Origin of the sequence: Acinetobacter sp. ACNIH2, from assembly GCF_002934965.1 — a bacterium.
GTDB lineage: Bacteria > Pseudomonadota > Gammaproteobacteria > Pseudomonadales > Moraxellaceae > Acinetobacter > Acinetobacter tandoii.
Window position 1 is genome coordinate 2994249 of record NZ_CP026412.1, and the last position, 57671, is coordinate 3051919.

The following is a 57671-nucleotide window of genomic DNA, read 5'->3' on the forward strand; positions in this document are numbered from 1 at the left end:
GATAAAATTAGTATGAAATGTTTTAACATCTGGATTCTCTATTTCTGATTATTATCATTTAAGATTGCTTTTTGAGCATTTTCAATACCCCTCTAAGGTTAGACCATTTTTAATATAAAAAACATGATAGACGCATAATATTAGGAGTGCGTCATGTCTGAGCAAAACCAAATTGATTGGGAAAAAGGGGAAATTCAAGAACCAAGTCAAACTGATTGGGATTCTGGGGTAATTTCTCAATCGAAGGAAAAGAAGGAAAAAGGTTTTCTTGGACAAGCAAAAGATCATACTATTTCATTTGTAGGTAAAGGTGCTGTAGCTGGCGGGCAAATATTGGTTGGACTTTCTGATTTAATGTCTGATGGTGCGACTGGCAAGGTTTTATCTGAAAAATTTGGTTATGACCCGAAAGCTACTAATCAAGAAATGACCAGATGGCAAACTCCACAATTACAAGAACAAATAAATCAAAAAGCCCAACTTCCTATACAAAAAATAGAAGAGGAAGATGACATTCCAACAACAGTTGGGAAGCTCTTTAATAACTCAAAAGAATATTTGAAATTCTACAAAGACAATCCCGCAATGATTAGCAATAGTGTTGCAGAATCCTTAATTCCAATAGGAGTTAGTGCTGCACTTGGTCGAGGTACAGGTATTGCTAATCCTATTGTTGCTGCTTCGGTTGGCGAGGGTATTGGAATGGCGGGCAGCCAAGCTGAACAAATTCGCCAAGAGACTGTAGATGGACGCTTAACAGCAGATCAATCCTTAGCAAGTGCAACAACAGGTGCCCTTGGCGGGTTGATTGGCTTTGCTGGTGGTCGTCTTGCCCAGAAAATGGGAATTGGTGATGTAGATACCATGCTTGTAACGGGGCGAGCTGGTCCAGCAGAAATTGCTGGTGAGATTGCTTCAATGCCTGCGAAGTCTTTACCTCGTCGTATGGTTGAAGGTGCTATTTCAGAAGGATTTTTAGAAGAATTACCCCAATCCGTTTCTGAACAAATTTTACAGAACTTGGCATTAGATAAGCCTTGGAGTGACGGTATTGAAGATGCCGCTGTCATGGGCACATTGGCTGGTATGGCAATGGGTGGTGGTGCCAATATCTTGTCTGGCCATAATGCTGAAAATGAACAGCAACGAGCGATAGAAAAAAATAAGGAGCTGTCTGAAGCTGAATATCAAAAAACCTTGCTAGATGAATACCATCTACGTTCGCAACAGGAACAAGAGAAGGTTTGGAATGCAAAAGATGATGAGAATTTTTTAGCTAATATATCTCATCATATCAATAATATGAATGGACGATACCTGAATCAACCCACAGAGGAAATGGGTGATTTAGGTAACCAGATTGGTACAAGTATTAATCCCAACTTACTTGAATTTAATTCAAATAATGATCCTGATGCACCAATTAATCCTAATCCAACAAACACACCTAACCCAGATAGCCCACTTTCTCCGAGTGGTGGAAACTATTTTGATGATACTCAAACACAGTTACAGCTACCGTCAGAACGCTTGGGTATTAATCCAAGTGATGGACCAATGTCATCAGCAGCAGCTTTGGCGGTGGATAGTGGTGCTTCACCAGTTGCACAATTAAGTTTTACCCCAGAACAACAGGATAGTAATTCGCCATTAAGTGATGCTGTACCATCTAATTACCAATCGCTACTTGATAGCCAGACAAACCAATCACAGATTGATTATCTTGAACAACAGTTTACAGATGCTAAAAGTGTGCCTAAAAAGGCCGAGATTCGTAAACAAATTGATGAACTCAAAACTAGCAATCCCATTACTGAAAATCAGACAAAACCTGTATTTAATACTGACGCTAATCTTTCTGTTGGGTCACTTCCTTGGTCAAAGGATATTGCTAGTCAGGCTTTACAGCAGTATCAGGGTGATACCAATTCGTTAGAGCAAACAAATCAATCTTTAACGGGAAAAGGCGCAGCGACTGATCTTATTTACTATAAAAACTCACCATCATTTAGTAATGTTGAAGTTGTTGATGCAGGTGATAAATCGATTGTTAAGTTGACCAATGCTAAGACAGGTCAAGTGGTTGAGCGTGAGTATCCGCAGGAGTTGTCACGATTTAATCAGTTCTTGGAGGGTACGGTAAATCAAAGTACAGAACAATTAGATATTCCACCAGAAACAAAACAAGTTTCAACGATCGTACCGCTAAGTGAACAACTTACTCAGCTTGAACAACAGTTCTCAGCAGCTAAGACTGTTCCGCAGAAAGCCAAATTGCGTAGACAGATCGAAACTTTGAAACAAGGGAATAATACATTCAATCCCGAAGTATTGGACCATGGTGTTTTAAATGTGCCTTTAGCTAAACGCGGTAATATTGATGCCCAAATTGATCAATACAAGTCTGAGCAAAGTAAATTATTAAAAGATCAAAGTGAAACCAAAAAAAATGAACATAAGGCAGCTCAGAATCAAGCAAAGCCTTTGTTTGAAGCATTAACAGCAGAACATATTAATACTTATGCAAATAAGGCTGGAATCAATGCTGCAAATGCTAAATCAGAATTAAAAAGCATGGCGCATTGGCAACCTCAAAAAGCAATGAAGGTTTTTGAGGCTTTAAAGTCAATTTCGGAATCGAATTCATCTCCAATTGACACGAATGCACATGAAGCGGCTACGAGTCCACAAAATGATTTACCAGCACCAACACAAGCGCAGATTGAAGCTGGCAATTATAAAAAGGGGCACATTAAAGTTCAGGGCTTAGATATAGCTGTTGAAAACCCTCGGGGTTCATCTCGTTCAGGTAAACGACCTGATGGAACAGAATGGTCGCATGAAATGAGTGACCACTATGGATACATCAAACGGACTACTGGTGCCGATAATGAGCACATTGATACTTATATAGGGAGTAACCCAGATTCAAACCAGGTATTCATTGTAGATCAGCTTGACCAAAAAACAGGTAACTTTGATGAGCACAAGGTTATGCTTGGATTTAACAGTCAGGAAGATGCTACCACAGCATATAAATCAAACTTTGATAATGGATGGATAGTAGGTCCTATCCGTACTATGGATATGGAACAGTTTAAAAACTGGCTTAAAAATGAGGATACCTCAAAACCTGCCAATGAAATAAAGGCTGATTCCCTTATCACTCACGGTGCGAATGTTAAAGCGCAATCCGAACAAGGCTTAAATACTTATACTCAGATTCAATCTGATTCAGGCTTAACCCATAGCATCCCTAGCAAACTAATGGATCAGGTACATAAGTTAGGCAGTATTGCGAATGACTTGTCGAGCATAAAAACGGAAGGTGTAAAAACCAATGTGCTGTATGGCAAACGATTGTTGGCCAAGATTGCAAAGCTTAATCCTGATGTGCAGGTGCACATTGTTTCTGATTTGATCAATATTAAAGACAAAACTACTCGATCTAGACTTAGTTCAGGTGGTTTTTATATCCCTGATCAGAACATTTTGTATATTTATCCTAAGACGGAACTTTGGGAAGGTTCAGTTTTAGAGCTAATAAACCATGAGTTGACACATACTGTCACAGAGCAATCGATTACCAAAAACCAAGTATCCAATGAAAATTTAGATAAACTTGAACAATTTAGAAGTATTCTAGGGGAATATATTTGGAATCAAGGTGAGAACCTTGATGAAAATATGGCTGAAAGATTGCGTTATGCATATGAGCAGGACTTTCCTCATGAATTACTTGCGGTGAGTGCTGCTGAAACCAATGTGCGTGAAGTTTTTAAAACAATGCTTGGTCAGGATGGATTCAAGCAATTAGATGCAATATTTACCGAAATTTCTACCAATCAGTTCAAAGAGAAACGAGATGATCGATTATCCACACGAGGTCAAAGTCAGCAGCCGAGTCGAGATCGCGCAGAAAATATATCAACAAGCGACACCAGAACAGCAAAATCAGATGGAGCCACTGCTCACTCAAGTGATGGAGTTACAGTCTCAACCGCAGACAAATCATCAGGAACGAAAGAAAGTTCAGCACGAGCTGCTCAAATTAATGAATCAAATGGCTCATATTCTGACAACGGACGTAAAAGTGTTTTCAAAGATTCAGGAAGGGGTAGCAGAGAAGCACTGGGAGGAATATCTGAAGAAGATAAACAGTTAAAAAAGAATAATGAAAAGAAACGTTTTAGCCATGCTAATAAAGCAGTTGAATCATCTACAGTAGCTCAAATTCGAGAAGTCTTGGTTAACCATTTTGGGGAAAAGACAATCAATGAGCTTGAACGTCAGGGTAAGCTTGAAATTATTCAAGACTATGCTGTAGATGGAGTAGAAGGATTTTATTACAACGGTAAAGCCGTTCTTATTGCATCAAATCTTACTCTTGAAAGTGCTGTGCCAACATTCTTACATGAGTTGGGTGGCCATGCTGGTTTTCAAAATATGATGAACCAGGAGCAATATAAGGAGTTAATGCGTCAGTTTGATAAGTTGGTCGAACAAGGTAATCCAGTTGCTATGGCGGCTAAATTACTTGCAGAACGCGAACAAGGCAGCGTTCGCCAACAACTTGAATATTTACCATATCTATTAACGCTTTCATCAACGATGCAGCAACGTAATGTAATTCAACGCAATGCTCTTCAAAAATTGATCCGCAATATCGTCGCATATGTGAAAGCATGGGCATTTGATCGATTTGGTATAAATCTAAACCTAAATCCAGATGATATATTGGCGTTATCGGAACGCATGATTAAACAGATTGAACGCCAGACCTCAATGGATACTGTTCGCCAAAAATATCAGGGCACGAGTCAATGGATGACTGCTCCCAATGGGGCGAAGACGCATCTGTCAGAACAGCAATGGTTGCAGGTTCGTACGCCAGAATTTAAGAAATGGTTTGGTGACTGGGAAAATGATGCAGAGAATTCCTCTCAGATCTTAGATGAGAATGGGGAACCTAAGGTTGTCTATCATGGTACTTCCAGTGAATTTAATGAGTTTAGAAAAGGTCATGGTTTATTAGGTGAGGGTATTTATTTAACTGATAGTTTTGATACTGCTGATATGTACGCCAATGTCCGTGGTAAAAATGGTTTTGTATTACCTTTATTCGTGAATATTCGCAATGCATTTAAAACGACTGGTAATGTCTCTCGAGATTAAGTTGTAGAAGCCACCCGATCAGGCAAGTATCAAGGGGTGGTTCATCATTTTGATGATCATGAGTATATTGTTGCTCTTGAGTCTAATCAGGTCAAAATGGCTGAAGGGAATACTGGTACATTCAATAGTGAAAGTGCAGATATTCGATTCAGCCGTTCTGCGAAGGATATTATTGATAAACTTGGTAAAGACCTTAAAGGTACTACGGTCCAATCAATTAAAGATAAAACTGGTTATAAGTTTACTGATTGGTTGGGTATTAGTTTATCGGCTCTAGGTCGTCGTCAACTCACTGAGATTTACAGTAAAATTTTGCCACAGCTAAATAAATATAATGAACTGGCTACTCAAATGGATGCGGATAAGAATGATGCTGGTGCAGAAGCTGATAGCATTGTTCGGGAATGGTCGAACCTTAAAGATGAAGAGCAACTTGCAGAGCTTATGCATGATGCAACTTTGGCAATGATTGATCCCGTAAAACCTTATAAATCTGGTGATAATAAAGCGAAGTATCAGCAGCTATTACATGCATACAACGACCTGACTCCAGAAGCTCAAGCGATGTATAAAAATGCGCGTGATGCCTATAAAAAACATTACACCAAAGTACATCAGGCCATTAAAGAACGGATTATGCGCGCCGAACTTTCGAGTGAAAAGAAAGCCGATTTAATGAAGCAAATGGATGACAATTTCTTTAATGGTCGGATTAAAGGTGTTTATTTTCCATTAGCACGCTTCGGTAAATATGTGGTTTTGATGCATAACCAAAATGGGCAAATCGAAAGTGTAAGTCGTGCAGAAACCATGGCAGAGGCACAGCGTTTACGTTCTGAATTGATGCAGAAATATCCACACTTCAAAGTAGACCGTGTCATTTTAGATAAAGAATTTAATGCATCACGTGATGGCGTAGGCCGTGGCTTTATGACCAGTTTATTTGCAGAAGTAGACAATCTTGGATTATCAACAGCAGAGCAGGCTGAATTTGAAGATACATTGAGTCAATTGTATTTGTCTTCTATGCCAGATTTAAGTTGGGCAAAACATGGTATTCATCGTAAAGGCACTGCTGGATTTAGTCAGGATGCACGTCGGGCATTTGCGCAAAATATGTTTCATGGAGCAGGGTATCTCGCTAAACTGCGATATGGCGATCAGTTAGCACAGCAGCTTGATGATATGCAGAAATATGCATCTGAACAAAGCAAGCTAAATGACAGTTATGACCAGCCTACGGCTCAACGTGTCATTGATGAAATGAACAAATGCCATGACAATTTAATGAATCCTAAATCTCATCCATTATCGAGTGCTTTAACCAGTTTAGGCTTTATTTATTACCTTGGCTTGTCACCAGCTTCAGCATTGGTCAACTTATCGCAGACAGCATTAGTCGCGTATCCGATTATGGGTGCCAAATGGGATTTCGATAAAGCAGCCCAAGAGTTGTTGAAGGCATCAAATGATTTTAGAAAAGGGGTTGAGTTCCACAAAGTGAAATGGGAGGGAACTAAAACCGACCTTTATAAAACCATGAGTGCAGACATTTCTAAATTCCTGAGCAAGGATGAAAAGCAGGCTTACGATGATGCTGTAGCTAGAGGTGTGATTGATGTTACACAGGCACATGATTTAGCTGGTATTGCACAAGGTGAAGATAGTGGTGTGATGTGGAAGACACGTCCAATTATGCGTGCAGCAAGTGTGATGTTTCACCATGCAGAGAGATTTAACCGAGAAGTTACTTTTATAGCTGCATATCGATTAGCTCGAAAAGCAGGTTCAAGCCATGATTCAGCCTTTGATCAAGCGGTTGATGTAACCTATAAAGGTCATTTTGACTATAGCTCAGGAAACCGCCCACGTATTATGCAGGGCAATGTTGCTAAGGTCCTTCTGCTGTTTAAACAGTTTGGCCAGAACATGATTTACACATTAGCGCGTCAGACCTATCAATCAATTAAAGCTGAAACAGCAGCAGAGCGAAAAGAAGCTCGTAAAACACTTGGGGCAATTTTAGCAATGCATGCAACATTTGCTGGTACGCTTGGTTTACCAATGGTAGGGATGCTGTTATCTGTAGCATCATGGATGGGTGGAGATGACGACGATCCTTGGGATGCAGAAGTTGCATTACGGAACTATCTAGCTGAAGCTTTTGGACCAACTATTTCAAATCTATTAATGAAAGGTGCACCTCGTGCACTGACACCTCTCGATATGTCGGGACGCGTAGGTATTAATAATTTGTTATTACCAGATGTACAAGAAGGTCTTGAAGGTAAACGTTGGGCTGAATCTGCTATGGCTGGTGCATTAGGCCCTGTTGCAGGTATAGGCCTGAATGTTGCGAAAGGTGCACAAGAAATTTCAGAAGGGCATAATTTACGTGGCATAGAAACGATGCTTCCAGTGTTCTTAAAGAACTTTGCCAAAACTTATCGTTATGGTGAGGAAGGTGTACAGGACAAAACGGGTGTATCCATCATGGACGAAGTCAGTTCAATGGATTTACTTGTCCAAGGTATGGGTTTTTCTCCATCTGATGTACGCACGGCCAATGAAGGTAAATCAGCAATTTATCAGCTTGATAAAAAATTAAATGAACGTCGTGGTCGCTTAATGGCTTTATGGTCCAGAGCCAAATTGATGGATGATCAAAATGAGATGGACGAAATTTGGGAAGAAATTCAAGGATTCAATGAAAGAAATCCATCTCGTCGTATCACTCGAGTCAATTTGAATCAGAGTTATAAGAATCGTCAACGTCGTATTGATCGTTCTGAAGATGGCATTTATTTGTCACGGAATAGACAAGATGCCCGAAGTGCCGGTTATTTTGCATTTGGTGAGTAGTAAAAAAGTCACCTTATGGTGGCTATTTTTTAGAAAAATGGCAACTATAAAAAAAGGATAATGAAAGGTTTGCGTAAAGCATATACAATAATAAAGTATTTACTTTTGCTAATGGAAGTATTTGTATTTACGAAATGGAGAATAGTATGCATTTTGAAGCTGAAGATTTCACAGTAGAAGATGCTCTTGGTGTAGTTTTGGTACGAAGAGAAAAAACTCCATCTGGCCGAATTACACAGGTAATAGCACCTGCTGGGGAAGATCAAGCTAAAATTGGTGTTGTTTACTTAAAATCGAATTCGCATTTAATAAATTCAAAAAGAATATCAGGTGGTGCGGCACGATTATTAAGATCATCAAGTCCTGTAACCGTAATAGGAGTCGAAGCTCTTCGTACCTTCGCTTTTGATATTGAAAATGTGAATGAAGCATTTGATAAGGCTATGAAAAAGCATGTCAGAACAGTTGCGTGATCCAAATTTAAGCTGGGTTTATCAAGAACTAACAAAAGATGATAATGGTAATTTCAATTTAGTAAATAATATTGCTTATATATTGTATAAGCAAAGGAAAATTGAATTTTATCAATCTCATAATGGGCATCCTACAACAGAACAGTTAAGAACTTTTCAAGAATCTTATATGCTTGCTGGGGTAATTAAGGGATTAAGGGATGAATCTGCATCAATTGTTCAGGATATATTAAAAGCTAGTTTGGCGAGCAAAGTGAGAGAGGTTGAGGTACGTCTATCTACCACTTTAGAAGCAGAAATGAAAACAGAACTAGCTACACTTAAAACTGAGTTAAGCGGTAATCATACCCAATTAAAAACATTGTTAGATACAGCAACTCAAATTCGTGAATCAAATCATTCTAGCTTAATTAGCGGACTTGATGGTTTGTCATCACGTGGTTGGAAATGGTGGTTTGCTGAAATTGGAAAAGGAGCTTTAATAACAATTGCTAGCACAATTTTATTGTGGTTGATATTTGTTGCAGTAACTTCTGGGAAAGAAAAACAAACTGATTTTCAGGACACGCATTTGCCTGAGAAACAAAAAAGCTAAAAGAAAAGCCACCATAAGGTGGCTTTTCTTTAGGTGCCTTTTGAATTAGCTTTGAATATTACTCTCAGCCTCATATTGCTCACTTTTACTTTTGTGATCGTCAACAAAAGATTCAGCAAGATACTGTGTGATTTCTAGCAATGTCTGATTATGAAAAACTTTTCCACATTCTAGATTTTGCTTAACTGTTGAAACGAGAGTGGCTATCCATGACAGATGACTTTCAGCAAGTGCGTGAGCATCTGCAATATCACCTGCATCATACGATTTGACTTGCTCAGTTGATTGTTCCATACTTTCCAACGTTGATATTCCTGTATTAACAAATCAAGAGCCCTTAACTTTGCCGAGGGAAGGGTTCTTGAACTTTCTTCTTTAGCACATCTTAAAATCATGCTGTGCCTCTCAAAATATAATAAAAAAGACATAATAATTTTTCACCCCATCATTTTAACGACCCCATTGCTCACCCAATTTTTAAATGAATCTACATGAAACTTACATAAACTGCAAGATCAAAGCAGCATTAATTTTTACTAAAAATTCTGGTTAACTTGAAACATGGCATAAGTCAACATAAATGCTCTATTGTATAAATCATTATAAACACTAAATTGTATAAACACGAAATCCATTTATATTCATTTATATTTTTGAGCATCTAAGCATCATGATGTCTATGCATCTATACATCGAGATGCTAATGCGTTTTTATTTACACATAAGTGCATGAATGCAATGAAGATTGTGTTCAAATGAACATGGTGTTCAAATGAACAAAAAGCATTAAAAAATGAAATTCAAAATCGAATTATTAGTTAATAAAACAAATAGTAATTTTGTTTTGTTAATTCAAATTTGATTTAATAAGTTTTAATATACATTATCTTAATGAATTGTAAATCCATTAAGATAATGGTTTTTTATTATGAATTAAATAAACAAATAATCATTTTATTAATCTAATTAAAATGCGATTAGTGTTAATTATGAATGATTATTAAAATATAATTGTAATTATGAATAGACTTTACCCCCTGTAAGGTTAGCTAAAAATTTGCCTTTCCATAAAACTCTATGCAATAACGTAGAGCTATTGGGGCAACTTATGCAAGAGAATACAATTCCTTGGATTATAAAGATAATTCCAGCCGTCGCAGGGGCAATTTTGGCTCTTGTTTTGAGTGGCGACATTGATAAAGATGCAAAAATTAAAATTACTTTAGGGGTTATTGGTAAGTTTTTATTTAGCGTTTCCGTTAGCTTGTATGGCGGTGCTGCATTCATTGAATATTATGAATTGTCAAAATATTCGCATATGGCGCAAGGTTTTGTGATGTTGATTTTTGCTGTTTTTGGATTATTAGCAATCGGAATTTTGTACCAATCAATTGCATTAATGCAAGGTAAACCATTATCAGAGGTCATTAGCGAAATTAAGTCTGCCTTTATTTCCATCATTAGCAATGGGAAAGGTGGTGAGCAATGAACATTGAGCAATTCTTAACTGAATTAATTATACGAGAAGGTGGTTACGTTAATGATCCGACTGATCGTGGTGGTGCTACCAAATATGGCATTACTGAGGCGGTAGCCCGAGCAAATGGCTACAAAGGTCACATGAAGGATTTGCCTATTGAGTTAGCAAAATCCATTTATAGAAAACAATACTGGACATCACCGAGCTTTGATCAAGTGAATACTATCAATGCCAAGATAGCAGAAGAGTTGCTTGATACAGGCGTGAACTGTGGTGTGGCTTTTGCTAAACCACTTTTACAACGTGCACTAAATTTGCTGAATAACCAAGGCAAGGAAGGCTGGCCAGATTTAGCTGTAGATGGCATATATGGTCCAGCAACGTTATCAGCTTTAAAAACTTACTTGGCTAAGCGTGGTAGAGAGGGTGAAACCGCTTTATTGCGTGTTTTGAATATCTTGCAAGGCAATCGTTACATTGAAATTGCTGAGCGCAATCCATCTCAAGAGAAGTACTTTTATGGATGGGTATTGAACCGGGTGGTGATCTGATAACATTCAACAAGCATCTGCTCGATCAATATCTACGTATTCAATGACAGTGCCTTTTGATGGGTGGGATATATTCCCTGATCATGTTGCTTTAGGTAGGTCGGCCATTATAAATGCTAAAAAGGATGCACTTGCATCAACAGCCGTACTTACAGCTGATGCGGCTCAAGTGGCTAAAGTATTAGGGAAAGGGGTTGCGGGATATGCACTATCAGTAGCAGTTGAGCAGTTGTTAGGAGCTGTTGATTGGGTGTTGGATCCTGCGAATAATCAGATTAAATATAAACCAAAAATAGAAAGCCAGTATATTTACACTCCTGCAGCATGGGGGAATGGAACATATTTCTCGACGCCGCAGCAAGCTTGTGAATATTCACTATCGCTCATTCAAAAAATGCGACCGGATATAGGATACTCAAGTGTCAGTTTGGATGATAAAGACTGTATTTACGTTTCACCCTATGGAGTGGAAAGATTATTATATGTTAAGAAGGTTAATCCTGATTATGATGGCAATTCTGAAAAATATCTGTCCTTAGAAACTGTTGCTCAAAAAGTAATTGAAAATGCAGATGCTGGAAGTCTAGATGCTCAAGTGGCCACAATGGCGGCAGCCGCAGAGAAACTTGCAGATGCTGCAAATGATGAAGAGATAGAGCAAGCGATTGTGGATCAATTGGAGAATAATGCCAAATGTCCAAGTGGTATAATGAGTGAAAAAGGGCAATGCTGGGAGTGCACCAAAGAAGATTACCCAGTAATTACTCAGAGAACCAAATTAGCCAAAGTAGAAACTGCTCGTTTAGGTAAGTGTTTGCCTGAAATGGACAATACAGCATTATTTATAAGAATTAACGCTTTTAATGAGTTTGTCCAAGCTAGAGTAAATGAAAATTCTTGCTGGGCTCCTCTAGATCCAGGACATGTTCAGCAAGAGCAAGATGGTAGAAATGGGGCTTTAAAATGTACAAATTATCTCAAGTAGACCAAATTTTTATTCAAGAGCTGCATGATGCTTTTGATGATGTTCATTTGGAAGATAGATTTACTCTCTTAGAAGAGGACTTTGCAGATACTAGTTACTTGAGAAGGTATCCTCATCAACAGCCTTATGATTTGAATGCTGTAGATTATTTTTCGAAGAGCAATCTACTCAATGAAATAAAAAACAGTGACTTATTGGTTGGTGAAAAAAATGATTTAATTTTAGCAATTAATGAAGAGCAACGAGTTATTAATCATTATCGAACATGGGGAGTTGTACCATTTGAGTATTTGAATAAGTACGCACATGGATTTTACTTCATTACACCTGAGGCATATGTATTTTACACACCCGTTTTAATTTTAAACTTAGTTTTAAACCCAGAATTTTTTAAAGGTGTGGCTTTTGATAAGTGGCTTTCAAGATTATTAATGGAAGTAAATGAACATAACTCATTAACTTTATTTAATAATAATCAGTCAAGATTAATAAAAAAATTTCTCAGTAATATTTTATTAAATAAATCTATTATTGATTTTATAGAGGCTGGAGACGTCAAAAGAGCCCTAGAAAAAATAAATAAAAATTAATCATTGATGTAGTTTATGGGGTAAAAGATCTATCAGGTTTTTTACCCCATTTTCAGGTTTCTAAATTATGCTTAAACAATACATCATGATAAAGACAAAATGAACATTACAAAAATTATTGCAGGGATCATTATTACATTCATGCTCGTAGGGTTGTGGGCTGCGAATGCGTCACAAACTCGAAATATTGATCCTGAGTGTGGCTTTGAAGATGGAAGTGAACAATGCAATGGCTATTTGTATGCAAAGTACAACCAGTTAAAAAGAATTGATCAATGTGATGATGATAAAGTTGATCCAGAGATGCAGATTAATAAGGTCTTCATACAAGGCTGTGAGAGCTTTTTTTCAAAAAACTCTCAAGAGAAATACCCTCTTAGTTGAAATGATAAAGCCCTTCTAAAAGAGCTCTATTCTAAGAATCTACACCTTGAATCTAAAATGATTTATCAGGGAGCTGCTTTAGGCAAAGACGAAATTAATTTAGCTTCATAGTCATTTAAAACATTGTCAATATTTTCAATCCATTTTGTACCATTGGCAACTTGTGCTGATCTAACGACTTTGCTGTAAACATGAATTGGTTCAGCTGGCGATTTCTTCGTATTGATGATATCAGTATCAATTTCAGAGTGAATTTTAATAGATGCAAATCCTGGTTGGAACCAAGACCAGAATTTATTAATTTTAATGTTTAAAACTAAGTCCGCATTCGCTCGGTTAGCGGCAGTATCTTCAAGAACTTCATAGCCTGATTTCTTAAGTGCTAAAGTTGTACGCTTCTTTAATAATTCAGAAACAGTTTCTTTCTCTAAAAGAATATCACCTAAAGCTTTTCCATAACTGTTTCGCTTTCGAGCTACAGCTTTTGCTTTTTCTTCTGCCGTAGCCTTAGCTAAACCATCTTTTAAAGATGGGATATCAGCAGTTGGTGGTTTATCTTGGAAAGTCCTGTGATCTTCAACAAGTGCAATAATCACTTTTTTAGAATTAGCAACTTCTTGTGTGGAAACTTGGTTAGGGGTTGGAACTTGGATAAGTCCACGAGATGTTGCACATCCCGAAAGCGTAGTGATTAATAATCCCAAAGTTAGTATTAGAAAAGAATGTTTCACAAAAATCCCTCAATATTTATATAGTTAGATGAAACCGCATAAATATAAAGAAACAGCATAAAGATTGAAAGATCATTATTCGTATTAATTGGAAAGTCTTTAAGTTTTTTCTAAGTGATAAAAACCCTTACTAAGGTAAGGGTTTTCGTTTAAAAGTGACTATAGCTTTCTTTGTAGTAAATAAATTTAAGTTGTTGAAATGCGATATACCCCCCTAAAAGCGTTGGCACCATATAAGTAGCGAAAAATACGACTTGGAATTCCGTAAAGTGTTCGCTTATGTACTGACCAAAATTAGGATAAAGGAACACAGCTCCTTTAAGTATGGTTGGGGCGACGTTAAGGAATGCGTAAGAAACTGCGACCCCAAACAATGCAATACCTACCGCCTGAGCCTTACCACTTAAAAAGCAGTTAGATACCCAAACAAAAAATCTAATTATCAAATCCATAGAAATCCCTCTTTAATTTAGAACTTATTATATTGCTCATAATTTAACAAACATAAAGAGGGATTTGCATTAGAGCGTTAATTGGTGCCGCACTCATCAGATGTCATGCTGCAACTAACATCTTTGCAATTTCAGAAGCAGTAGGATTGTAATATGTGTTTACAAGTACGCTAATGGTTTTATGCCCTGTAATTTTAGCGAGAATTTCGACAGGTAGCTTATAGTTATGCACAAACCGAGTGATTGCTTCATGGCGTGTATCATGGAAATGAATTTTACCATCTAGGCCAACACGACGAAGATTGCGCTCCCAAACTAATCTGAATGAATTCGATGTATGAGGGATGAGGCGATAATCACCTTCTGGAATATCAATCCACGTTAGCATTTCTTTAGCTCGAGCAGTTAATGGTACATCACGATTGGTACCGTTTTTGGTATCAAATAGTTTGATGTAATCTTCAAATATATGCTCTTTACGTATACCTAAAATTTCACCTTTACGCATTGCTGTTTCAAGCGCGAATAAGAAGCCCCACGCAATAAAGTGCCTTGGTTGGGTTGGTTCTTTACCCCAGTGGTAATCCAACCCTTTTAAAATGGTTTCTTCATCTTCTTTAAATATACGTTGATGACGTGCAGGTGGGGTAGTTGGCTTTGAAATTTCTTTAAAGGGGTTATCTTTCGTCAAAAATAACTCTTTGCGGGCATAGTCAAATACAGAGCTGTACAAACCCATTTGACGAATGACAGTTCCTGATTTAACAGATTTAAGACGTTTATCTCGCCATTGCTTTACTTTGATAGGGGATAGATCATGAATAGATTCTTCTGCTAAATCACCCCATTGGCTTTTTAAAGACTTAAGTTGCTGCAAAATAAAGGCAGCACTTTTCATTCTTTTACCAACTTCATTGTAGTATTGGTCAAGAAGGGAGTAAAAAGAGATATGAATTTTTTCAGCTTCCTCGGATTGAGGAGCTGAAGATTGTAGTTCGAGTAGTTTCTTTGCCGCCCATTGTTCGCATTCTTGAGCTGTATCTCGGGTCGCTGTGAAGCGATTTCCTTTGTAGCGAACAACAATACGCCAAGCATTGCCGCGTTTGACAGGTTTTTGCATATACACTCCAAATTTCTGGTGTCGCAACGGCACCAAAATTTAGAAAAGGACAAAAGACCCTAACTTTTTTGGTGTCGGTGCGGAAATATAAAGCGTTTTTTAATGCGAAATTTGATTATTTTGAATAACCAAAGCTGACCTATCGACAATAAAAAACAAGCCGAAAAGTCCTAAAAACCTTTCAGCTTATTGATTTTAAAGAATAAATTTTGGAGCGGGAAACGAGACTCGAACTCGCGACCCCAACCTTGGCAAGGTTGTGCTCTACCAACTGAGCTATTCCCGCAATATGGATGTGCATTATAGAGAGTTTAATTTTACTGTCAACTCTCTATAATGCAATTGCTGAATTAATCAGCACGACGCCATACAGTACCTTGGCGTGTATCTTCCAAAACCACACCCTGATCCAATAGTGACTGACGAATGCCGTCAGCTTTTGCGAAATCCTTCGCTTTCTTCGCATCTTGACGTTGTTGAATGAGATCTTCAATGTCTGCTTCAGACAAGCCTAAAGCTTCTTGCCCAATATCTGACTTTAAAAACTCTTTAACGTCATGCTGTACCAGACCTAGAATGTTGGTGAGGTGACGCAACGTTGAATAATAAATTGCTGCTTGTTCAGCATTTTCTTCTTTGACTGAACGATTGAGCTCTTTGTTAATTTCAAACAACACAGCAATTGCTTCGGCGGTATTAAAGTCATCACGCATTGCAGCATTAAAACGTTCAACCAAAGCATTATCTAGCTGTTCAACCACATTGGTGCCGTATATTTGTTGATAGGCTTTGAATGAATGGTAGAAACGGCTTAATGTAGTTTTTGCTTCTTTTAAAGCCACATCTGAGAAGTTCACTGGGCTACGATAGTGTGAAGACACAATAAAGTAACGAATGACTTCAGGATGGAATTTATCCATTACATCACGGATGGTGAAGAAGTTGCCTAAAGACTTCGACATTTTTTCGCCATCCACGTTAATAAAGCCCACGTGCATCCAATAATTTACATATTGTTCGCCTGTCGATGCTTCACTTTGGGCAATTTCATTTTCATGGTGTGGGAACATGAGGTCCGAACCACCACCATGAATGTCAAAATGGTTGCCTAAGCAGCATGTTGACATGGCAGAACATTCAATATGCCAACCCGGACGGCCATTGCCCCAAGGCGAAGCCCAAGCAGGCTCATTTTCTTTGGCATGTTTCCAGAGTACGAAGTCGAAAGGATGTTTTTTCTCAACTTCCACATCAACGCGTTCCGATGCACCTGCTTGCATATCGTCAAGTTTACGACCTGAAAGACGACCATATTTTGCAAATTTTTCTACTTGGAAATATACATCACCATTAGTTGCAGGGTAGGCTGTACCTTTATTAACCAAATTACCAATCATGCTTTGCATTTGGTCAATATACTCTGTCGCGCGTGGTGCTTCATCGGGGTGTAAACAGCCCAAATTCTCAGCATCTTCATTCATAGCTTGAATAAAGCGGTCGGTAAGCGCAGTAATGCTTTCACCATTTTCGTTGGCGCGTTTAATAATTTTGTCGTCAATATCAGTAATGTTACGAACGTATTTGACGTTCCAGCCCTGACTACGTAAAAAACGAATGATATAGTCGAATGCAACCATTACACGCGCATGTCCAATATGACAGTAGTCGTAGACGGTCATGCCGCAGACATACATGTCGATATGACCTTCTTTACGCGGTACAAATTCTACTTTTTTACGTTGCTCTGAATTGTAAAGAACAAAAGGTTGCATAGGGCTTACATATTGCGATAACAAAAAGATTTCTCATCATAACGTAAGGTCCATGATTCACAAAGTTTTATACGTTATTTTTATAAGTAAGTGAAAACTTATACATTTAGAAACGATGCATTTGCATAGATATGATAAAATTGCGAAAATTATTTTTTGCTTGAGACTGGGGTAAGTCATTATTTCGATAATGATGGAATACCCTGAAATGAGCTCTTATCGAGTTTAAGGTTGCCAACGTTGAATTTACAAACCATGCCGAATCCAATCGATTTTCAGAAAGCCGCATTAGAAACTTTGCGCATTGAAGAACAAGCTTTAGGGGTATTAGCAACGCAGATAGATGAGCGTTTCAGTCGTGCCTGTGAAATTATCTTGCAGTGCAAAGGGCGTTTAGTGGTAACAGGTATGGGGAAATCAGGGCATATTGGTCGTAAAATGGCGGCGACATTTGCTTCAACAGGTACACCTTCATTCTTTATGCACCCAGGTGAAGCGGGGCACGGCGATTTGGGCATGTTGGTTCGTGGAGATGTATTGATTGCAATTTCAAACTCGGGAAAGAGTGATGAAATTATGATGTTAATGCCACTAATCAAACACTTAGAAGTGCCTTTAATTACCATTAGTGGTGATGATACTGGTCCAATGCCGCAAAATGCTGATGTGGCACTCACTTTAGGCAACATTCAAGAAGCTTGCCCATTGGGTCTTGCACCAACATCAAGTACGACTGCCACTTTGGCATTGGGTGATGCTTTAGCCGTAGCTTTATTGGAAGCACGTGGCTTTACCGCGGATGATTTTGCACGTTCGCATCCTGCGGGTGCTTTAGGTAAGCGCTTGTTATTACATGTAAAACACTTAATGCACACAGGTGCAGAACTACCAAAAGTAGCACCTGAAACGCCGATGAATAAAGTGTTATACGAAATTTCAAATAAACGTTTGGGTTTAACTACCGTTGTCGATTCAGAAAATCGATTATTGGGTATTTTTACCGATGGTGATTTGCGTCGTTTAATTGATAAACAGCAAGGTTTTGATGTCAATCTCCCTGTGTCTGAAGTAATGATTCAAAACCCAGCAACGATTTCGCAAGAAGCACGCGCGGTTCAAGCTTTAGAAAAATTACGCGACAAAAAAATTAATCAATTCGTTGTTGTTGATGATGCCAATAAAGTTATTGGTGTGATTAGCATGCATGACTTAATTCAAGCAGGGGTAAATTAATCCATGGCATCTTATGTTTTATTAGAACAAGCACGTCATATTCAAGCGCTCGTATTAGATGTCGATGGTATTTTAAGTGATGGTTTTGTGACTTTAACCAATTCGGGGGATGAAATTAAATCCTTTGATATTCGTGATGGTTTAGGCATGAAGTTGGTACAAAAGTCTGGTATGAAAGTGATTATTATTACTGGTCGTAAAAGTAATATTGTAGAAAAGCGTATGTCAGATTTAGGTGTCGACTTAGTTTTTCAAGGGCGTGAAGATAAAGGTGTAGCTTTGCGTGAGGCATGTGCTCAGCTTAATCTTTCACCAGATGATTGTTTATATATGGGTGATGACTGGCCTGATCTTTCAGCCTTTGCTATCGCAGGGATGAAAGTCACGGTGCCGAATGGTCATGTTGAAGTACGTCGTCGCGCTGATTTAGTCACACAAGCGATGGGTGGTCGTGGTGCAGTACGTGAAGTTTGCGACATGCTGCTGATGGCGAAAGGGACTTACCAAGAGCTACTTGAAAAATTTATTACAATCCCGCATTAATGCTCATATACGTACATAATTGTTTTTAGTGAAGAACCACACTTATGGATACCAAAGTTTTATATGTCACGGCGATTGCAATTGCTGCTGTAAGTGGTGGTTATTACTATTACAGTGGTAAAGGGAATAAATTAGAAACTGCATCTGCGCGAAGTATGACGTATTCCGCAGAAAAAATTAATTTAACCCAAACCGATGATGCAGGAAATTTATATATTCGTGCTCAAGTTGATCGACTTGAGCAGGATATGCAAAAACAGACCACTAAACTCGAGAACTTGAATGCTTCAATGTATAAAGATGGCACTGTAGATGCGACATTTTTTGCTAAGCAAGCGAATGGTTATGAAGACAATAAAAAAGTTGTTTTGTCTCAACAGGTCGTTGCTACCAAGTTATTAGATCAAGGGCAGGGGAAAATGCAGTTTTTAACTGATGAGCTGACGGCATTCCCGCAGACCCGAGTTATAGAAACAAACCGTCAAGTGACCGTGCAATCTCCACAAGCAGAGTTTGTCAGTCAGGGATTGAAAGCCAATTTAAATGATGGTCAATACGAATTTTTTAATATTCGAGGAAAGTATGAACCAAAATCTTAAGTTTCAAGCTTATAAAGCTTTCCTTAAAAAAGCAGTTGTACTCAGTATAGCGATTGTTGCGGCATCTAGTGCTTTTGCAATTCCTTCGGATCGCAATCAACCAATTTCTTTGGTGGCAGACCGTGCGACTTTTAACGAAAAAACTGGGGTAACGACTTACTCTGGCAATGTGATTATTGAACAAGGCACGATGCGTTTACAAGCAAACTCAATTGTTGCCAATCTGAATCAGAAAAAACAGATCAGTTCAATTACTGCCACAGGCGGCCCTGCGCGCTTCCAGCAACAGCTAGATGCCAATAAAGGCTTAGCTAAAGGACAAGCACAAAAAATTGTTTATAATGCGGAAACAGGTATCATCACCATGTCTGGTGGTGCGCTATTAGAACAAGATGGTGCGAGTATTCGTGGTAACACATTAAAATACAGCATGAATAAGGGTGATATTGAAGCGACAGGAACACCAAATAGCACAGGTTCATCGTCTGGTCGTGTACAAATTGTGATTCCGCCTTCAAGTACTAAATCCTTCCCAGGAGCGCGTGATTAATGGATCATGTTGAGACTGCAACACAAACCCTTTGTATTAAGCACCTTGCGAAGAACTATAGTAAACGTTGGGTTGTAAAAGACGTTTCCTTTAGTATGCAAAGTGGGCAAATTGTAGGTTTGCTCGGTCCGAACGGTGCGGGTAAAACCACCAGTTTCTATATGGTGGTTGGACTGGTGCGAATGGATAAAGGCGAGATCCATCTTGATGATTTGGATATGTCAGACCTTGCTATGCACGAACGTGCGCGTAAAGGCATTGGTTATTTACCGCAAGAAGCCTCTATTTTTAGAAAATTAACGATTTCTGAAAATATTATGGCAATTTTAGAAACCCGCAAAGATCTAAATAAGCAGCAACGACAACAGCGTTTAACAGAGTTATTGGCAGATTTTAAAATTACCCACATTAAAGACTCGTTGGGCATGAGTGTTTCGGGTGGTGAGCGCCGTCGTGCTGAAATCGCCCGTGCCTTAGCTGCAGACCCTAAATTTATGTTGTTAGATGAGCCATTTGCAGGGGTCGATCCAATTTCTGTAAATGACATTAAAGACATTATTCGTACGCTTAAAGATCGTGGTATTGGTGTACTCATTACCGATCACAACGTACGTGAGACTTTGGCAATTTGTGAACGCGCTTATATTGTGAGTGAAGGTTCCGTGATTGCAGAAGGTACACCACAAGAAATTTTAGAAAATGAAACTGTTCGTCAGGTTTACTTGGGCGAAGATTTCATGGTTTAAGCTTAAACGCTGAATAATCTTTAAGATAAAACCTCCATATATATGGAGGTTTTTTATTACCCTTGGTTTAAGTTGCTTGTTGAAACACGTTACAATTATTCTATTCCTGTTAGTTATCTTTGAATATGCCATTCACTATCGCAGCCCAAGTCAGTTATGAAGAAGAAATAAAGAAAAGCCGTTTTCAAGCGATAGCTGTTCCTGTCGAAAATGAAGAAGCTGTAAAAACGTTTCTTGAAGCAAACAAAGATATCACGACGACCCATCAATGTTGGGCATGGAAAATTGGGCATCAGGTTCGCTTTAATGATGATGGTGAACCTTCCGGTACAGCGGGACGCCCTATATTGGCAACGATAGAAGGCAATGAGCTGACGAATGTGCTGGTACTCGTGAACCGTTGGTATGGCGGAATAAAGTTGGGCACAGGTGGTTTGGTACGTGCCTATGGCGGTAGTGCGGGACAATGTTTACTTCTAGCAGAGAAAATTGAATTAATCGAGAAGAAAAAGGCATATTTTGGTTGTCAGTTTTCGGAGTGGTCGATCTTTAAATATGAAATGCAACATCAGGGAATTGATTTTCAAGAGCAATATACTGCGGAGGGAGTTGTTGTCGAGCTACAGTTACAAGTTCACCAAATTCCAGAATTGGCAGACAAAATTCGGGATGTCACTCGTGGTCGTGAACAACTTAAGTTAGTGGAAGAACAGCATGAGTGAACAAGATCCATTACTGAAATATCGTGAACAGCATAAACACCGACTTAATTACATGCCTTGGCTTTACTGGACTTTAAAGCCGAAACATCGTGCATGGGCGGAACAATGGCAAAATGAATATCAACAATATTTGAGAGAAATGGAAACGGTTGAGATTGGCAAGAACTGTTTTATTTCTCCTTTGGCCCATATTTTTGCGGAGCGTGGACGTACCATCAAGATTGGTGATAATTGTTTTATTGCCGCAGATTGTACCTTGCATGGACCACTGGACATTGGTAATGAAGTTGCCATTAATCATCACTGTATTTTAGATGGTGGGCGAGTCGGGATTAAATTGCATGATCAAGTACGTGTTGCTGCTTACAGTCATCTTTATGCTTTTGACCATGGCATGCAGTTAGATCAACCTATTTACCAGCAACCTGTACGCTCACAAGGAATTGAAATTGGCCGTGATGTTTGGTTGGGGGCGCATGTCGGGGTAAAAGATGGTGTCAAGATAGGGGATTATGCAATTGTTGGAATGCAAAGTATGGTCACCAAAGATATCGGGGAAAGAGAAGTTGTGGCAGGTAATCCAGCCCGCTTTATTCGTTACCGTGAATAGAATAATTGTATATTTTTCATCGATCTCGGTTACACAAAAGATGCCAACTCATCACTAGATGTGCTAACTTTAGATACAACAACTAGACCTATAGTCCCTAGAGACTAATTGAGAGGCGAACAATGAAACGGGTAATAGCGTGTATAGATTCTTCTCCCTGCATCAATGCCGTCGCAGAAGCAGCAGCTTGGATTGCAAAACAAACACAACGCGAACTCGTGTTATTACAAGTGTTGGACTACTATCCTGCCAGTTACCATTTAGGTGAAATTAGCGGAGTCATTGGTTTTGAAAGTAATGCAATGTTACTCAAAGAGCTTGCTGAACTTGAGCAGAAACAAAGCCAACTAGCACTTGATTATAGCAACAACCTACTCAATCATATTTCTGAAATGGTCAAAGATAAATATGGTTTAGATGCGACCCATATTCAGGAAAAAGGTGATTTTCTAGAACAAAGTTTTCATGTACTTAAAGAAGATGATATTGCTGTGATTGGTCGGGTGGGTGAGCGCTCGGCAGAGCGGAATAAACCTATTGGTGGCAATGTTGAAAACTTTATTCGTGGTGTAAGTAGTACTGTACTAACAGTTGGAGAGAAGTTTGTACCGCCGACTCGCTTTATTTTTGCTTATGAATATTCTCCTACCTGTACCAAGATGATGCATCGAATTGCGCAAAGTGATTTATTGCGCTTGTTACAATGTCATTTACTTTATGTTGGAGATCATCCCGAAATTTTAAATGAACCCTCACAGTTCTTAAGAGATGCGGGTTTAGATGTTGTTGTTGAATACCGTTATGGCGATGTTTCAGAAAACATCTTGGAATATCAGCGAGAACATGATATTAAATTAGTGGTTATGGGGGCATTTAGCCACAGCAAGATTCACCAATTCTTTTTAGGAAGTATTACCACCACAATATTCAGAAATTCAACAGTTCCACTCTTGGTTGCAAAATAAGAATTTAGAATGGATTACGTAAATTTATAGTTATCCGCATTAAATGTGGATAACTATATGGACAATATTTGTAAGTGCTTGTATTTTAAATTAAAAATACAATAGAGTGTTTTTTGTGCTTTGATTGCTATTTTACAATCGCAATTGCAAAACCATCATGCCCTTTACTGCCAACCGTCTGTAACGCTGTGCAAGACAGTAATCTTGGATGGTTTTTTAAACGCACAAAAGTTTCTCGAATACCTTCTATACTTGGCTTATGATTTTCTGGATTCACAATATCACCAGCACGAATCACATTATCGAGCACAATAATGGTGCCTGAGTGAGATAAGTCTAAGCTGAGTTCTAAGTATTCGGGATAGCTTTGTTTATCTGCATCAATAAAAATAAAATCAAAAGGTTCAAAATCTGCTGGAAGTGCTTTAAGTACGTCAGCAGCGCGTCCGACTTTCAGTTCAATGGTTTGTGGCAAATTCGCGCGGTCAATATTTTCTTGACCTAATGCTGCATGAGTATCACGTCCTTCAATGGTAAGAATATAACCATCTTTAGGCAGTGCACGTGCTAGCCACATAGTACTGTAAGCTGCAAATGTGCCAAGCTCTAGGACACGTTTACATTGATTCATTTGAATAAGCATTTGCAACAACATGCCTTGATTAGGAGCAACAGCTAGATGATCAGGAAAACCTTTTTGAGCTGTATTTTCAAGTGTTTGTAACAGAATTGGGTCTTCAGGAATTAAATGTGAATCGATAAAATCATCAATCTCTGACCACATTTCTTGCATAATCTTAGCGCCTAAATATCGAATCAGTGCATTTTAAACATTTCTAGACAGAGTTCAATTCTCTCAGAATATTAATCACTGAAAATAAAAGACAGAGGTGCTTAGACCTCTGTCATGGAATACATGTTAATAATTACACATGGATGAGGAACGACTTAAATCAGGCCCCCAAGTACGAAAGCCTTGAGTATCAATATGGATTTGTCCAGAAGCATACAAACCTAGACCCATATTGAGACTTTGACCATATTGTTCCCAGAACTGACACAGCTTAAATTTGGTATTTTCAATAAACGTGTAATCTTCCGGTTGTGGATATTCGGGGCCAATACGGAAGTCGATTGCTGAATTAAACAAGTGGCGTGAAGAGCTTGCACCCCCAGCACATTGGTTTAGCGTTAAGTCACGGTAAACAGACGTGACTTCAAAGTCGGTTAATACTTTGGATGCGACAAGATATTTAAAAACCTTAAGTGTGGGGATCTGATTTGCCCACAACTCACGAGTTGGAATCATATATTGAGAACGTCCACACTTTTGCCAGTCACGTGCGGTACGTAATAATTCAAAAGTCGGAATAATATTCCCGACATTATTTTTTTCTAGGAAAACTTCATATTCACGTACGCGTCGCAAGTTATCACTGGCAGCGACCCAACTATTATAGGTATATGGAATAATTTTAGGAGGGATTGGGCGTTCGACGCTTACACGTTCGTGAGGAATGAAAATCCGTTTTCCATGAGGTGTGCCTTGCCCAGATTTATGAGGAGATGAACTACATCCGATCATAACCAGAGGGATGATACTCAAACTGAGCACGCCCTTGAAAAATTGCTTCATGTATGAAAATCAAATGCTTAGAAATATAGGTGCTTATTTTAATCGAAAAGGGGGGAGTAAATTTGGAAAATTTGCAATCAAATGTGTGTTTTTGGTATAAAAAAAGATCAGCAATTGCTGATCTTTTTTTATGGCTTATTTTTCAAGATATTGTAACTTGTCTGCCTTACCATTCCATTCTTCACGGTCGGCAGGTTGGTCACCAATTTGAGTAATGTTTGGCCATTTTTGTGCAAGTTCTGCATTTAGTTCGATAAATACTTCTTGACCTTCTGGCAACTCATCTTCAGAGAAAATTGCATTTGCAGGGCATTCTGGTTCGCATAATGCACAGTCGATACATTCATCTGGGTTAATCACCAAGAAGTTAGGACCTTCGTAGAAACAGTCAACAGGGCAAACTTCTACACAGTCTTGATATTTACATTTAATACAGTTTTCAGTGACAACAAAGGTCATGGCGACAGCTACCTAAATAATATGGTTTTAATTACTCATCCCGTATTTTAGGCAAAAATGGGGATAACTAACAATTGCTTTTATTGATATTTGTTATTTAAATGCGTGACATACATTTAAGTAAATGATAATTGATAGCAATAATATATTTGAGAAACTGACATAAATATTGTTTATATATAAAATAAATTATAAAAAACAGTTTGTTACGGTATTTTTTGGTTTTCGTATTATGGCGTAATAAAATTACAGAGTATATTGGAAATGAAAAATTTCAAAGTTAAAGTAAGTACCTGAATGATTAAATTCTTAATTTTTTTGCCTAGAAAGTCATCGATATACCATTAAAAAAGTAGTTCATTCAAACAAAAGTACCTATTCAATAAGGCGCTATAAGCTTCAATAGTCTCTTTCATTTTTTTATCTGTCATGGTGTTGAATGATTTTTGCCAACTGAGTTATAGCGTGCTCCATTTGTTGAATATCAAAGTCTCCTAATCCGAGTATAAGTCCAGAACGTTTCGTTTGATTTGAATAAGTGGGTGAAATGGCTTTAATTGAAATTTCGCTCTCAAGTGCTGATTGGGCAATAGCACGGTCATCTAAATGATCGGCTAGCCATAGCAACATATGCATACCTTGATCACCTGACTGTAAAACGCCAAGGTGTTTTGGTATGTGGCGTTCTATCATATCGATTAATTGCAGACGATTTTCTGCATAAACTTTTCGTATACGCCGAATATGTCTTTCTAAATGACCTTCTTGAATAAAGGCTGCCAATACATGCTGATCGGCTGAAGGTGGGTGACGGTCAATCAATGCTCTTAGCCCACAAAATGCAGCAACCAGTTTTTTTGGCAGAATGGCATAACCTAAACGTAATGATGGAAAAAGGACTTTGCTAAACGTACCCAAATATATGACTTGATCCGATGCCATGCCTTGTAGTGCAGGAAACGGTTGGCCACTGTAGCGAAGTTCGCTGTCGTAATCATCTTCAATAATCCAAGCATTCTGCTGTTTTGCCCATGCGAGTAATGCGGTTCGTCTTGCTAAGCTCATCGGCATACCGATCGGGTATTGATGAGAAGGAGTCACAAATGCAGCACGGGCATTTTCCGCAAGTGTACGACCTATATTGACTTGAATGCCTTCTTCATCAACAGGTACACGTATGATTTTTAAATGATGTAATGAATGCTCAAGTATGGCTGTAGTCCCACGGTAAGCAGGATCTTCAACCCAAACGGTATCATTCGCATTGAATAAAATTTGACTGCAAATATAAAGTGCTTGTTGGATTCCGCTAGTAATCACAATTTGTGCAGGGTCACAATGCACAGAACGCGAACGCCGAACATAATCAGCAATAGCAATGCGTAAAGACAATATGCCTTGTGGATCATCATAACTTGACGGTGCTGCTATGCCACGGGCACGGTATTGATTGCCATATTTCCGCCACATATCATTCGGTTGAGTACGGCCTGTGGGCACAGAAACGGCAAAAGGTCGATGCGGTAATGGTCTAAATTCTTTGAGTATTTCTGCAAATGCTTGTGCAGCTGATGTAAGCGGGATGTCGGTTTCTTGTTTTTCTCTTTTTAACGTCTCTGTAGTCGAATGGTTTAAAGTTTGTGAAACAAAAGTCCCTTTTCGGGCATGAGATTCAAATACACCTTCTGCGATAAGTTGCTCATAAGCTTCAATCACAGTACCCCGGGCAACATTTAATGTTTGTGCTAGCTCACGGGAAGAGGGTAAGGCATCACCAGATTGTAAATCACCCTGTTGAACGGCTGCTCTAAAAATATGAATGAGTTGAGTGCTGATCTGCCCATTCGCCTTATTCAGTTTTGTCATCGATGGAAGATCTATTACTTTGGTCATTCTTGCCATAATTCTGGTCTACTAAAATTTAGATAAACTGGTTCTTTTTTATAATCCAATTAAAACTGAAAATTTACAACAGGAAATACAGACTGAGATTAGGAACATAAGAGGAGTTATAGACCATGTACGTCCCCGTTGAATTTGAAGAAACACAAATAGATATCCTGCATGAACTCATACAACAATATCCTTTGGGAATTTTGCTAACGCATGGGCAAAGTGGTTTAGATGCGAATCATCTGCCTTTTGAACTTGATACTGAGGTGACTGAATTGGGTGTACTGCATGCACATGTAGCAAGGAAAAATCCAGTTTGGCAAGAAGTTCAAGATGGTGATGAAGTGCTGGTAGTCTTTCGAGCAGGTGATGTCTATATTTCGCCACAATGGTATCCGAGTAAACAAGAGCATCACCAGCAAGTACCGACTTGGAACTATCGAGTAGTTCATGCGCATGGCAAGTTGAAAATACGTGATGATGAGCGTTATGTACGTGGAGTGGTGGCACGTTTAACCCGTACCCATGAAGCCATGCAAGCTGAACCATGGAAAATGTCAGATGCGCCAAAAGATTATATAGAAACGATGTTAAAAGCCATCGTGGGGATAGAGATTGAAATTACCAAAATTCAGGGCAAATCCAAATTGGGGCAGAATAAAGAGCATCGAGATATAGTGGGTGTCGCACATGCATTATCTACAACAGGACAGCGGGAGATAAGCAAAGCAATGTACCAAGTGGCAGCATCCAAAAATTAACTCTAAAGGAAGATGAAACATGTCGTGGTTAAAGCCAGTCACTTTGGTGGGTAAAAACATTAAATTGGAACCCTTAAGTTTAGAGCATGAGTTAGCACTGAGAGAAGCTGTGTGTGATGGTGAACTCTGGAAACTTTGGTATACCTTTATTCCTAAACCTGAACTTATACATAGCGAGATAAAAAGACGACTTGAGTTGCAGCAGAGGGGAAGTATGTTGCCCTTTGTGGTGATTGAACAGCACAGTGGTCAGATCCTTGGCATGACCAGCTATATGAACGTGGTTGCTGAACATCGTCGCGTGGAAATTGGTTCAACATGGTATAGACAATCTGTTCAGCGGAGTGCTGTGAATACAGAGGCGAAGCAATTACTGCTTAAGCATGCATTTGAAATATTAAACTGTATTGCCGTTGAGTTCAGAACATCGTCTTTTAATTTGAAAAGTCGTGCTGCAATTGAACGCTTAGGGGCGAAATTAGATGGTGTGTTAAGAAGCCATCAAATCGTGCAGGATGATATTTTACGTGATACCTATGTATACAGTATTTTGAAAAATGAATGGCCTGCCGTACAACAAAACTTAACGTGGAAACTTGAGCAATCTCGATGAGTGAAGTGATGCTCAAAATGAAAAGGTCGGTGATATTCAACCGACCTTTTTTAAAAGCTTAACTTTCTAATTGTTCTTTCAGTTGATACAAATGCTGTAAAGCTTCACGTGGGGTTAGGTTATCGACATCTAACGCTTTTAAAATTTCCAGTGCTGGAGAGACTTTTTCAACTTCAACAACGCGTTCAATAATATTAGGCTCCGCTTGCACGGCAGGTGCAAATAAATCACGTTGTACCGCCGTATTGACGTGCTGTTGCTGTTGGCGCTCTAAAATTCTTAAACGGTTTTGCGCTTCTTTAATCACATTCGTAGGAATACCCGCTAATTTTGCGACTTGTAGGCCATGACTCTGACTGGCAGGACCTTGTTGTACTTTATGCAGCAAAATCAAATTACCATTCAGTTCTTTGGCGCTGACATGATAATTGTAAATGCCCGATTCTTTACTCAGTTCAGTCAGTTCAAAGTAATGGGTGGCAAACAAGCATAAGCATTTCACTCGTTTACTTAGGTCTAAAACACAAGCCCAAGCCAAGGACAAGCCGTCATAGGTACTGGTTCCACGACCCACTTCATCCATGAGCACCAAGGATTGGTTGGTGGCATGATGCAGAATTTGCGAAGTTTCGGTCATTTCCACCATAAAGGTCGATTTGCCTGTCGATAAATCATCGGCAGACCCAATACGGGTAAAAATACGGTCAATCGGACCTAATGTAGCGGACTGCGCAGGGACAAAACTACCACAATAAGCCAGTAAACTAATTAATGCGGTTTGACGCATAAAGGTCGATTTACCACCCATGTTAGGACCAGTGATAATTGCCATGCGATGTGCATAATCCAAATGGGTGTCATTCGGCGTAAATGCAGTTTTACTTAATGCTTCGACTACAGGATGACGACCCGCCATAATTTTGATGCCCGTTTCTGGGCTAAATTCGGGTCGAGACCAGTTTCTTAAACGGGCTTGATGTGCAAAGTTACTGAGCAAATCAATTTGAGCGATGGCTGCGCTCATAACTTGTAAATTTGCAATATCTTGACGTAGCTCATCTAAAAGCATTTCAAATAGCATTTTTTCACGCGCTAAAGCACGAGATTCACTGGATAACACTTTATCTTCAAAACTTTTCAGTTCTGGCGTGATATAGCGTTCGGCATTTTTGAGGGTCTGACGGCGAATATAGTGTTCGGGTGCCTGTTCTGCCTGAGCACGAGTTAACTCTATGTAATAGCCACTGACACGGTTATAGCCGATTTTCAGGGTAGGAATACCCGATTGTTCACGCTCTTTAATTTCTAAATCGATCAGGAACTGCCCAGCATGGTCACGTATTTTGCGTAATTCATCCAGTTCACTGTCAAACCCTTCTGCTATGACATTGCCATCACGTAACAGCACAGGTGGATTTTCTACAATTGCTGCGAGGAGGCGCTGGTATAAACCATTAAAATCACCCAATTCCTCATTTAACTGTTGAACCAATCGAGATTGCTGATTGGTCACAACTGGGTTTAAAGCATGGCGTAAAAATGGAAGCTGGGCGCTCGCTTGACGCAGTTGTACCAAGTCGCGTGGACGCGCACTTCCGAGAGCAACACGGCTAAGCACACGTTCAATGTCCCCAATTTCTTTTAGGACTAATCGAATAGGAGCTTCATGATAGCCATCAATGAAAGCCTGAATAGCATCAAGACGTGCATCGAGCAGAGCTGTATCGCGTAGTGGTTGCATGAGGGTACGGCTTAATAACCGACTTCCCATAGCGGTTTGGCAATCATTGATGAGTTGAAACAATGAAGTTCCATGCTCGAATAACGGATCCACAATTTCTAAGTTGCGACGTGTTACAGGATCTAGTGCAATAAAGTCACTGCTTTGTTCTAACTGAATACTGCGGATATGTGGTAATGCAGTTTTTTGTGTTTCTTTGGCATAATGAATCAGCGCAGCCGCCGCAGCTTTTGCCAACGGCAAATGATCAATCCCAAAACCAGAAAGCGTTGAAACCCCAAGCTGATCACACAAGGTTTTTTGCGCATTATTTAAATTAAAGTCTACATTGGGGCGCTTAGTCACAGGACAGTCGAGTTGTTTTTTGACTTGTTCTAAAATATTGGGGTCAATAATATCTTCATCGACTAGAATTTCACTTGGCATAAGACGTGCCAGTTCGATGCTCAATTGTTCTAGCTTGAAATCCTGTTGTTGGACTTTAAAAATACCTGCACTTAAGTCGAGTAGGGCAATACCAATTTGGTTTTGCTGTAAGCATAGTGCAACCAAATTCGAAGATTGATGACTATTGAGTAAGGCATCATCAGTGAGTGTACCAGGGGTGAGAATACGAACCACCTGACGATCTACAGGGCCTTTGCCTGTGACTTCGCCAACTTGCTCGCAAATTACAACGGTTTCGCCTTTTTTGACTAAACGCGCCAGATAACCTTCTGCGGCATGAAAGGGTACGCCTGCCATTGGAATTGGATTGCCATTGGTTTTGCCTCGATGGGTGAGCGTAATGCCGAGTAGTTTGGCTGCTTTATGTGCATCGTCAAAAAAAAGTTCGTAGAAATCACCCATACGATAAAACATTAAGGCATGAGGATGCTGCATTTTGACTTTTAAGTACTGTTGCATCATAGGAGTGTGGGAAGATATGTCAGCTATGATTTCTTGCATGTTCATCTATGCTAAATCCTTAAATTTAAACAATTAATTAAATTTTAAAACAAGTCTGACTGTCCAACCAGATCCTATTTATTCTGAATTAATCCTATCTAATCCAATAGAAAAGTATACCTTTTAGTGTAACTTGTTTTAAGGCATAATCATTTTTGAAGGGGTGTGGGATAGTTCAATTCTACTCAGGTTGAATATGGTAACAAATTCAGTTGAATGTACAAAAGAGAAAAGAAATGTTGGAAAAGATTGAAACGGCTTTGTTGCACAAATCTATTTTAAAGGTTCCTTCAGCAATATAATTTCAAAAAGAAGAAGTCTGCACCGAAAACCTATCGTACAGCCAATTTGTCCTCCTATAACAACCGAGCTTTGTCGAAATCAGACCTATTCCGATACAGCTATCCAAAGTTGTTTGATGATTAAATCTCTATTTAGACTTTCTTTAAGGATGGCTACTGGTTTTGTTCAAAGTCTCATTAAACGATCTGGTTTGAACTGGACCGCTCTGGATTATTCTACCCTTTGCAGAAAACAAAAGCATATTGATATTGCGATTAGCTATCAAAAAAGTAGTGATGGTCTTCATCTACTCGTCGACTCCACTGGCTTAAAGTTTTTAGGTGAAGGTGAATGGATCAGTGCGAGAAACTTTCAAAGCCAAGTCAATGAGATGCATGCACCTTGCGCAGCAATGCTGCTCAAGTCTTAAATGAATTTACGGAATTAGGCCGAGCTCACACCCAAATTGCCATTTAAATTTGAGTAGATATAGGAAATCTTAATTTTTAAATCTTTGTTCAACAAAGCCAGTTTAGTCTAAACAACTTCTTTGAAATAAAATCCACAAAAGCCCTGATTTTGGGAGAAAGATGACGGTTTGACGGCCATAATGCCCAGAACTGAACGAGTTCCCGTTCGGCATTATTCAATACAATTTGAAGCTTTCCCTCGTCGAAAGCTTTATGCACCAAGAAATCAGGCATGTAAGCAATCCCGTGCCCATCAATCGTAGCAGTCAATACAGCCTCCATGTTGTTAAACGTTAAGATGGTATTTAGCCGTAGTTGTGACCAGAGGGGATCTGCTGACATCGTCCATGCCATGAGCTTCCCAGTAGTCGGAAAGCGATAACGTATGCAGTCATGCTGTTCCAATTCAACAGGTGTGCGTGGGATGCCCCTATGTGCCAGATATGCAGGCGCTGCACACAATACGTGGCGACACGTCCCTAACCGCTGCGACATCAGTTTGGAATCTGGTAGATCTCCACTACGTATGACGATATCAAACCCCTCCTTGATGACATCGACAAGTTGGTCATTAAAATCAATGTCTAGCTCAATTTCTGGATAAAGTCGGCGAAATTCAGGCAGCTCAGGAAGTAAGAAGTGGTAACCAATGGTCGGCAAGCTTAATCGTAGCTTACCGCGTGGTGTCTGAATGGCATGCGACAGCATGGCCTGTGCTTCGTCGAGATCGTCCAAGATTGATCGACAACGCTGATAGAACATCTCACCTTCAGCAGTCAAATGAACTTTGCGCGTGCTGCGCTGAAACAATCGTACTCCCATCGTTTGTTCAAGCTTAGCAATACTTTTACCCACAGCAGATGCTGAAACACCGAGTGCGCGGGCAGCGCCGACAAAGCTGAGTGCTTCAGCTGTTTTTACGAAGTAGACAATTCCATTAAAGTTATCCATGAAATACTCGATTAATTATAGAATTTTATTCGATTATAAGTGGAATTATATCGTATTTATCTAATATTAAGTCGAATTTATACTCATCATAGCAATCCATTCACTGAATCCATCCTTTTCAAAATAGGTATTTCCATGACAAATGCGACTTTCACCACTGACCGCAGCAAAGTGCTCATTCTGGTTTCGATCTGCCTTGCTGCGGTAGTCCTGCCATTGAGCTTTACCGGAGGAGTAGTTGCAACGCCTATGATTGGCCATACTTTGGGCGGTAGTGCCACAGCCCTTACATGGATCACCAACGCTTTTATGTTAAGTTTTGGCAGTCTGTTAATGGCCGCTGGGGCCTTGGCCGATAAATTTGGTCGGAAACGGATGTTTATTCTGGGTATGGCATTATTCATTATTACTTCGCTAGTTTTAAGCGTGTGCTCGACTGTAGCATGGCTTGATGTATTACGTGCCATACAGGGAGCCGCTGCAGCGGCAGCGCTGTCTGGTGGTTCATCTGCGCTGGCACAGGAGTTCGAGGGACATGCGCGTACACGCGCTTTCAGTATGCTGGGCACAAGCTTTGGGGTAGGCCTTGCTTTCGGTCCTCTAATGGCCGGTGCATTGATTGACATATTTGGTTGGCCGTCAATTTTCTTTGCAATTGCAGGCATTGGTACTGTGGCACTGATTTTGGGAATGTCACAAATGCGTGAAACACGTGATCCCGATGCGACAGGATTCGACTGGTTAGGCATGCTGACCTTTACAGGGGCTTTGACGCTTTTCACATTTAGTGTCATTAAGGTGCCTGAAAGTGGCTGGATGAGTCCAAAGGTGATGACTTTATTGATTGCCTCATTGGTTTTGTCGGTCATCTTTATTTTAATTGAACTACGGGTGACGAAACCAATGCTTGATCTCAGTTTGTTTCGTTATCCACGTTTTATAGGCGTGCAGATGCTGCCTATCGGAACTTGTTATTGTTATATCGTGTTGATTGTACTATTACCGCTGCGCTTTATTGGCGTTGGTGGCTATTCTGAAATCGAAGCAGGTCAGTTGATGCTGGCTTTATCGGCACCACTGCTTGTGATCCCCATGCTGGTTGCTTCGTTGACACGCTGGGTCTCAGCCAGTGTTCTGTGCGGAATTGGTTTTTTAATCGCTGCCATTGGGCTTTATTTGCTTGGCTTGATCAACGATGGTCACTCTGGGTATGCCGTCATCATTGCAATGTTACTTATTGGGATTGGCGCTGGTATGCCGTGGGGACTCATGGACGGGCTTGCAATCAGTGTCGTGCCTATAGAAAGGGCAGGGATGGCGACTGGTATTTTTAATACCACGCGAGTTGCGAGCGAGGGTGTTGCGCTGGCCATTACCATAGCTTTGCTGTCGACTTTCGCTAGCATGAGGCTACAGTTTTTATTATCAAATAGTGCGAGCTCTGTTACAGCTTTACGAATCACGGAAGCATCACAGCATATTGCGGTAGGCGATCTCTCTTCTGCATCTGCAATGTTACCTGAGATGAATCGCAACCTTCTTCTCTCGAGTTATACCAATGCTTTCCAGAGTCTGACTCATGTTTTGATCGTCATTACTCTTTTGTCTGCAGTTATTGCCTTCTTCTTCCTGAATCGCACATCGCGTACGAATTGCAGTTATTCAGACAATAAGCATATTGAATCAAAGTCAGACACGATATGACGGTCGCTCCATTGATTAGTCAGTCTTTGGATATATTTGTATGAGATACAGTAATAGTGTAAATAGCTGAGCAAAAGTGCTTCTTTTTGCAGAATTAAGCAGACCTCATACCCAAGTTATCACTTAAATTTGAGTGACTTAGAAATGTTCTATCTTTAAAGGCTTTATGCAACAAAGCCATTTTGTACAGATTGAGGATAATGAAATTGGTTTGGATGAAGCACAAAACACCTCTGATTTTCCAAAGATTTTATAGAGTGAATCAAAACAGCGTCATTATTGACAGTAGCCTCGGCTTATCGATTGTTAAGCAAATTGTCGATTTATATCACGGAAAAGTTGAGTTACGTCGGACAAATGTTGTTGGTGGCCAAATGGTTAGGATTGAATTTAACCATCAGAAGTAAATAATGGCACTATTTAAAGGGCTGAGGAGTAATTTTAAAAATTATAGATTGGGTTAGGCGATGACTTACCACATGATGAACGTTATGCGTATGCTACAGAGTTTCTAGATGTTGTAAAAGGATATTGGAATAATCCTTCATTTCACTATAAAGGAAAGTACTATTTTGTAGAAGGCGGTGGTTTAAAATATCCACTTAAAGCAAGCCTTCCCATTATTTGCACAGCAGGTTCTTCGGAAGCTGCTCGCGAGTTTGGAGCAAAACATGCCGACTATTATTTAATGCGAGCTGAAAAACCAGCAGAAATTGCCGCATTTATTGCAGACGTACGTAGTCGTGCAAAAAAATATGGTCGTGAAAATATAAAATTTGGTCTATCGATCGATACCATTGCTCGCCGTACTGAACAAGAAGCATTGGCTGAAGCACAGCGCTTTCTTGATGAAGCTGCTGAAAAGCAACGTTTACACGCGGCGGCAGCCCATGCGGGTTTACGCTCAGCGCGGGTATTAAGCTTTGAAAAAGAGTATACTGAAAAAGATGGCAGTAAAAATGTTAGCGACTTTTTTATCCATCCAAATGTTTGGTCTGGATTTGGATATATTGGTGGCCACCCGGTGTTGCTTTGGTAGGCAGCTACCAACAGATTATTGAGCGTATTGAAGAATACAATAGCATTGGCATAGAGTTATTCTTTCTTGCTGGCTATCCACATCTTGAAGAGTCATACCGTCTTGGTGAACACGTTCTTCCATACTTTAAAAAGCAACGTCAGGGATTGCAACGTATTCCAGAAGAGTCAAACTATCGTATTGCCTAGAATCGAACTCAATCATATAAAACCAAATTTATTTTTAAGCATGATGAACAATCAAAGGCGCGTTGAGGTATTTATAATTTGAAAAAAATTTGCGCTATGAACATTGAAACAGTAACAGGGTCAGTATGATTTGTGGTACGAATTTAGAAAAAAGAGAGGCGTGAAGCCTCTCTTTTAAGCCACTGCTGCAATTGAATGAGTAGGAACATTTTCTTTTAAAAATTCGAGCTGTAATGCAATGTTCTTTTCAAAAACATCACCTTCGCAGAATTCAAAATGGTTACTGTTCAGCATGAAGTATTGAGCATTCGGCATTTTCTGCACAGCTTTACGAATCAATGCTTCGGGAATAATACTATCGCGCTGTCCTGAAATTACCAAAGTAGACATCGTCAATTTATGCACAAAACGAGTTGGATTGTAATTTGCAACTTCTAAGAAAATACGTGCACGGGTTTTGTTTTCCCAATTGGCATTCTCTGGGATTTGAGATAGATATCCGTCCCACGCCTCGGGAGCCGTCATAGCAGCAATATCGTTTTCACGACCAATAATCGGACGATAAACTGGTTTATTAACCAAGCCACCAAATAGATCCATGAATCCTGCTAGGCTTAGTTTTGCCAGCTTAGAAAATGGCACACCTTTTAAACTTGATCGGCCATCGACATGGGGAGCTTGTAAAATAACGGCTTTCACTTGACCATCAGCGGCAGCAGTTTGAATCGCATGTCCGCCAGAAAATGAATAGCCCCACAGAATTACTTGTTGGGTATCCACTGTGGTCAGTGTTCTGATAAAGTCTAATGCCGCTTTCCAGTCTTCTAAATGACGTTTTGGACTGACCCAATGACGTGGGTGGCCTTCACTTTCGCCAAAACCTCGATAATCAAAAGAAAATACAGCATAGCCTTGTGCAACAAAGCGTTCAGCAAATTGGGGGAGCCCCACTTCTTTAATCAGACCAAAGCCTTGCGCCATGATAATCACGGGGGCTTTACGATTACATTCAGGTAACTGGAGTGTGCCCGTGCAACGTGTGCCTTGACTGATAAAATTGAGTTGTGAAGTTTTCATCATTATTTTCCATTTTTTGTTGTTCACACTAGATTCATATGAAGAATCTCCATATGAATCTATGATCAATGATGGCTTAAGCTACTTTTGATTTAGCCTTCGCTTTAGGCTGTTGCGCAGCGCTAGTCCAAACCAGATGCTGGCTTTCGATTGGCAAGTTATACATCGCTTCATCTTTTTCGAAGTTATGGCTTACAAACCACTCGGTAGATTTACCTTGGCGCGGCAAGACCCAATCTCCACGCTGTACATAACCTGATCGCATACCGTGAACAATACTGTTGCTTGTTTTTTCATTTGCAGGTGCAACAGGTTTGACTGCCGTCATTTGACGAATATCGAGCTCATTGATTAAACGACAAATATAGTCGCTGGATAAATCAATTTTTAAGGTCCACGGTGCATTGGTATAACCAAATAAGTAAGCAAAATTCGGGACATCTTCAATTAATGTACCTTTGTAGCTCATTTTCTCATTAGGTTTGATCTGCTCTTGATCTACAAAAAGTTGAATACCACCAAACAACTGTAATTCAAGACCTGTTGCTGTCACAATGATGTCTGCTTCTAGGGTTTTACCCGATTTGAGCAAAATACCATTTTCAGTGAAATGCTCAATTTGATCGGTCACAACAGATGCTTTGCCGTCACGAATCACGTCAAATAAATCGTTGTCTGGAATGGCACAGAGACGCTCATCCCAAGGCATATATTCTGGTGTAAAGTGGGACATATCATATTGATCACCCAAGGCTTTTTGAACATTTGAAAGCAAGAATGAACGCATTTGTTTCGGGAAGCGACGACAGACTTTATAAATACTGCGCTGCATAAAAATATTACGCTTACGGAAAATTTTATACACCAGTTTTTCAGACAGGACTTTTCGACAAGCATCGACCAGTTTGTCTGTATTTGGCACGTTAATGACATAGCTTGGTGAGCGCTGTAACATGGTGATATGTGCAGTATCATTGGCCATTGCAGGAATTAAAGTCACCGCTGTCGCACCGCTACCAATCACCACGACCCGCTTATTGCTATAGTCTAAATTCTCAGGCCAGTGCTGTGGATGAACGATTTGGCCTTTAAAGTTTTCAAAACCTTCAAACTTAGGCGTATAACCTTGGTCATGGTTGTAGTAACCCGTTGCAGCAATGAGATAATTACAGTTAAATTGGCAACTTTCTCCCGTTGTTTCATTAACCGTTTCTACCGTCCATTTATTGGTTTGGGTTGAAAAATTAGCAGAGATAATTTTGATGCCGTAACGAATTTTTTGATCAATCTTAAATTTCTGAGCTGTTTCTTGCAAATACTGCTTAATCGACTCACCCGCAGCAAGGGTAATCCTCCCATAAATAACCGAAGTTAAAAGTAGAGGTTAAGCAGCCATTAGAGGTGGCCTTCCTTTGTTAGCTTGGTGTGGTCTTTCATGATTGTAATGCCACAGCCAATCAGTTGCGTAATCCTGAACTTCTTCTAACGTATCAAACAAATGCTTGCTCAGCCAACTATAACGTATAGTCCGATTATATCGTTCAATATACGCATTCTGCTGTGGCTTACCCGGTTGAATATATTCAATACGAATACCGTGCTCAGTAGCCCAGCGCACAAATTCGTGACTGATAAACTCGGGGCCATTATCACATCGGATCACTAACGGTTTTTCTCTCCACTCCAGCAATTGATTCAACGTACGAATGACCCTAATTGTGGGCAATGAGAACCCTGCTTCAATGGCTAGGCCTTCGCGGCGGTAATCATCAATCACATTCAATAATCGAAACTTGCGACCATCGGAAAGTTGATCATGCATAAAATCCAGTGACCAAACCTGATTTGCACGTATTGGCTCTTTCAGTGGTTCAGGCACATGTCGTTTTAGTCTTCTTCTCGGTTTAATACGCAGATTCAGTGCCAACTCACAGTAAATGCGATAAACCCGCTTGTGATTCCAGCAGTGACTCTCAACATGCCGTAAATACGAGAAGCATAGACCAAAGCCCCAATCGGTATTTTCCTCAGTGAGTTCAATGAGCCGTTCTGCAATGAGCACATTGTCATCACTGAGTCTAGCCTGATAACGGTAGCAGGTTTCACTTATGCCAAATGCAGTGCAAGCTAAACGGATACTAACAGCATGTTGGGCCACTGCCTGTTGAGCCATCTGACGTCGACAAGATGGCTTTACCACTTTTTTGACATCGCTTCCTGAATAATTTCTGCTTTTAATCGCTCTTCAGCATACATTTTTTTCAGTCTGGTATTTTCTGTTTCCAACTCTTTCAGCCGTGCCATCAAAGATGTATCCATGCCGCCATATTTAGCACGCCATTTATAGAAGGTTGCATTACTCATACCATGTTCACGACAAAGGGCCGCAACAGGTGTGCCAGACTCCGCTTGCTTCAAGATGGACATGATCTGGCTGTCAGTAAATTTAGATGTTTTCATGCAGAATCTCCTGCTTGTATCTTAAGAGAAAATTCTACTTTTAAGTCCTATTATTTTTAGGGGGGATTACCCAAGCACTTTATCGCTATTCCACGGACTGAATTTATAGCCAAAGCTAATCACGTCTGAGTCTGAGCGAATGCCTGGATAGCGAAACAGATCCCACGTTCCACCTAGTGCTTGTCGGCGCTCTAATATTGTGAATGATTTATTGGGGTTCTGTTGTAAAAGTTGGCATCCCATGCCAATTCCACCTAAACCTGCTCCGATGATGACTACATCATATTCCATTTGCATTTTGCGGCTCCTTGTCGCTTTTGTTTTTTTCCTTCTTTAATACTAGCGGTTGATCAAATTTAAACTTGACTTTAGGAGACAGATATTTAACTCTAGAAGACATGACAATTATGGTACATGCCAGTGGTATTCGTGGTTATCTTGAGGTCATGCAAGATCTGAATTTTGACCCAGAACCGCTACTCGCACAGCACAATATTACGCTGGATCAACTCAAACAGGATGATGCTTGGCTAAGCCAAAGAAGCGTCATAAATTTGTTTGAGCAAACTGCAGCAATTGCGCAATGTCCAGATTTGGGGTTACGTGTTTCGCGCCATCAGGACATCAGTGTTTTAGGGGTTTTAGGGATTATTCTCCAAAGCGCATCGTCTATACGTGGTGTGATTGAATACACTTCAGATTTTATGTTTTTGCATGGTCCAGGTTTGGTGATGTCACTAAACCAACCTAGTCCACTTTTTGAAGATGCCGCAGAAGTTATATTTGAAATTCAAATCAATGGCTATGCACCCCAGCGGCAAACGATTGATAACTGTTTGGGGACTACCCATCGTATTTTAAAATGGCTTGCTGCTGAAAACTATGAATTAAAGGCCGTTTCCTTACCACATAAACCTATTGCTGCAATTAGTGAATATCAACGTTTTTTTGGTGCGCCTATTTTGGTTAATCAAGAAAGAGCAGCATTACATTTACATAGACGAACCCTTGAAAGTCAGCCACACAGCAGTAATCCTGCCTTACGGGAAATCGCACAAGATTATATTACTCGGCACTTTCGAAATCCTGCTGAAATGGTCAGTTCTAGTGTACGCAAAGCTTTAAGAATTCATTTAGCCACACCGCGTGCAGATAAAATTCGCATCGCAGCTATGTTGGGCTTACATCCACGTACTCTACAGCGTAAGCTTGCCAGTGAAGGGACAAGTTTTGATGAGATTAAGGACGAAATTCGTAAAGAGCTTGCCTTACAGTATTTGTGGGAAACAAAAATTCCGATGAGTCAGTTGGCCAATATCTTAGGATTTTCTGAACAATCTGCTTTAAGTCGTGCCACCAAACGCTGGTTTGGTCGTTCTCCTAAAGAAGTCCGTAATGCTAAAGGGCAACTGAGTATTTAAAATAATGAACTTGAATTGTGTCTAGATAAAATTCAAGTTCAGTGCTGAATGGTTTTAAGATAGATTTTTGTTGCTGGCAGTGAGGATAAAATCTGGGCGGTTTAGGTTAGCCTATAAAATTATTTTATATCATATACAAAGCACTGTTGTATCATCAGTCCAAATCTGAGCAAAATGAAGTAACAGGAATGCTCCATGGTTGTAATAAAGTAATCTAAAAACATAAAAAACACAGAATCCAACCCAATAAAGTTAGGTTTAATGGGATCTTACTTTATTTAGAGAGATAGGCTTAGTTATTTCCTCAATCGCGATTGATTCAAAGATGCAGATCATCCAGCATCATTGAAATCTGTTCAATCAAGAGATCAAGTGCTTGAATGATGGTTTCATTCATTTCAAAAGAACAATTGATACGAATGTGGTTATGCTTTTTATTCTTGCGATAAAAAAGAATACTTGGGGAAATACCAATATCTTTTCGAATCATTTTTTCATAAATGCTGCTGCTGTCTACTTCTTCAGGTAGTGTTACCCACAGAAAATAGCCCGATGGATAATAATGGATAGTACAATTTTCGGGTAAGTTCTTGCTGAGATATTGATAATATTGATTTTTAAGCTTTTTTAAGGTTGTACGAAGACCTTTTAAATGTTTTTCATAATGACGATGTGAGAGATAATCGACTAAAGCATTTTGAATGAAAGAGTTGACAGAGATGGTACTCATTAATTGTAGATGTTGTATATGTTCAGAAAATTTTCCCGCATAAACCCAACCAACACGGAAACCTGCTCCCAAAGTTTTGGAAAAAGAAGAGCAGTGCAAGACTAAGTTTTGTTGATCATAATACTTCATGGATAGCGGTCGTTTTTGATCATAATAAAGCTCTTCATAGACATCATCTTCAATCAAATAAATTTCATGCTGGTGTAACAGTTTAGCCAATTCGAATTTAATCTCATCACTGACTGTAAATCCAATCGGATTATGGCTGTTCAGCATCAATAGACAGACTTTAATTGGATAGCTTGTAATGGCTTTCTTAAAGGCCTCCAAATCCAATCCATGTTCTGGGTGTTCTGGAATGGTAATGACCTTTAAGCCCAGATTTTCAGCAACTTGCCAAGCTCCATAGAAAATAGTTTCTTGCAGAAGAATATAATCACCTGCTTGAGTCATGGCTCTTAAAGACAGATTTAAAGCATCTAGACCACCTGAGGTAATCACAATGTCAGAGGGATCGGTGGGAATGCCTTGCATACAATAGCGTTGAGCAATTAGTTTTCTGAGCTCGTAGTTTCCAGGTGGTAAACTCGGCATCTGCTCATAACCAACACGGTATTTTGCCTGTTGTGCTAAAGTCTGCATTAGTTTTGGAGAATAAAGCAGTTGGCTATCGGGAAAAGCACTTCCTAAGGGAATGATTTTTTCAGATTGAATGGATTTTAAATAACGAAATACCAGTGAGTTAATCTCAATTTTTTCATTCACAATGACTCTTTTTGCGAGTGCAGTTTGTAAGGGATTCTCTGTAACAAAGTAACCTAATTTTTCTTTTGAATAGATCAGCCCTTGTGCTTCCAGTTCCTGATAGGCGTTCATTACTGTAATTAAGCTAAACCCAGAAATTTCGACTTGTTGTCTTAAAGAAGGAAGTTTCTCATCTGTTTTCCAAGTCCCTGTTTCAATAAGATGTTTGAGGCTTAAGGCGAGTTGTTCTGATTTATACATAAGGACATGCTCATATGAGAAGGGGATAGCCATGATTGCATGGCTATCCGAGGTTTTATCAAAGATGCTTTTAATAAGCCAAGCTGAGTAGCAGTCTAAAAATTCCTGCAATTAAGCCTAGGGATAGGAAACCAAAACACCATAATAAGATGAACCATGTTGTAGGATTCAAACGATTTTGCATTTTTTTCATCAGGGTCACCTTGCTTAATGATAGCCTTCATCACCAATACGCACTTTGTCACGGAACACCCAGTAGGATAAAAAGGTATAAACCAGAATAATCGGAATTAGAATGACAGCACCTACCAGTGCAAATTTCATACTTGATTCAGGAGCAGCAGCTTGCCAGATGGAAATAGTTGGTGGAATGATGTTGGGCCATAAACTAATTACAAAACCCGTAAAGGCTAAAAATACCAGACCCAGCGTTAAAACAAAGGGTTGAGCATCTTTTTGCTGTGCACATGCTTTCAAAATAAGCCCAGAACAGATCAGTACCAACACCGGTACAGGGCTGAAATAGAACAGATTTGGTAAGCTAAACCAGCGCTGTGCAATTTCAGGATGGCTGATGGGTGTGTAGATACTGACTGCACCAAAGACAATTAATAAGGTAATAATTAGCTTAGGCATCAGCCTATACATTTTTGCTTGTAAATCTGCCTCGGTTTTCATGATGAGCCATGCGCAGCCTAATGCGCTATACATGATAACTACACCCAAGCCCACAAACAAAGAGAATGGAGTCAGCCAGTCGAGTGTGCCACCGCTATAAATGCCATTTTGTGTTTCAATTCCTTGAATATAAGCTCCCAGAATAACTCCTTGGAAGAAGCTAGAAAAGAATGAACCCCAAATAAATGCTTGATCCCATAGCGGCTTGCTACGGTGGGCCTTAAAGCGGAATTCGAAAGCCACGCCTCGGAAAATTAAAGCCACTACCATAAAAATGATCGGTAAATACAAGGCAGATAACACGGTGGAATAGACTAGCGGAAAGGCAGCAAATAAACCTGCACCACCCAAGACCATCCAAGTTTCGTTGCCATCCCAGACAGGGGCAACGGTGTTCATCATCACGTCGCGTTCTTGATGCCCTTGAATAAATGGAAACAGTATGCCTATGCCCAGATCAAAGCCATCCATAACCACGTAAATCAATACACCTAAGCCAATGATACCGACCCAGACTAATGCAAGATCAATCATGATGCTGCTCCTTATTTTCAGGTGTTTGGCTTGCTGAACCATCAATTGTTTCATCAACAGCACTCAATGGTCGCATTGGCGTTTTAAAGTGCCCAGGACCTGCAAGTTGCTGATCAACACTGTCTATATGTAAAGGACCTACCTTGATTAATTTCAGCATGTAATAGATGCCTGTGCCGAAAACGACGGTATAGACCAGTACAAAAATAATCAGACTAAGACCCACTTGTTCTGCAGTCACGGTATGTGATAATCCATGCTGAGTACGAATTACTCCATAGACCACCCAAGGCTGTCTGCCGACTTCCGTGGTGACCCAACCTGCGAGCAAGGCGATATAACCTGTGGGTCCCATAACGGTAGCAAACTTATGAAACCAGCGGCTTTCATATAATCGGTCTTGTTTACGTAACCATAAAGCAGTCAGTGACATCAACACCATGAGCATGCCGAGTCCCACCATCACGCGGAAACTCCAGAACACGATTGGAACAGGTGGACGATCTTCAGGGGCAAAGTCTTTTAAGCCAGTGACTTTGCCATCCATAGAATGGGTTAAAATTAAGCTACCTAAGTTTGGGATGCCTAGTTCAAAGGCATTACGTTCATTCTCCATATCGGGTAAAGCGAATAACAGTAACGGCATACCATGATCATGGTTGGTTTCCCAGTGACCCTCAATTGCAGCCAATTTAGTCGGTTGATGCTCAAGGGTATTCAGACCATGCTGATCCCCAATCACCACTTGCAGGCATGAAGTTACGAGTACCATCCAAAGTCCCATAGAGAAGGATTTCTTGACTAACTCATCGCGACGACCTTTGAATAAATGCCAAGCAGCTGTACCAACAACCAATAATGAAGATACAAGGAAAGCTGCGGTTGCCATATGGGCAAAGCGATAGGGGAAGGATGGGTTAAACACAATTGCCCACCAGTCAGATGGAACAATAATACCATTTTCAATGGCAAAGCCTTGTGGGGTCTGCATCCAACTGTTGGACGATAAAATCCAGAACATAGAAATACAGGTACCAATGGCGACCATCAAGGTAGCAAAAAAATGTGCCTTAGGACCAACACGCCCCCAACCGAACAGCATGATGCCGAGAAAGCCAGCTTCAAGGAAAAAGGCGCTTAGCACTTCATAAGTCAGCAATGGACCAGTGACTGAACCAGCAATTCGAGAAAATTCACTCCAGTTGGTACCGAACTGATACGCCATGACTATGCCTGATACGACCCCCATGGCAAAGGCGACGGCAAAGATCTTAATCCAGTATTTGAACAGATCTTTATAAATTGGGTTTTGGGTGCGCAGCCATTTCCATTCCAGCAGTGCTAGAAAGCAGGCCAAGCCAATCGAAGTAGCGGGAAAAATGATGTGAAATGAAACTGTAAAGGCAAATTGAATTCGTGCGAGTTCAAGTGCGGTTAAACCGAGGCTCATAGGACCTCCCATTTTAGACATGGGTTTCTGAGATTTTTTAAATCAACACTATTTATTTTAGTGTTATAAAAAATTATAGATCGTTTCATCAAAACTACCTACTTTGAATAATTATCAAGATTTTGCAGGACACAGAATTCAAGATGTAGGTACAAAAATATGTTATATAAAATATAACAGAGAAAGTAGATAAAAATACTCTGTTATATTTATACAGCACAATTCTGTAGCTACTGCTGATTTGAAAAAGAATCAAAATAACAAATATGAATCAATCTGGATGGTGATGAAATGTTTGTTACAGAAAGTCTGAATAAAATTCCTGAGATAGTTGAACAGGGAGCTTTTTCAGCGAAGTTGAAAAAGAAGCTGACACAGAAATTCGTGAATTTAGAAGCAACACTACTCCGAGCAAAAGTCTTGCGCGAGCTTTCCAAGGCGAAAGCAAACTATATTGTACAGTCGGCAATTCAGCATGAACAATCTAGTTTGGCTTACTTATTTGCGCCATTTATTCTAGGGAATTTAAATCAAACCACTATCTACCATAGCCAAGCGACCGCGTCTGTACTGAATCTATTAAGCCGTTACTATCAGGCAGAGAAAAAACCGCACCTAAAAATTGATGATGTGCTGCAAGCTTTAAATATCTATTTGGATCTGCATGACAATGACCTAGATGATATTGAGTTTTTTTATTATGCCTTGCTAAACGCCTTGTGCAGAGCTGATGTGACTCAAATTTTTTTAATCACCCATTTAAATGTTGATATGCAAAAAATTGCTGCAATTGCGCAGTTTTTTAAGATCAAAATCTATTGTATTCAGACTAATCCATTAGACAAGATGATGGACAGTGCTGAATTAAATATGCGTAAGTTATTGTTTAAACATAAAGATCAAAGCTATATCGAATTGTGTGAAAAGTTATCCAAACTCAATGCGCAGTTACTCAGTGTGAATGGAAGTTACAACCAAGAACAAGCCACGCAATTGGTCGAAGACATGTTCTATGCAGAGCATGTTTATGAAAAGTTATCTGTTTATGCTGAATATATGCAGACCTGTCTACAGAATGCTGTCTCTAATCATCCTGTAACTTTTTCAGCTTGATCCATTCCATTCTCATCAAAAATGCATTTATTTCATATTTATCGCATAAATAGATAGGTAGCCCAGATGTTTCTATATACAGATTTTGACCAGAATTTATTGAATGAACGTGTTGCACAATTTCGTAATCAAACCCAGCGTTATTTAGAGGGAAAACTGACCGAAGAAGAATATAGACCATTACGGTTACAAAATGGTCTATATATTCAGCGTTATGCACCGATGTTACGTTTAGCTGTGCCTTATGGCTTAATGAATGCAAAGCAATTGCGTAAGGTAGCTGAGGTTGCACAGAAGTATGATCGTGGTTATGCACATATTTCAACCCGTCAAAATATTCAACTGAATTGGCCGCAGCTGGAAGATGTACCTGATATTTTGCAGGAACTGGCTACGGTACACATGCACTCCATTCAAACGAGTGGGAACTGTATTCGAAACACCACTACAGATCAGTATGCAGGTGTTGTTGAAGGGGAATTGACCGATCCGCGTCCAACCTGTGAACTGATTCGCCAATGGAGTACCTTCCATCCTGAATTTTCATTCTTGCCACGTAAATTTAAAATCGCAGTTTGTGCACACCCAGAAGAGGATCGAGCTGCAACAACATTCCATGATGTTGGGGTGTATATTGTAAAAAATGAAACAGGGGAAATTGGCTATCAAATTAAAGTAGGTGGTGGTTTGGGTCGCACACCTTTAGCTGGGCATGTGATCAAGCACTTTTTAGCGCGTGAAGACTTAATTGCTTATTTAGATGCCATCATGCGCGTATATAATTTACATGGTCGTCGCGATAATAAATATAAAGCACGCATCAAAATTCTCGTTAAAGCATTAACTCCTGAGGGCTTTGCTGAAAAAGTTGAAGCAGAATTTGCCTATACTCAGACTCAACTCAAAGTTCAACAAAGTGTTTTAGAGCAAATGGATGTCGTATTTCAGCCATTTACGTATGAAAACTTAGAACAGTATGATTTTGAAGCTTTATTCAAGCAATATCCGAAATTTAAACACTGGTTCAATATCAATACTCATCCTCATAAAGTGGCAGGCTATCGTATAGTCACAATTAGTTTAAAAAGGGCTGGTGTAGCCCCTGGAGATATGACTTCCGATGAAATGCGTTTAATTGCAGATTTAGCTGATCAATATACTTTTGGTGAACTCCGCACGACACATGAGCAAAATATAGCTTTAACTGATGTGCGACAAAAAGATTTATTTGAACTGTGGCAAGTTTTGGATCGTGCCAATCTAGCCCGTGCACATATTGGTTTTCTGACCGACATGATTTGCTGCCCCGGTGGTGACTTTTGTTCATTGGCGAATGCGAAATCTATTCCTGTTTATGAAGCGATTGCTCGTCGTTTTGATGATCTAGACACTATATATAATTTAGGCAAGGTTGATCTGAACATTTCTGGCTGTATGAATGCGTGTGGGCATCACCATGTCGGCAATATTGGCATTTTAGGTGTCGATAAAAAAGGTGCTGAATATTATCAAATTACTTTAGGAGGTAACTCCGACCATGACGCATCTGTTGGCGATATTTTAGGACCGTCATTTCCAGCAGAAGATATTCCTGATGTGCTCGAAGAAATTCTGAATACTTATTTGGATTTGCGTTTAGCGCATGAATCTTTTTTAGAAACCTACCAACGTGTCTCGATTCAGCCATTTAAAGAACGGGCTTATGCGGACATAGGCTGATGTTGGATATCTTAACTCTGCCCAGCAGGCTAAAAAGCTCAAGCTACCAAATTATCATCATTTTGGCGGTTTGGAGCTGTGCTTATGTATTGCAAAGGCTACTGAGCTTGCCTCTGGCATCTGGTGTGTTGGGCTTTTTCCTGTTGTTGTTCTTGCTTGAGATGAAGTGGTTGAAATTAGCTCAGGTTGAACATGGTGCCGACTTTTTACTTGGCGAGCTGTTACTGTTTTTTATTCCACCTGTGGTCGGTGTGATTCAGTATCAGGACTTATTGATTATCAGTGGTTGGAAAATACTGTTGGTGATTTTGATCAGCACAACTCTGGTCATGATGGCTTCTGTATATGCGGTGCGGATGTTCTTAAAGCGTGAAGATCTAAAACAGGAAGGTCAGTATGACTGAGTTCTGGGGGATTTTTCACTTAGTTTGGACCGTAGTGTGTTATTTCATAGCAAAGCAGCTCTTTGTTCGAACACAAAAAATCTATTTATCGCCAATTATTGTCGTCCCTATTTTGAGCATCGTGCTGATTTTTATGTTACGGCATCAGTTCCAAGACTATTACCGCTATACCCAGTATTTGGTCGCGATGCTTGGTCCCATCACAGTGGCTTTTGCGATTCCTGTATTTCGCTATCGCAGCATGATTCAGCAACATTTTAAAGTACTCATGTTGAGTTCTGGCCTTGCTATGTTGGTGGGTATTTTCAGTAGCTGGTTTTTGGCCAGTCTGATGAATTTCGATGACATTGTCAAAAATAGTCTATTGGCACGTTCCATTTCAATTCCCTTTGCTTTTGTGCTGACTGAAAAAGTTGGCGGTTCAATTAGCTTAATTCCGCTCTTTACCGTGATTACAGGTTTGGTCGGCATGTTGTTGGGAGATGCTCTGCTGCTATGGATACGGTTCAAGAACAAGATTGCTTCAGGGGCAGCATTCGGCAATGCCGCACATGCCATGGGGATTGCCCGTGCAAGACAACGGCATGAATTAGAAGGTGTGATTGCCAGCCTTTCCATGATTATTTCAGGAATCATCATGGTGCTATTTGCTCCTACAGTGATCGCACTGACGAAACACATCCTTGGTGCTATATCATTTTAAATCAAAATAAGGAATCGTAAATGAATCCTATGTCACATGTAAAGATAACTTTAAGCTCTAAAAGTTATGTTGCTGCTTTTCTCTTTATTTTGCTCATGGTGGCGGCCGCTTATGGCTTGCATGACCGAGAAATTATATTACCTGAAATAGTCGCGATGGCTGTTGGGTTATGGGTTTATCGAGATAAACAGTGGTTGAATCAACCCGATAAAATTTTTATTTTGCCTAGTTTGACGGCAGTAATTGGCTTTTGCATTAATCTAATGCCAGTTTCGTACCTGTTTAAACTGGTTTTGGTGCTATGTGCCATGCTGCTGGTCATGTGGACGTTTAATTATATCTTACCACCCGCACTGGCCACGGGTTTCTTGCCGATTGTAACCCAAGCCGATGAACTATCATTTTTGATTTCCATCTTGGTCACCAGTTTTATCCTGATGTTGGGTGTTGTGTTATTTAAACTGAACCAAGGTTTGGAACGGAAAGGGAACTTTGATCGAAGAAAGATAGGGGTGTATGCCAGTATTACATTAATGGGTTTTGCACTCGCTGCGATATTCAAGGTCGAAGCGATGGCACTCATTCCTCCAATTACGGTGGTGGTGTATGAGTCTCTGAATATGATGATGTATTCGTTGAAAATGTATTTTAAGCAGGTTGCTCTATTGACACTGTCTATCTCTATAGCCGTTGCGATGCTGTTCTTGATTCAAGATTGGATGCTGCTCACTTTCATTTATATGCCCTTAATGTTTGTTTTGCTCAAGTTGTTTGATATGCGGATTCCTGCGGTGTATGCCTTTCCATTTTTGGTCTTTGTCTTTCCACAAGACAGTGTGATGCACTTACCAGTTGCTTCATGTTTGATGGTGAGTTTTTCACTCGGATGCGTTTATCTCTATCGAACTTATTTTCAACATATTGCTATTGAGAAATCGTATTCATAGTTTTATGGTGATGTAGCCATCGAAGGCTTTTCATCATGATTGCATACTTGAATTGTAGGAAAAACTGGAAAAGTCATGGTTAAACGTGATGAAAACTAGGATGCTACCTATGCTTAGATGGAATGTCGTTTAATGTTCTTAAATGTCACTGGCCTAAACCTTATAAATGGGTCGTTGAAGAAGATTCAAAATGCATTCCAATCTATCTGTATTTGGTTTAAAGAAATGGATTGGTTTGGAATATGCTCATGGATAGTTTATCTGAATTTTCTTGGCAAAATATAAAATATAATTTTTACACTACAGGTGCACTACCTGAGCTGGTGGAGCGGGATTCACCGATTTTACAAGCATGGGAAAGTGCTAAAAAATCAGGCTTAAGTCCTTTTTCTAAACTGACGTCTTTATATGATTTTCCTGTCGACCACCTTTCTAAAGAAGATATGAAATTCGCGGAATTGGCAGAAGTGGTTTTAAATGACATTTGGCAGTTATTTGGACAGCAGGATGTCAGTGTTTTCTTAATTAATCAGCAGTTGAAGATTATTGCAGAACGACACAACCCAGACTTAGATGAACAATATCATTTTTTACGGACAGGTCGGGTGATAGATCCCTCTATCTTTGGTGCGATTGCTCCTACATGTAGTGTTCTGTCGAAACAGCCGATGATCATGACTGGACATCAGCATTATTTAGATGAGTTTGCCAATTATTCTTGCGCCTCAGTCCCCGTGTTTAATGGGGCAGGAGCGGTTTTGGGTGCTTTGGATATCACTTCACCGCAAGGGCTTTTAGCAAGCAATTGGCTCAGACATTTGCTTTATCAAAGTTATATTTTAGAAAATAAAGTGATTCTTGCTGAAATCAAACCAAATCAGCGCATACTTTATTTTCAGCACTCCAAAGATTTACTCGAAAATGCCTATACAGGCATGATCGTACTGGATGAGCAGCGTAGAGTTATTAAAGCCAACCAAATAGCATTGAAATTACTCAACTGTTCCATTGAGCAGGTCTTGGATCAAACGATTTATAATTTCTTTGTTATTGAGCATTTGACTCAGGTTGATACCAATAATGCCTTTTTTATTCAAAGTCATGACCATGCTTTTTTCTACGCACAATTTCATCAGTTCAATGTAAATGTTCCTAGTCCAGCCAGAGCCATTACTGCACTTCATTCGCTTGATCAGGCACTGAAAGCCTTAAAGGCAGATATTCCAGTGCTGATTACAGGAGAAACAGGGACAGGAAAAGACCACTTTGCACAGCAATTACATCAAAAGCTCGATGCTGATTTACCTTTTATTTCCATTAACTGTGGTGCGATACCTGATCATTTATTGGAGGCAGAACTGTTTGGTTATGAGGGCGGTGCTTTTACAGGGGCGAAAAAACAGGGTGAAAAAGGTCTCATTGAGTTGGCGGATCAAGGAATTCTATTTCTCGATGAAATTGGTGATTTGCCCTTACATTTGCAAGTCAAAATTTTACGCGTCTTGCAAGACCAACGGTTTTATCGGGTTGGGGGACGCAAACCGATTAAATCAGCATTTAAGTTATTATGCGCAACCCATCAAGACTTAAAAATGAAAATTGAACAGCAGACATTCCGTAGCGATTTATATTATCGGATCTGTGGCTTTCAAGTGCATCTGGAGCCTTTACGTTTACGTCAGGATAAGCAGGCTATTTTCCATAAAATTCTGCATCAATTCGGTATATCACAATGGTCAGCCAAGGTTGAGCAGCAGTTTCAGACCTATACATGGTCGGGGAATATTCGTGAGCTCATTCACATTGTAAGGTTATCGGTGGCGTTTAATGAGGGCGATGTTCTGACACGACTTTATTTGCCTGAGTCCTCAGTCAGTCTTCAAACAATGAATCAGCCTATGCTAGCAGCGAAAAACCAACATTTAAATGCAATGACCAAACACATGGTCATGCAGGTATTAGATGAAGAGAATGGCAATATTGCACGCACAGCAAAGCGCTTAAATATTTCGAGAACGACGGTGTATAAATATATCAGCAGTTAGGTTCTTTTGTATTTAGCTTAAAATGAAGTGTTTATTGAATGACATAAATAGATGTTTGTGCAGCATTGTGTAGGAACTATTCATCCCGCTGTTTTTTTTAAGATACTTAATATCAAAGGACTGTTCAGGAACTGAACAGTCCTTTTTTAATGTGTCTATATGATGGACATGGTAAATCCTTGTCTAACTTTAAGATATTGATTTTAAATAATTAAAAACTTGGCATGCAAACTGCAATTATTCTCTGACTCATATTTGATTAATCGCTAGATTGAACTGATTAGCACATCGGCTATGGATGGAATGTCCATAAAAATTTTCAGTCTTCGGAATGAGTAAATAAGGACAATTTAAAGAAAAGGGAACAGGTTATGCATTTTGCGAATAAAAATGCGGGATTACTCATATTGGGTGCATTGCTTACTCAACAGAGTTACGCCATTGATGTCAATGTCGGAGATTATACAACCCTCCCAAGAGGAACCAATGTTGGTGTCTTTTACTATCAACATAGTGAAATGGATGGCTATTATCAAAGGGATGATAAAACCGATGCCGACTCCCGTTCAGATATTGGGATTGCACGCTTCATTCATTACACTGACATCGCTGGATTACGGGCAACACCTCAGGTGGTCATTCCATTTGGTTCAGTGCGAAATACTCAAATTGGCGATGTGCATTTAAATCATGCATCTGGTTTTGCAGACCCGATTATTGCTTCTGCATTTTGGTTGATTAATCAACCTGAACAAGGAGCTTCAGGACGTTATCTTGCCCTTACACCGTTTATTTATTTGCCACTGGGCCAGTATGACAAATATGACGCCGTGAATCTGGGAGAAAACCGCTTTAAATACGATGTGCAGTTGGCTTGGGTACAACCGCTCTCTGGCAAATGGGGTTTCGAATTTTATCAAGATGCCATCTGGTATGGGGATAATGATGAAGCGGGCAAGGGTAATCAGACCTTGTCTCAAGACACCAGTTATCAAACACAGGTCAATTTACGTTATGACTTGAATGCCAAGCAACGCCTGGCATTCGGTTATGCAGCAAACTATGGTGGCGAGCAATTTTTGGATGGCGTCAGACTCAATCAGAACATGGAAAAGCAGCAAGTACGATTTGAGTTTCAACACATGATGAATGCCAAAACTCAATTGAGTGCACAGCTAGTTTCAGATACTCAAGTTGAAAGCGGCTTCAAGAAAGAACTAGGACTAAACTTTCGGCTTTTTTACATTTTCTAATTCAAAACATGTGTGATGACAACACATCCATTGCTTCAATTTTGCCACGATGAAAGTGAAATGATGTATGGGTTGTTCAAGACAATTTTAACGAGGTCATTATGTCGATATTAACAAAAGAGATTTGGGATAAAAAACTGTTCAATGGCTTATGGCAGTCAGCCCCGCAGTTATATAAGGTTGTTGAAGTGGCAACTGGTCAAGAGCTGGGCGAGATTGGCTATGCTGCTGCTCAAGATGTGGTAAATGCAGCCAAACAAGGTAAATCAGCACAACAGGCATGGTGGGCATTGAGTTATCAAGAGCGCCAAGCAGTCTTTGAACGTGCAGCAGCTTTGCTCACAGAGCACCAAGCCGATGTGATTGATTGGCTAGTTAAAGAAAGCGGCTCTTTACAGCTTAAAGCAGGTTTTGAAGTGAGTATCGCCATTCAGGTGCTTAAGCATTGTATCGGATTGCCTGCTATGGATCAGGGCATAGTCTTGCCAACTCAAAATGGAAAACTCAGTATTGCAAAACGCGTACCGCTTGGTGTGGTCGGGGTCATTTCACCGTTTAATTTTCCACTGTATTTGGCTTTACGTGCTGTAGCACCAGCTTTAGCATTAGGCAATGCAGTCGTGCTTAAACCTGATGAACGTACAGCCGTGTGTAGTGGTTATGCCATAGCACGTATTTTTGAGCTAGCAGGTCTCCCGAAGGGGTTATTGCATGTATTACCAGGCGGTGCAGAGGTCGGGGAAGCACTGACACTGGATAAAAATATTGCCAGTATTCAATTTACTGGATCAACGAATGTCGGGCGTATAGTCGGTGCCAATGCTGCAAAAACTTTGAAGAAAGTCTCTTTGGAGTTAGGCGGTAAAAACTCACTGATCATTTTGGACGATGCTGATATTGAATTGGCTGCTGAAAATATCGCATGGGGAGCATTTTTGCATTCAGGTCAGATTTGTATGACTTCTGGCAAAATTCTGATCCATCAGAAAATTTATGCACAAGTCAAACAACGTGTGATCGAAAAAGTCAAAAAATTTGTAGTTGGTAATCCGTGTGAAAGTCATGTCACCATTGGCCCTCTGATTAATGCTAAACAAGCGCAACGTGTCGAACAACTGGTGAATGTCGCAGTTGCGGAAGGCGCAACATTAGAAGTGGGTGGGCGTGCTGATGGCGTATTTTTTGAACCAACTGTGCTTTCGAATGTAACTTCAAATAATCCAATTTTCAGTGAAGAAATTTTTGGACCTGTGGCTGTACTAATTCCTTTTACTACTGATGAACAGGCAATTGAACTTGCTAACGATGGAGACTTTGGGCTTTCAGCAGGTGTGATTAGTTCAAATGTTGGACGTGCGATGCAGCTTGGTACACAACTTAAAGTCGGTTTACTACACATCAATGACCAAACTGTAAATGATGAAACGGTCAACCCATTTGGTGGTTTTGGTGCATCAGGAAATGGGACGCGTATTGGCGGTCCTGCCAATGCGGATGAGTTTACCCAGTGGCAATGGATGACCGTACAGGCGCAAGCACCACATTATCCTTTTTAATCAGTTAAATTATTTATTACAGGAAGTAATCGCATGAACGAAATGAAAGACATCGTTGCCGCTGTGACGGCATGTAAAGGCGCGGATTTTGAATTGCAACCCCTTAAAATCCGTCAACCTCAAGGTGATGAGGTGCTGGTGAAAGTTGTCGCGACGGGGATGTGTCATACCGACTTAATTGTCCGTGATCAGTATTATCCTGTGCCATTGCCTGCTGTGCTTGGACATGAAGGCGCGGGAATTATTGAAGCGATTGGACCAAATGTGACTGACCTGCAAGTGGGTGATCATGTGGTGTTAAGTTATGGTTATTGTGGAAAATGCACCCAGTGCAATACAGGTAATCCTGCTTATTGCTCAGAGTTCTTCGGACGTAACTTCAGCGGTGCTGACTTAGAAGGTAAAAGTGCGATTTGTAGGCATGATCATACCGTAGTACACGATCATTTTTTTGCCCAGTCTTCCTTTGCGACTTATGCCTTAAGTCGTGAAAATAATGCAGTGAAGGTAACCAAAGAGGTTCCTATTGAGTTACTGGGACCATTAGGCTGCGGTATTCAAACGGGTGCAGGGGCATGTATCAATGCGCTTAAAGTAAGCCCTGCCAGTAGTTTTGTGACATGGGGCGCTGGTGCGGTAGGTTTAAGTGCATTGCTTGCGGCGAAAGTCTGTGGCGCATCAACCATTATTGCTGTTGATATTGTCGAATCACGTTTGGAGTTGGCAAAACAGTTGGGTGCAACCCATGTGATCAATAGTAAAACGCAAGATCCTGTGGCTGCAATAAAAGAGATTACGGGCGGTGGAATTAACTTTGCACTTGAGTCTACGGGACGCCCTGAAATCTTAAAACAAGGCATAGATGCTTTGGGTATTTTAGGCAAAATAGCAGTTGTTGGTGCACCCCCTTTAGGAACCACGGCACAGTTTGATGTGAATGATTTATTACTCGGTGGAAAAACCATTATGGGTGTGGTTGAAGGCAGTGGTGCACCGAAGAAATTTATCCCAGAGCTAGTTACACTATATCAACAAGGAAAGTTTCCATTTGATCGGTTAGTGAAATTCTATGCCTTTGATGAAATCAATCAAGCCGCACTAGACAGCCATAAAGGAATCACACTAAAGCCTATTATTAAAATTGGCTGATTTGGGGTTAATTGGGAGTGACCTGATTATATTGATGTCATCAGGTTATTCCATTTAAAAATTTAAAAAAAGAACGCTGGGAAGAATAGAAAATGACGGATAAACCTTTTGTGTGAAATACCAATACCATGCCGTGGGAATTTATTTCTATTCCATTTAAAGAGTGAATTACCAGTAAAAACCTGTTTGCAAGACCCAGATACAGGCATAATGATTTGGAGGTTGCGCTATCCTGCTGGGTTTAGCACGGTAGAGCATTGGCATAATTGCGCACACGGCATGTATGTATTAGAGAGATATTTGGCTACGAGCGAGGACGAGTTTGGACTCGGAAGTTTTGTCTGGCTTCCTGAGGGGGGCAATCATGTTTCATGGTGCGCGAAGTGATAATGATGTTTTGATGTTATTTATTACCAATAAGCCTTTTGATATCCATTTTCCTGCTGAGGCAGGAATGCCTCTGTCTTAAGTCCCAACCCCACGCAAGTAATGAAACATTAATCTTTTTAGATACATAAGGGATTTAAGATTTAATTTCTGGTTGAAAAGCATGATCATGCTTTCAAGAGTGGGGTTTAATATTTAATTCCCATTTGTTTAATTTTAAAATCAGTGTCGTTGGATTAAAACCTAACAGTTTAGCTGCACCAACATCACCAAAAATTTTACCTTCACATTGTTTGATTGCTGATTTAAGATTTTCAGTTTCTAACGGTTTGAGTTGTTGTATCGTCAGTACTTGCTCGATTGTAGAGACGTGATTGGACTATATGGTCTGAGATGGTTCTTGTTCAAGCAAATATTGAAAAGAAACAGCATCGTGTATGGTCGTGATTAATGCATGTTCCAACACATTTTGTAATTCACGAATATTACTGGGTCAGTTTCTATTTTCGATTAGTGGCGGCAATAATCCTAACTTCAACGTATCGTATTTTCTCTTCTCCAACTCTTTCGAAAGTACCTTCATGCATGTAATACGTATAGCAATTTACTTTGTAATTCGAGAGGCTCGACAATTTAATCTAAAAATAAAATCCCTTAATCGGCAAGTTCAAAGCGTCCAGCCCAATCACGAACTGCACCTGTAAATGATGATTCGCGCAAATGCATAACTTGACTGCACGCTGTACTTAACTTTATAGGGTCAAATACAGCGTTAAGAAAACAATAACGTTAAATATTCGTTGCTTGCTTAATAAAACCTAGTAACTGGTTAGTTTCAGCTAAGCTAGCCTTTTGTAAAGGTTTTCTAGGGTCACCGACACAGAAACCTAGTTCATTCAATCCAGCCTTCACTGTTTTGGGTAAACCACCTTGCACAATAAACCGCAATAAAGGAAGTTGCTTATAGAAAAGGTTTTGTGCCTGAGTTAGATCTCCATTTTTGACTGCTTGATAGAGTTGATTGGGGAGTTTGCCTAACAGATTTGGGGCAACGGTACACCAACCACTTGCACCAGCACAAAATGCCTCAAGAGCCAAAGGATTACAGCCATTATAAAAAGGCAATTTCCCTTGTGTCAGCTCATGGAATTTATGCATACGTTGAATATCCCCCGTACTGTCTTTGACCATAGAAATGTTTTCAATCTCTTCAAACA

At 39.9% G+C, this 57671-nt stretch carries 51 protein-coding genes, 1 tRNA gene and 4 pseudogenes (2 of these 56 cut by a window edge); 32 read left to right on the forward strand and 24 right to left on the reverse strand.

Annotated features, from left to right (window positions below; genetic code table 11):
• Positions 1 to 29, reverse strand: partial view of a DUF4124 domain-containing protein gene (locus C3F34_RS14155; protein WP_104441916.1) — the 5' portion only. Its footprint begins 580 nt before the window's first position; only the first 29 of its 609 coding nucleotides appear in the window; it begins with the start codon at positions 27 to 29; the stop codon falls past the left edge of the window.
• A 124-nt stretch (positions 30 to 153) separates the two neighbouring features.
• On the opposite strand from C3F34_RS14155, the gene C3F34_RS20610 reads away from it, so the two are divergent.
• The 4 genes from C3F34_RS20610 to C3F34_RS14175 all read left to right on the forward strand — a co-directional run bounded on the left by C3F34_RS20610 (position 154) and on the right by C3F34_RS14175 (position 9105).
• The gene (locus C3F34_RS20610; protein ID WP_104441917.1) at positions 154 to 5175 is read left to right on the forward strand and encodes a hypothetical protein; all 5022 of its coding nucleotides are present in this window, start codon (positions 154 to 156) and stop codon (positions 5173 to 5175) included.
• A gap of 36 nt (positions 5176 to 5211) precedes the next feature.
• Complete coding sequence (locus tag C3F34_RS14165) at positions 5212 to 8037, forward strand: PLxRFG domain-containing protein (RefSeq protein ID WP_228155307.1); 2826 nt, start codon at positions 5212 to 5214, stop codon at positions 8035 to 8037.
• 146 nt (positions 8038 to 8183) lie between these two features.
• Positions 8184 to 8510 carry a hypothetical protein gene (locus tag C3F34_RS14170; protein ID WP_104441918.1) on the forward strand — a complete coding sequence of 109 codons (327 nt, stop codon included), beginning with the start codon at positions 8184 to 8186 and terminating at the stop codon, positions 8508 to 8510.
• The gene (locus C3F34_RS14175) at positions 8491 to 9105 is read left to right on the forward strand and encodes a hypothetical protein (RefSeq protein ID WP_104441919.1); all 615 of its coding nucleotides are present in this window, start codon (positions 8491 to 8493) and stop codon (positions 9103 to 9105) included. Before C3F34_RS14170 ends, C3F34_RS14175 begins: the two co-directional genes overlap by 20 nt.
• A 45-nt stretch (positions 9106 to 9150) precedes the next feature.
• Here C3F34_RS14175 and C3F34_RS14180 read toward each other — a convergent pair whose 3' ends face one another.
• On the reverse strand, positions 9151 to 9399 hold the full coding sequence (locus tag C3F34_RS14180; protein ID WP_104441920.1) for a hypothetical protein: 249 nt from the start codon (positions 9397 to 9399) through the stop codon (positions 9151 to 9153).
• Between the two features lie 814 nt (positions 9400 to 10213).
• Here C3F34_RS14180 and C3F34_RS14185 point away from each other — a divergent pair.
• From C3F34_RS14185 to C3F34_RS14205, 5 genes are all read left to right on the forward strand, one after another.
• Positions 10214 to 10594 (forward strand): hypothetical protein, encoded by a 381-nt coding sequence (locus C3F34_RS14185; RefSeq protein WP_104441921.1) that lies wholly within the window; start codon positions 10214 to 10216, stop codon positions 10592 to 10594.
• The gene (locus C3F34_RS14190) at positions 10591 to 11136 is read left to right on the forward strand and encodes a glycoside hydrolase family 108 protein (protein ID WP_104441922.1); all 546 of its coding nucleotides are present in this window, start codon (positions 10591 to 10593) and stop codon (positions 11134 to 11136) included. Before C3F34_RS14185 ends, C3F34_RS14190 begins: the two co-directional genes overlap by 4 nt.
• 43 nt (positions 11137 to 11179) lie before the next feature.
• Positions 11180 to 12121, forward strand: a complete 942-nt coding sequence (locus C3F34_RS14195; RefSeq protein WP_104441923.1) for a hypothetical protein — start codon at positions 11180 to 11182, stop codon at positions 12119 to 12121.
• Positions 12100 to 12711 carry a hypothetical protein gene (locus C3F34_RS14200; RefSeq protein ID WP_104441924.1) on the forward strand — a complete coding sequence of 204 codons (612 nt, stop codon included), beginning with the start codon at positions 12100 to 12102 and terminating at the stop codon, positions 12709 to 12711. The genes C3F34_RS14195 and C3F34_RS14200 overlap by 22 nt, the downstream gene beginning before the upstream one ends.
• A gap of 99 nt (positions 12712 to 12810) precedes the next feature.
• Positions 12811 to 13095, forward strand: coding sequence for a hypothetical protein (locus tag C3F34_RS14205; RefSeq protein ID WP_104441925.1), 285 nt, complete (start codon positions 12811 to 12813; stop codon positions 13093 to 13095).
• Between the two features lie 65 nt (positions 13096 to 13160).
• Here the strand turns inward: C3F34_RS14205 and C3F34_RS14210 are convergent, their stop codons facing one another.
• The 5 genes from C3F34_RS14210 to cysS all read right to left on the reverse strand — a co-directional run bounded on the left by C3F34_RS14210 (position 13161) and on the right by cysS (position 17170).
• Positions 13161 to 13826, reverse strand: a complete 666-nt coding sequence (locus C3F34_RS14210; RefSeq protein ID WP_104441926.1) for a flagellar biosynthesis protein — start codon at positions 13824 to 13826, stop codon at positions 13161 to 13163.
• A 149-nt stretch (positions 13827 to 13975) separates the two neighbouring features.
• On the reverse strand, positions 13976 to 14278 hold the full coding sequence (locus C3F34_RS14215; protein WP_104441927.1) for a hypothetical protein: 303 nt from the start codon (positions 14276 to 14278) through the stop codon (positions 13976 to 13978).
• Between the two features lie 103 nt (positions 14279 to 14381).
• Complete coding sequence (locus tag C3F34_RS14220) at positions 14382 to 15398, reverse strand: tyrosine-type recombinase/integrase (protein WP_104441928.1); 1017 nt, start codon at positions 15396 to 15398, stop codon at positions 14382 to 14384.
• Positions 15399 to 15608: 210 nt separating this feature from the next.
• Positions 15609 to 15684, reverse strand: a tRNA-Gly gene (locus C3F34_RS14225).
• 64 nt (positions 15685 to 15748) lie between these two features.
• Positions 15749 to 17170, reverse strand: a complete 1422-nt coding sequence (cysS, locus tag C3F34_RS14230) for a cysteine--tRNA ligase (protein ID WP_104441929.1) — start codon at positions 17168 to 17170, stop codon at positions 15749 to 15751.
• A gap of 255 nt (positions 17171 to 17425) precedes the next feature.
• On the opposite strand from cysS, the gene C3F34_RS14235 reads away from it, so the two are divergent.
• The 8 genes from C3F34_RS14235 to C3F34_RS14270 all read left to right on the forward strand — a co-directional run bounded on the left by C3F34_RS14235 (position 17426) and on the right by C3F34_RS14270 (position 23138).
• Positions 17426 to 18403 (forward strand): KpsF/GutQ family sugar-phosphate isomerase, encoded by a 978-nt coding sequence (locus C3F34_RS14235; protein WP_104441930.1) that lies wholly within the window; start codon positions 17426 to 17428, stop codon positions 18401 to 18403.
• Positions 18404 to 18406: 3 nt separating this feature from the next.
• On the forward strand, positions 18407 to 18946 hold the full coding sequence (locus tag C3F34_RS14240; protein WP_044737935.1) for a KdsC family phosphatase: 540 nt from the start codon (positions 18407 to 18409) through the stop codon (positions 18944 to 18946).
• A 44-nt stretch (positions 18947 to 18990) separates the two neighbouring features.
• The gene (gene lptC, locus C3F34_RS14245; protein ID WP_044737936.1) at positions 18991 to 19545 is read left to right on the forward strand and encodes an LPS export ABC transporter periplasmic protein LptC; all 555 of its coding nucleotides are present in this window, start codon (positions 18991 to 18993) and stop codon (positions 19543 to 19545) included.
• Positions 19529 to 20095, forward strand: a complete 567-nt coding sequence (gene lptA / locus C3F34_RS14250) for a lipopolysaccharide transport periplasmic protein LptA (protein WP_016166512.1) — start codon at positions 19529 to 19531, stop codon at positions 20093 to 20095. Before lptC ends, lptA begins: the two co-directional genes overlap by 17 nt.
• Positions 20095 to 20841, forward strand: coding sequence for an LPS export ABC transporter ATP-binding protein (gene lptB / locus C3F34_RS14255; protein WP_016166511.1), 747 nt, complete (start codon positions 20095 to 20097; stop codon positions 20839 to 20841). Before lptA ends, lptB begins: the two co-directional genes overlap by 1 nt.
• Positions 20842 to 20966: 125 nt before the next feature.
• Positions 20967 to 21563: an IMPACT family protein gene (locus C3F34_RS14260; protein ID WP_044737937.1), complete on the forward strand. Its 597-nt coding sequence runs from the start codon at positions 20967 to 20969 to the stop codon at positions 21561 to 21563.
• Positions 21556 to 22173, forward strand: a complete 618-nt coding sequence (locus tag C3F34_RS14265) for a DapH/DapD/GlmU-related protein (protein WP_044737938.1) — start codon at positions 21556 to 21558, stop codon at positions 22171 to 22173. The genes C3F34_RS14260 and C3F34_RS14265 overlap by 8 nt, the downstream gene beginning before the upstream one ends.
• A 122-nt stretch (positions 22174 to 22295) precedes the next feature.
• Positions 22296 to 23138, forward strand: coding sequence for a universal stress protein (locus C3F34_RS14270; RefSeq protein ID WP_044737939.1), 843 nt, complete (start codon positions 22296 to 22298; stop codon positions 23136 to 23138).
• A gap of 127 nt (positions 23139 to 23265) precedes the next feature.
• Here C3F34_RS14270 and C3F34_RS14275 read toward each other — a convergent pair whose 3' ends face one another.
• From C3F34_RS14275 to C3F34_RS14290, 4 genes are all read right to left on the reverse strand, one after another.
• Positions 23266 to 23931: an O-methyltransferase gene (locus tag C3F34_RS14275; protein WP_044737940.1), complete on the reverse strand. Its 666-nt coding sequence runs from the start codon at positions 23929 to 23931 to the stop codon at positions 23266 to 23268.
• Between the two features lie 126 nt (positions 23932 to 24057).
• The gene (locus C3F34_RS14280) at positions 24058 to 24774 is read right to left on the reverse strand and encodes a D-Ala-D-Ala carboxypeptidase family metallohydrolase (RefSeq protein WP_044737941.1); all 717 of its coding nucleotides are present in this window, start codon (positions 24772 to 24774) and stop codon (positions 24058 to 24060) included.
• 135 nt (positions 24775 to 24909) lie between these two features.
• The gene (fdxA, locus tag C3F34_RS14285; RefSeq protein ID WP_004938070.1) at positions 24910 to 25233 is read right to left on the reverse strand and encodes a ferredoxin FdxA; all 324 of its coding nucleotides are present in this window, start codon (positions 25231 to 25233) and stop codon (positions 24910 to 24912) included.
• 420 nt (positions 25234 to 25653) lie between these two features.
• A complete protein-coding gene (locus C3F34_RS14290; protein ID WP_044737942.1) occupies positions 25654 to 27135 on the reverse strand; it encodes a PLP-dependent aminotransferase family protein in 1482 nt (493 codons plus the stop codon).
• A gap of 116 nt (positions 27136 to 27251) precedes the next feature.
• On the opposite strand from C3F34_RS14290, the gene C3F34_RS14295 reads away from it, so the two are divergent.
• Both C3F34_RS14295 and C3F34_RS14300 read left to right on the forward strand, forming a co-directional pair.
• Positions 27252 to 27887, forward strand: a complete 636-nt coding sequence (locus tag C3F34_RS14295; protein WP_044737943.1) for an FMN-binding negative transcriptional regulator — start codon at positions 27252 to 27254, stop codon at positions 27885 to 27887.
• Positions 27888 to 27906: 19 nt separating this feature from the next.
• Positions 27907 to 28500: a GNAT family N-acetyltransferase gene (locus C3F34_RS14300; RefSeq protein ID WP_016166503.1), complete on the forward strand. Its 594-nt coding sequence runs from the start codon at positions 27907 to 27909 to the stop codon at positions 28498 to 28500.
• 58 nt (positions 28501 to 28558) lie between these two features.
• Here C3F34_RS14300 and mutS read toward each other — a convergent pair whose 3' ends face one another.
• The gene (gene mutS / locus C3F34_RS14305; protein ID WP_044737944.1) at positions 28559 to 31195 is read right to left on the reverse strand and encodes a DNA mismatch repair protein MutS; all 2637 of its coding nucleotides are present in this window, start codon (positions 31193 to 31195) and stop codon (positions 28559 to 28561) included.
• A 342-nt stretch (positions 31196 to 31537) separates the two neighbouring features.
• Here mutS and C3F34_RS14310 point away from each other — a divergent pair.
• Positions 31538 to 31826: pseudogene (locus C3F34_RS14310) on the forward strand (transposase); the annotation flags it as partial.
• A 163-nt stretch (positions 31827 to 31989) separates the two neighbouring features.
• Here C3F34_RS14310 and C3F34_RS14315 read toward each other — a convergent pair.
• The gene (locus C3F34_RS14315; protein WP_265735179.1) at positions 31990 to 32763 is read right to left on the reverse strand and encodes a LysR substrate-binding domain-containing protein; all 774 of its coding nucleotides are present in this window, start codon (positions 32761 to 32763) and stop codon (positions 31990 to 31992) included.
• Positions 32764 to 32892: pseudogene (locus tag C3F34_RS20830) on the reverse strand (LysR family transcriptional regulator); the annotation flags it as partial.
• 135 nt (positions 32893 to 33027) lie between these two features.
• Between C3F34_RS20830 and C3F34_RS14320 the strand changes: the two are divergent.
• On the forward strand, positions 33028 to 34596 hold the full coding sequence (locus tag C3F34_RS14320; protein ID WP_104441931.1) for an MFS transporter: 1569 nt from the start codon (positions 33028 to 33030) through the stop codon (positions 34594 to 34596).
• Between the two features lie 460 nt (positions 34597 to 35056).
• Positions 35057 to 35823: pseudogene (locus C3F34_RS14330) on the forward strand (LLM class flavin-dependent oxidoreductase); the annotation flags it as partial.
• Positions 35824 to 35997: 174 nt separating this feature from the next.
• Here the strand turns inward: C3F34_RS14330 and C3F34_RS14335 are convergent.
• The 4 genes from C3F34_RS14335 to C3F34_RS14350 form a co-directional block, all read right to left on the reverse strand.
• The gene (locus C3F34_RS14335; protein ID WP_158654365.1) at positions 35998 to 36903 is read right to left on the reverse strand and encodes an alpha/beta hydrolase; all 906 of its coding nucleotides are present in this window, start codon (positions 36901 to 36903) and stop codon (positions 35998 to 36000) included.
• A 73-nt stretch (positions 36904 to 36976) separates the two neighbouring features.
• A complete protein-coding gene (locus C3F34_RS14340) occupies positions 36977 to 38215 on the reverse strand; it encodes a flavin-containing monooxygenase (RefSeq protein WP_265735180.1) in 1239 nt (412 codons plus the stop codon).
• 69 nt (positions 38216 to 38284) lie between these two features.
• Positions 38285 to 39360, reverse strand: a protein-coding gene (locus C3F34_RS14345) for an IS3 family transposase (protein WP_104440995.1) whose coding sequence is annotated in 2 segments (ribosomal slippage) — positions 38285 to 39108 and positions 39108 to 39360 — 1077 coding nt in all. Because the reading frame shifts where the segments join, the coding sequence is not laid out codon by codon here.
• Positions 39361 to 39426: 66 nt separating this feature from the next.
• On the reverse strand, positions 39427 to 39657 hold the full coding sequence (locus C3F34_RS14350; RefSeq protein WP_228155308.1) for an NAD(P)-binding protein: 231 nt from the start codon (positions 39655 to 39657) through the stop codon (positions 39427 to 39429).
• Positions 39658 to 39758: 101 nt separating this feature from the next.
• Here C3F34_RS14350 and C3F34_RS14355 point away from each other — a divergent pair, with 101 nt between their 5' ends.
• The gene (locus tag C3F34_RS14355) at positions 39759 to 40781 is read left to right on the forward strand and encodes an AraC family transcriptional regulator (protein WP_104441933.1); all 1023 of its coding nucleotides are present in this window, start codon (positions 39759 to 39761) and stop codon (positions 40779 to 40781) included.
• A gap of 319 nt (positions 40782 to 41100) precedes the next feature.
• On the opposite strand, the gene C3F34_RS14360 is transcribed toward C3F34_RS14355, so the two are convergent.
• The 4 genes from C3F34_RS14360 to C3F34_RS14375 form a co-directional block, all read right to left on the reverse strand.
• On the reverse strand, positions 41101 to 42516 hold the full coding sequence (locus tag C3F34_RS14360; protein WP_104441934.1) for a PLP-dependent aminotransferase family protein: 1416 nt from the start codon (positions 42514 to 42516) through the stop codon (positions 41101 to 41103).
• Between the two features lie 70 nt (positions 42517 to 42586).
• Positions 42587 to 42709, reverse strand: coding sequence for a DUF2474 family protein (locus C3F34_RS14365; protein WP_104441935.1), 123 nt, complete (start codon positions 42707 to 42709; stop codon positions 42587 to 42589).
• A 14-nt stretch (positions 42710 to 42723) separates the two neighbouring features.
• The gene (gene cydB / locus C3F34_RS14370; protein ID WP_044737982.1) at positions 42724 to 43728 is read right to left on the reverse strand and encodes a cytochrome d ubiquinol oxidase subunit II; all 1005 of its coding nucleotides are present in this window, start codon (positions 43726 to 43728) and stop codon (positions 42724 to 42726) included.
• Positions 43721 to 45178 carry a cytochrome ubiquinol oxidase subunit I gene (locus tag C3F34_RS14375; protein ID WP_044737983.1) on the reverse strand — a complete coding sequence of 486 codons (1458 nt, stop codon included), beginning with the start codon at positions 45176 to 45178 and terminating at the stop codon, positions 43721 to 43723. The genes cydB and C3F34_RS14375 overlap by 8 nt, the downstream gene beginning before the upstream one ends.
• A gap of 291 nt (positions 45179 to 45469) precedes the next feature.
• Between C3F34_RS14375 and C3F34_RS14380 the strand changes: the two genes are divergently transcribed.
• The 9 genes from C3F34_RS14380 to C3F34_RS14420 all read left to right on the forward strand — a co-directional run bounded on the left by C3F34_RS14380 (position 45470) and on the right by C3F34_RS14420 (position 56067).
• The gene (locus tag C3F34_RS14380) at positions 45470 to 46291 is read left to right on the forward strand and encodes a hypothetical protein (RefSeq protein WP_104441936.1); all 822 of its coding nucleotides are present in this window, start codon (positions 45470 to 45472) and stop codon (positions 46289 to 46291) included.
• A 66-nt stretch (positions 46292 to 46357) separates the two neighbouring features.
• On the forward strand, positions 46358 to 48010 hold the full coding sequence (locus tag C3F34_RS14385) for a nitrite/sulfite reductase (RefSeq protein ID WP_104441937.1): 1653 nt from the start codon (positions 46358 to 46360) through the stop codon (positions 48008 to 48010).
• Positions 48010 to 48414, forward strand: coding sequence for a CidA/LrgA family protein (locus C3F34_RS14390; RefSeq protein ID WP_104441938.1), 405 nt, complete (start codon positions 48010 to 48012; stop codon positions 48412 to 48414). Before C3F34_RS14385 ends, C3F34_RS14390 begins: the two co-directional genes overlap by 1 nt.
• Positions 48407 to 49117: an LrgB family protein gene (locus tag C3F34_RS14395; RefSeq protein WP_044737987.1), complete on the forward strand. Its 711-nt coding sequence runs from the start codon at positions 48407 to 48409 to the stop codon at positions 49115 to 49117. The genes C3F34_RS14390 and C3F34_RS14395 overlap by 8 nt, the downstream gene beginning before the upstream one ends.
• 20 nt (positions 49118 to 49137) lie before the next feature.
• Entirely contained in the window at positions 49138 to 50064 is a 927-nt protein-coding gene (locus C3F34_RS14400; RefSeq protein ID WP_104441939.1) for a hypothetical protein, read from the forward strand.
• Positions 50065 to 50312: 248 nt separating this feature from the next.
• On the forward strand, positions 50313 to 52109 hold the full coding sequence (locus tag C3F34_RS14405; RefSeq protein WP_044737989.1) for a sigma-54-dependent Fis family transcriptional regulator: 1797 nt from the start codon (positions 50313 to 50315) through the stop codon (positions 52107 to 52109).
• Positions 52110 to 52480: 371 nt separating this feature from the next.
• Entirely contained in the window at positions 52481 to 53362 is an 882-nt protein-coding gene (locus C3F34_RS14410) for a transporter (RefSeq protein ID WP_104441940.1), read from the forward strand.
• A 101-nt stretch (positions 53363 to 53463) separates the two neighbouring features.
• Entirely contained in the window at positions 53464 to 54918 is a 1455-nt protein-coding gene (locus C3F34_RS14415) for a benzaldehyde dehydrogenase (RefSeq protein ID WP_104441941.1), read from the forward strand.
• 33 nt (positions 54919 to 54951) lie between these two features.
• Positions 54952 to 56067, forward strand: a complete 1116-nt coding sequence (locus C3F34_RS14420) for an NAD(P)-dependent alcohol dehydrogenase (RefSeq protein WP_044737992.1) — start codon at positions 54952 to 54954, stop codon at positions 56065 to 56067.
• Between the two features lie 575 nt (positions 56068 to 56642).
• Here the strand turns inward: C3F34_RS14420 and C3F34_RS14430 are convergent.
• Positions 56643 to 57168 (reverse strand): annotated as a pseudogene (locus C3F34_RS14430) (sigma 54-interacting transcriptional regulator); the annotation flags it as partial.
• A 75-nt stretch (positions 57169 to 57243) separates the two neighbouring features.
• On the reverse strand, positions 57244 to 57671 hold the end of the coding sequence (locus C3F34_RS14435) for a dihydrodipicolinate synthase family protein (protein ID WP_044737993.1). It continues 457 nt past the right edge of the window; only the last 428 of its 885 coding nucleotides appear in the window; its start codon lies beyond the right edge, outside the window; the stop codon is at positions 57244 to 57246.

Excerpts from the sequence above, each read along its gene's own strand:
- C3F34_RS14260 (WP_044737937.1), top strand. The coding sequence starts at position 20,967 with ATGCCATTCACTATCGCAGCCCAAGTCAGTTATGAAGAAGAAATAAAG.
- C3F34_RS14220 (WP_104441928.1), bottom strand. The coding sequence starts at position 15,398 with ATGCAAAAACCTGTCAAACGCGGCAATGCTTGGCGTATTGTTGTTCGC.
- C3F34_RS14300 (WP_016166503.1), top strand. The coding sequence starts at position 27,907 with ATGTCGTGGTTAAAGCCAGTCACTTTGGTGGGTAAAAACATTAAATTG.
- cysS (WP_104441929.1), bottom strand. The coding sequence starts at position 17,170 with ATGCAACCTTTTGTTCTTTACAATTCAGAGCAACGTAAAAAAGTAGAA.
- C3F34_RS14280 (WP_044737941.1), bottom strand. The coding sequence starts at position 24,774 with ATGAAGCAATTTTTCAAGGGCGTGCTCAGTTTGAGTATCATCCCTCTG.
- C3F34_RS14390 (WP_104441938.1), top strand. The coding sequence starts at position 48,010 with ATGTTGGATATCTTAACTCTGCCCAGCAGGCTAAAAAGCTCAAGCTAC.
- C3F34_RS14415 (WP_104441941.1), top strand. The coding sequence starts at position 53,464 with ATGTCGATATTAACAAAAGAGATTTGGGATAAAAAACTGTTCAATGGC.
- lptC (WP_044737936.1), top strand. The coding sequence starts at position 18,991 with ATGGATACCAAAGTTTTATATGTCACGGCGATTGCAATTGCTGCTGTA.
- C3F34_RS14240 (WP_044737935.1), top strand. The coding sequence starts at position 18,407 with ATGGCATCTTATGTTTTATTAGAACAAGCACGTCATATTCAAGCGCTC.
- C3F34_RS14290 (WP_044737942.1), bottom strand. The coding sequence starts at position 27,135 with ATGGCAAGAATGACCAAAGTAATAGATCTTCCATCGATGACAAAACTG.
- fdxA (WP_004938070.1), bottom strand. The coding sequence starts at position 25,233 with ATGACCTTTGTTGTCACTGAAAACTGTATTAAATGTAAATATCAAGAC.
- C3F34_RS14335 (WP_158654365.1), bottom strand. The coding sequence starts at position 36,903 with ATGATGAAAACTTCACAACTCAATTTTATCAGTCAAGGCACACGTTGC.
- C3F34_RS20610 (WP_104441917.1), top strand. The coding sequence starts at position 154 with ATGTCTGAGCAAAACCAAATTGATTGGGAAAAAGGGGAAATTCAAGAA.
- C3F34_RS14380 (WP_104441936.1), top strand. The coding sequence starts at position 45,470 with ATGTTTGTTACAGAAAGTCTGAATAAAATTCCTGAGATAGTTGAACAG.
- C3F34_RS14405 (WP_044737989.1), top strand. The coding sequence starts at position 50,313 with ATGGATAGTTTATCTGAATTTTCTTGGCAAAATATAAAATATAATTTT.
- C3F34_RS14375 (WP_044737983.1), bottom strand. The coding sequence starts at position 45,178 with ATGAGCCTCGGTTTAACCGCACTTGAACTCGCACGAATTCAATTTGCC.
- C3F34_RS14410 (WP_104441940.1), top strand. The coding sequence starts at position 52,481 with ATGCATTTTGCGAATAAAAATGCGGGATTACTCATATTGGGTGCATTG.
- C3F34_RS14270 (WP_044737939.1), top strand. The coding sequence starts at position 22,296 with ATGAAACGGGTAATAGCGTGTATAGATTCTTCTCCCTGCATCAATGCC.
- C3F34_RS14320 (WP_104441931.1), top strand. The coding sequence starts at position 33,028 with ATGACAAATGCGACTTTCACCACTGACCGCAGCAAAGTGCTCATTCTG.
- C3F34_RS14355 (WP_104441933.1), top strand. The coding sequence starts at position 39,759 with ATGACAATTATGGTACATGCCAGTGGTATTCGTGGTTATCTTGAGGTC.
- C3F34_RS14275 (WP_044737940.1), bottom strand. The coding sequence starts at position 23,931 with ATGCAAGAAATGTGGTCAGAGATTGATGATTTTATCGATTCACATTTA.
- C3F34_RS14385 (WP_104441937.1), top strand. The coding sequence starts at position 46,358 with ATGTTTCTATATACAGATTTTGACCAGAATTTATTGAATGAACGTGTT.
- C3F34_RS14205 (WP_104441925.1), top strand. The coding sequence starts at position 12,811 with ATGAACATTACAAAAATTATTGCAGGGATCATTATTACATTCATGCTC.
- C3F34_RS14395 (WP_044737987.1), top strand. The coding sequence starts at position 48,407 with ATGACTGAGTTCTGGGGGATTTTTCACTTAGTTTGGACCGTAGTGTGT.
- C3F34_RS14265 (WP_044737938.1), top strand. The coding sequence starts at position 21,556 with ATGAGTGAACAAGATCCATTACTGAAATATCGTGAACAGCATAAACAC.
- C3F34_RS14350 (WP_228155308.1), bottom strand. The coding sequence starts at position 39,657 with ATGCAAATGGAATATGATGTAGTCATCATCGGAGCAGGTTTAGGTGGA.
- C3F34_RS14185 (WP_104441921.1), top strand. The coding sequence starts at position 10,214 with ATGCAAGAGAATACAATTCCTTGGATTATAAAGATAATTCCAGCCGTC.
- C3F34_RS14235 (WP_104441930.1), top strand. The coding sequence starts at position 17,426 with ATGCCGAATCCAATCGATTTTCAGAAAGCCGCATTAGAAACTTTGCGC.
- cydB (WP_044737982.1), bottom strand. The coding sequence starts at position 43,728 with ATGATTGATCTTGCATTAGTCTGGGTCGGTATCATTGGCTTAGGTGTA.
- C3F34_RS14400 (WP_104441939.1), top strand. The coding sequence starts at position 49,138 with ATGAATCCTATGTCACATGTAAAGATAACTTTAAGCTCTAAAAGTTAT.
- C3F34_RS14195 (WP_104441923.1), top strand. The coding sequence starts at position 11,180 with ATGACAGTGCCTTTTGATGGGTGGGATATATTCCCTGATCATGTTGCT.
- C3F34_RS14170 (WP_104441918.1), top strand. The coding sequence starts at position 8,184 with ATGCATTTTGAAGCTGAAGATTTCACAGTAGAAGATGCTCTTGGTGTA.
- C3F34_RS14315 (WP_265735179.1), bottom strand. The coding sequence starts at position 32,763 with ATGGGAGTACGATTGTTTCAGCGCAGCACGCGCAAAGTTCATTTGACT.
- C3F34_RS14215 (WP_104441927.1), bottom strand. The coding sequence starts at position 14,278 with ATGGATTTGATAATTAGATTTTTTGTTTGGGTATCTAACTGCTTTTTA.
- C3F34_RS14190 (WP_104441922.1), top strand. The coding sequence starts at position 10,591 with ATGAACATTGAGCAATTCTTAACTGAATTAATTATACGAGAAGGTGGT.
- C3F34_RS14360 (WP_104441934.1), bottom strand. The coding sequence starts at position 42,516 with ATGTATAAATCAGAACAACTCGCCTTAAGCCTCAAACATCTTATTGAA.
- C3F34_RS14365 (WP_104441935.1), bottom strand. The coding sequence starts at position 42,709 with ATGAAAAAAATGCAAAATCGTTTGAATCCTACAACATGGTTCATCTTA.
- mutS (WP_044737944.1), bottom strand. The coding sequence starts at position 31,195 with ATGAACATGCAAGAAATCATAGCTGACATATCTTCCCACACTCCTATG.
- lptB (WP_016166511.1), top strand. The coding sequence starts at position 20,095 with ATGGATCATGTTGAGACTGCAACACAAACCCTTTGTATTAAGCACCTT.
- lptA (WP_016166512.1), top strand. The coding sequence starts at position 19,529 with ATGAACCAAAATCTTAAGTTTCAAGCTTATAAAGCTTTCCTTAAAAAA.
- C3F34_RS14200 (WP_104441924.1), top strand. The coding sequence starts at position 12,100 with ATGTACAAATTATCTCAAGTAGACCAAATTTTTATTCAAGAGCTGCAT.
- C3F34_RS14175 (WP_104441919.1), top strand. The coding sequence starts at position 8,491 with ATGTCAGAACAGTTGCGTGATCCAAATTTAAGCTGGGTTTATCAAGAA.
- C3F34_RS14295 (WP_044737943.1), top strand. The coding sequence starts at position 27,252 with ATGTACGTCCCCGTTGAATTTGAAGAAACACAAATAGATATCCTGCAT.
- C3F34_RS14180 (WP_104441920.1), bottom strand. The coding sequence starts at position 9,399 with ATGGAACAATCAACTGAGCAAGTCAAATCGTATGATGCAGGTGATATT.
- C3F34_RS14420 (WP_044737992.1), top strand. The coding sequence starts at position 54,952 with ATGAACGAAATGAAAGACATCGTTGCCGCTGTGACGGCATGTAAAGGC.